The sequence below is a fragment of the Myxococcus sp. CA040A genome (genome assembly GCF_013336725.1).
GTDB lineage: Bacteria > Myxococcota > Myxococcia > Myxococcales > Myxococcaceae > Myxococcus > Myxococcus llanfairpwllgwyngyllgogerychwyrndrobwllllantysiliogogogochensis.
Genome location: NZ_JABUMR010000005.1, coordinates 126,151 through 181,876 on the forward strand (window position 1 = coordinate 126,151; position 55,726 = coordinate 181,876).

The following is a 55,726-nucleotide window of genomic DNA, read 5'->3' on the forward strand; positions in this document are numbered from 1 at the left end:
TCTCACCCCACTCCCGCAGCCCCATCAGCACCGGCTCCAGGGAGCGACCGAAGGCGGTGAGTTCGTACTCCACGCGCGGCGGCACCTCCGCGTAGACGGTGCGCTTCACCAGTCCGTCTTCCTCGAGCTCGCGCAACTGCAAGGTGAGCATCCGCTGGCTGCAGTTCGGCAGCCGCTTGCGCAGCTCGCCGAAGCGGTGCGTGCCCTTCAACAACCAGTACAGCACCACGCCCTTCCAGCGCCCGCCGATGACGCCCAGGGACGCCTCCACCGCGCAGTTGGTCTTCGAGTCGTCGTCGCGTTTCCGGGCCATGGTTCCCTTTTTGTGCGTACTCACCAAACTTGTGCGTACTTGCGAAGAAATAACCTGAATCGTACGTCTTCACCATGAAGACATGGGAGCTGCAGCCGAAGCCGGGGTTTGATGCACTCACGCGGGCCGAGCGCCCCTCGCCCAGCGTGGGCGCGGGTGAGGTGAAGGTGCGCGTGGAGGCGGTGTCGCTCAACTACCGCGACGTGCTCATCGCGAAGGGCGCCGAGAAGAACCTCAAGTCACCGCGCGTGCCCACCTCCGATGGCGCCGGCGAGGTCATCGAGGTGGGTCCTGGCGTCACGCGCTGGAAGGCAGGCGACCGGGTGATGGCCAACTTCTTCCCTCACTGGGTCGACGGCGAGCTGAGCGACGCGCACCACGCCAGCGCGCTCGGCGGCAGCGGGGTGGACGGCATGCTTCGCGAAGAGGTGGTGCTGCCGGAGCACAGCTGGGTGCGAATCCCAGCGGGGTACTCGTTCGAGGAGGCCTCGACGCTCCCCTGCGCCGGGCTCACCGCGTGGCAGGCGCTGTTCGAGGTCACGTCGCTCCGGCCGGGTGAGACGGTGCTGCTCCAGGGCTCCGGTGGCGTCTCGGTGTTCGCGCTGCAGCTCGCGAAGGCCGCCGGCGCGCGCGTGCTGATGACATCGAGCAGCGCGGACAAGGCGGCGAGGCTGCGCGAGCTCGGCGCCGAGGAGGTCATCGACTACCGGGCCGAGGCGAAGTGGGGCGAGCGGGCGAAGGCGCTCACCGGCAGGCGCGGCGTGGACCTCGTGGTCGACGTCGGTGGCCAGGCCACCTTCGACCAGTCCTCCGCGGCGCTGCGCTACGGCGGCACGATGAGCATGCTCGGCGTACTCACCGGCGGACGGGGCGAGGTGAACCTGCACTCGGTCTTCTACCGGCGGCAGACCGTGCACGGCGTCTACGTCGGCTCGGTCTCGATGTTCGAACGCTTCGTCGCGGCGCTCGAGCACACCCGCATCAGGCCCGTCATCGACCGCGTGTTCGGCTTCGACGATGCGCGCGCCGCCTGGGAGCACCTCGCGAGCGGCCAGCACCTGGGCAAGGTCGTCGTGAGCCGCGCCGGGAGGACGTCATGAACGTCCTGCTGGTCTATGCCCACCCCGAACCGCGTTCACTCAACGGGGCGCTGAAGGACCTCGCCGTGAACCACCTGACCGCGCTGGGTCACGAGGTCCGCGTCTCCGACCTCTACGCCATGGGGTGGAAGGCGGTCGCCGATGGCGCTGATTTCCTGAACCATGATGCCAGGGAGCGACTGTCCTATGTGGGGGCGTCGAAGCACGCCTTCGCCAACGGCTCTCAGAGCCCGGACATCGAGGCCGAGCAGGAGAAGCTGCTCTGGGCCGATGCCGTGCTCTTCCAGTTCCCGATGTGGTGGTTCTCGATGCCGGCCATCCTGAAGGGTTGGATTGACCGGGTCTTCGCCTACGGTTTCGCCTACGGCGTGGGCGAACACGGAGGCGAGCGCTGGGGCGACCGCTATGGCGAGGGCACACTGGTGGGCCGCCGCGCCATGCTGTCCGTCACGATTGGCGGGCGCGCGCCGCACTACACCGAGCGAGGCGTCAACGGCGCATTGGATGACCTCCTCTTCCCCATCCAGCACGGGGTCCTCTTCTATCCCGGCATGGAGGTCCTGCCGCCATTCACGGCGTATCACGTGGACCGGCTGACAGAAGAGCAGTGGCCGTCCATCGCGGCGGCGTTCAAGGCGCGTCTGGACGGCTTGTTCACCGACGACGTCATCCCGTTCCGGAGGCAGAACGGTGGCCACTACGACACCCAGCAGGTGCTCAAGCCCGGCCTCGGGCACGCGGCCTCCGGCACCAGCATCCACCTGGTCAAACCGGACGAGCCGGAGCAACTGCCAGTCGAGGTGAGCCCGCGCGCGACGGGAACGCGCTGAGCACTCGCCCGGAGCGAGCGACGACGTCCAGCTCAGCTGAAGGTCGTGGTCAGGTTCAACGGACCCACGGGGACGCCCACATCGCGGCCTGCGGGGTCATCCGAGGGCGTCTGCCAGGCGTTGGCCTGCGTCACGGTGGCGCCCCCGGCGTCGTTCTTGATGGACATGTTTCCATTGTGGCCCGCGGGGCTGATTTGACTGGTGTCGTAGCCACTCCAGCCCGTGCCGGCATTCGCGAACGTCGCCTCCCCCCAGGTCTGACCTGAGTTCGCGCCAGGATTCGCCGTACCGTCCTTGGACACGCACCACGCCACGCTGCTGTTGGTGTCGAACGCCACGACCTGCGACTGGCCGGGCTGCAGGGTGAAGGTCTTCGGCGTGCTCTTGTCGAAGTTCTGCCCATCATTCGGGCCACCGTTCTCGCCCGTCTTGTTCCAGAGGGTGACGGTCTGCGGCTGGCCCGTGTTGTTGGTGAACGTGTTCGTGTACTTGTACTGGCTCTTCTGGCCCGGGTCGATGAGCAGCATGTTGCTGTTGTAGGGTGAGCCGACGTTGTTGCGGCTCAACCACGGCTCACTCGGGTTCGCCTGCTGCGTGGACCCAGCGGAGGGCGCGCCGAAGCCGGGCCCCGCGTCACTGGTTGATGAAGCCCCCGAGGGCACGCCCGCCGCGCGAGAGCTTCCTGGCCGGGTCGGGGCCGGCTCGAAGGAGTCCGTCATGAGCTTCTGCCACACGTCGTTGCGCGGCTGGCGCGCGGCAGTGCTCTCCACTCCCTGGACCGGAGCCGAGACGGGCTGGCTGGTGGAAGTGCCCGCGTGGGGAAGGGAGAAGCAGGAGCGATTGAGGACCGAGATGGACATTTCAGACCCGGGGAAGCCGAAGAGTGGGGGCAAGCCCAGGGAGGACACCCAGGCCGCCATGGCGAGGCACGCGGGGGCATAGAGCAGGACGCATGCCACCCCGCCGGCCCCATCACCCACCAAGGGCGTGGCGCTCCTCCTCGTGGGAGATCAAGCACTTGGGGCGGACGCACGCGACAGCTCAGCCCGCTCGACACCGAGGAGCCCGATGACGGCATTCATCCCCCTGATGTCCCGTGTCATCAGCTACTCGTGAGCGCGGGTTGCCCGCTGCTTCGCCGACGGGGCCGTCGAGCCGTGCTTCATCACCCAGTCCAGCACCCGGCGCGCCCGCGTGGAGAGCTGCCGGCGTGAGGGATACACCGCGAAGACGTCTCGCGGCTCCAGGGTATGCCCCTTCACGGTGAGCGACACGAGCGCGGTGCCTTGCTGCTCGACCATCTCCCTGATTCCGCTGACCACGCCCAGCCCCTCCTGGGCAGCGGCCAGGGCCACCCGGGGGTCATTCACCGTGACGCGAACATCCCTGGGTCGGACTTCTTCGACTCGGCCGTCGCGGCGGCGCAGACGCCAGACCCCTTGAGGCCGCGAGAGCACCGCTGGCACGTCCTGGAGTTCCTCCCGGGTCAGCAGGGTTCGCCCCTTCAAGACGTCTTGCACGAAGCGTGGGGAGGCCACGAACACCGACTCGATGCTCCACAACCGTCGGGCCACCAGCTCGGCGTCGAGGATGGGGCCGACCCGGAAGGCGATGTCGAAACCCTCTTCCACCAGGTCCACCTTCGAATTGGTGAGCAACAGCTCCACGTCCACGCGGGGATGCCGGGCCATGAAGGAGAACAACAAGGGGGCGATCCGCTGGGCTCCGGACGTCACGGGCGCTGTCATCCGCAACCTGCCCGCGGGCTCCTCCTCCCGGTCCATGGTCTGGTCGAGCACTTCGCCCAGCTGGTCCAGGAGCGGCCCCGCGCGCTCCAGCAGTCGAGCCCCCTCCAGCGTCAACCCGACCCTCCGCGAGGTGCGCTGGAGGAGCCGAGTCCCAAGCGATTCCTCCAGGAGCGCCACCCGGCGGCTCACCGTGCTGGTGGGAATGCCCAGGCGCCTCGCAGCCTCCACGAAGCTCAGCTGCCGTGCCACGGCCACGAAGAGTCGCAGGTTCTCGCTCATCATCATCCCATCCATGGGATGGAGTCTTTCATTTCATCCCGTGGTTGCAATCGTCTTCGAGCGCTAGTCATGCGTCATGACCCTCGAACAACAACATGTCGTGGTGGTGGGAGGCTCCTCGGGCATCGGGCTCGGAGTGGCCCAGGCGGCGCTGGAGCAAGGCGCGCGTGTGACGCTCGTGAGCCGTTCCCCTGAAAAGCTGGCCCAAGCCGCCGAGCAGCTTGGGAGCCCGGACCGTGTGCGAACCGTCTCAGCCGATGCAACCGAGGAGGATGCGGTGCGCCGGCTCTTCGAAGTGCTCCCCCCGGTGAACCACGTGGTCGTCACGGCGGTGGAGGCTCGCTACCTTCCCATCAAGGAGATGGACTTCGCCGCCGCGCGCCGCATCATCGACTCCAAGCTCATGGCTGCGTTCCATGTCGCAAAGCATGCGCGGCTCCAGCCCGGCGGCTCGCTCGTCTTCACCACGGGAATCGCCTCGGTGCGCCCCATGAAGAACGGCTCTGTCATCGCGGCGGTGAACGGCGCCATCGAGTCCGCCGTGCGTGCCTGGGCCCTGGAGCTCGCGCCGGTGCGAGTGAACGTCCTGTCGCCCGGCTGGATTGACACGCCCGTCTGGGATGCAGTCGCGGGGGACGCCAAGGGCCCGCTCCTCGAACAACACGCGCGCCGCCTCCCTGTGGGACGCATCGGCACCACCACCGACACGGGCCATGCCGCGGTGTTCCTGATGAGCAACGGGTTCACCACGGGAGAGGTGCTGCACGTGGATGGTGGACATCCCCTCGTCTGACCACGGCCCGCCAGGCCAGTGGACCTTCCTCCCCCGCTCAGACGTCAGTTCGAGGTCCCTCCATCGGCACCGTCCGAGAAGGAGCTCCCAACAGCGTGTGAGCAGCCGTTGAACGCGGTGGGGCTCGAGGAGGAGAGCCTCCTGGCCCACCCGCTCTGGAAGGAGTGGTTCGCGGGGAGTGGGCTCCAGGACCCAGTGTTCGCTCTCGGCCATCCGCAAGCCTTTCAGGAGGATTGCCTCAGGACTTCGCGAGCCGGAGCTTCAATTCCGGTGTCCCCTTCACCTCTTTCAAGGACTCTTCGCATGGGCGCGATTTCCACGAAGGATGGCAGGCAGCCCTTCGACGGGGACCGCGGACAGGGGCGCCCCATCGAGTCCTCGCACGCCAGGCTCCCCGCCGGAGCGGCCTGACACACTTCCAGCAGTTCGACATCCCGACGCCGACGCGCCACGAGGACGTTGAGCGACCCGTCCCGCCGAGCCTCGGTGTCTCAGTTCACCTTTCGTGGGGGGTCAGCCAATGCGGAATCGACAATCATGGTGGTGTGGGGCCGCGGTGATGATGACGGTCCTGGTGCCGGCAGCGGCGCGGGCCTTCGCCGAGGACGTGTGCTACCCGAAGGGCTCGGGGACGGTGGCGAACTGCACGACGTTGCCCAAGAGCTGTTCACTCAAGGAGCCGACGAGCCCCCGGTGCCGCGCCGAGGCGCTGGAGGTGCTCCTCTCGGCCCCAAACAAGTTCGACGGAGGGCGGAGCGTCGTCCATTCCGACGCCACCTACCTCATGGCGCGGGCTGTGGGCTTCTCCTTCTCCGATGCCTATTGGATTGCGGCCTACGACGAGGCGACCGACCTCGGTCAATTCATCCCGCGAGACATTTACGGGCAGCCCGTGCCGGGTGCGGCGGACCTGACCACGGTCGACGTCAGTGGACTGGTGCGCACCAACCTCAGCACGGGAGGCGTGCTCTACCACTACCTGGCGCCCTACAACGGCGTGCTGGCGGTGCCGCCCACGGGGGTGAATGGGCTCGCGCCCGAGGTCGATGACGCGGACACCGAGGTGATGCTCGCCCACACGCGTGCATGGGCGATGGAGGGCGCGGGCGCCGCCGCGCCGTTGTGCACCGCGGGCCTGACGGTGGCGAGCCCCGGGGGAGACCTCGCGACCGGCTCGGCCTGCTACACCGACAAGGGCGGCGAGTCGGTGGAGGTGAAGGGGCTCATCGGCCTGTACGACGACCTGGCGATTCCCTTCACCCTCTCCACGGGGGAGCAGGTGATCTCCGTGTCTTCCGACAGCGGCACGCCTCCCGTGCTCTCCAATCAGTTCGACACCTGGGTCGGTGGCGGCGCGTCCCATGTGGCGGATGCGCGGCTCGGCATCCACCTGCACGCGCTGGCGGACCGCATCTCCCACCACGTCTGCACGGACCGCGCGGAGTTCGTCGGCCCCGTTGGCGTCGACGGTGGCTTCCGCCAGGACTTCACGGGCCATGAATGTGGCCAGGGGCTCCATTCCCTCCGGCACCTGTATGAGATTGGCGTCGACTTCTCCAAGCTCAGCCCGCAGGACCGCACCACGGCCGCCACGCTCTCCGCTGTCTATGACGAACTGGTGGTCTTCGCTCGACTGAGGGGGGTGCTCATCCCCGCCGCGACGGAGCCCGCCTTCAAGGCGGCGTTGATCAACGGGCAGCTCCTGCCCGCGATGCAAACGCCTGAAGTGCTGTCTCGGCTCGCCAGGCTCAGCGCCACGGCCTGTGGACGGGGCTGGTCGCCGTTCCCCGGGTCACCGAGCTGCCCGCGAACCACTCCCGAACCAGAGGAGTGAGCAGCGCCCGGGGAGGGGCGTGTCCGGCTTCGCGCCTCTCCCTGGAACGCCTCGTCCCTGCTCGGAGGCGACCGCGCATCCGCCGACTCCGAGCTTCAACAGGACGGCTACGGGCAGATGAAACGGATGTCCGTATAGTAGGGCGTCACCTGGCCCGACACCGTGATGTACCCCTCACAGTCGTAGTGCCAGGCCCCGGCCCAGGTCGTCTTGGTCGCGCTGGTGTAATAGGTCCGGTGCTCGCCGTACCGCACTTCTCCGCCCGGCGGCTCTGAGTGCTGCTCCACCGTGCTCACCTCGGCCGCGGGGGTTGCCTCCTCGGACTGCTCCGGGGGCGGCCCACCGCAAGCGCTGGCCAGCAGCGCGGACATCCCAACGACCCAACGGGACAGCGTCATCATGAACTCCTTGTGACAAGTATCGATGTTTCAATTGTAACCCTAGCAAGGTCCATCATCGGGCGTCCATCCAGCGCCAGTCTCGCGCCGCGGAGGGTGGCTCGTGGCCAGCCGCGAAGAGGTCCTGCTGTCGACGGAGAACAAGAACGTCGTGCGCGTGATACCCGTGCGCGAGACTGACACTCCACAATCCCTCACATGTGGCGCTCAACTCCGGAGCGGACGTACCGCGCGACTCGAATGTTCGCCCAGGCGTGCGGCTCCTTCGACACAAACCGGGACGGATGTCCTCGCCTGGACGGAGGGCCTGTCAGCCCGATGAACCAGGCGGCCACGTCGTCTTGGGCACACCGTGGCCGTGTGCGATGCTTTGCCCATGGCGGATGCGCTCGAATCAGACGCGGCGGCTCCAGGAGGGATGAACCGCCGCCGGTTCCTGACGTGGGTGGTGGCTTCTCCCACGTTGATGATTGCAGCCAGGCTGGGGCTGGACGTGCCCGAGGCGGCGGCAGCCGAAGCGCCCGTGACGGAGGCGCAGACGCCGCTCAGCCTCTACATCGCCATCCAGTTGGACGGGCGTGTCGTCACCACGCTGCCACGTACCGAGATGGGCCAGGGCATCACCACGGCCGTGGCCATGCTGGTCGCCGAAGAGCTCGACGTGGCGCTCGACTCGGTCGACGTGCGCAGCGCCGACGCGGACCCTCGCTGGCTCATCCAGCTCACCGGGCTGTCCTCGACGATGCGCTACCTGGCGGGGCCGCTTCGCTCCGCCGCGGCGGAGGCGCGGGCACGGCTCGTCACCGCCGCCGCGCTCCGCCTTCGGGCCCTCGCCTTCACCCTCACCACCGCCAACGGGGAGGTGCACGCACCCGACGGCCGACGCGTGGGCTATGGCGAACTGGCGGAGGACGCCGCGCACGTGCTGCTGCCCGCGGTCTCCTCCCAGCCCAAGCCTCCGAGCGAGTACACCGTGGTCGGTCGACCCACGGGACGCATCGACGCGCTGGACATCGTCACCGGTGCGGCGCGCTATGCGCTGGACCTCGACGTCCCCGGGGCACTGCCCGCGGTGGTGGCTCGGCCTCCGACGCTGCGAGGCACCGTCCAATCCTTCAACGATGCCGTGGCCCGAGCGATGCCAGGCGTGGTCGGCGTGGTGCCCCTGGCCTCGGGGGTGGCCGTGGTGGCCCAGACCTTCGCGCAGGCGTTCGCGGCGCGTGACGCCCTGCAGGTCTCCTGGGCAGCCGGCCCAGCCAGCACGCTGTCCGACGTCGACATCCGGGCCCGGCTGCGCGACGCGATAGGTCCCAGGCCCCTGCCCCCGCTGCTGACGACCCGGACCGTGGAAGGACGCTTCGACTTCCCCTACCTCGCGCATGCGACGATGGAGACCCAGAGCTGCGTGGCCCGGGTGCAGGGGACTCAAGCGGAGGTCTGGCTCGGGGCGCAGGACCCCAAGTACGCGCAGCGCGAGGTCGCCAGGGCGCTCGGCTGGGACCTCGCCCCGCAGCGAGTCACCGTGCACGTCGTCCGGGCCGGTGGCGGCTTCGGTCGCAGGTTCTTCAATCAGGTCGCGGTGGAAGCCGCGCTCGTCTCGCGCGCCATTGGCCGGCCGGTGAAGTTGATGTGGAGCCGCAACGACGACATGCGCCACGGACACTTCCGGCCCGCCAGCCACCACCGCATCCTCGCCCACCTGGGGCTGGGAGGAAGCCTCCTCGGCTGGAACCACCGCGCCGCCATTCCCACCGTGGAGCTCCCCCACGGCTTTGGAGATGTGCTCACGGCGCTCGCGGGTGAAGTCCTCCCCAACGTGACGAGCGCGGTGTTCTTCGCCCTCTCCCAGCGCCTCCACTACCGGTTCGGACTGGTGGGCCACGAGCTGCGCGAGGTCGCGATTCCGATTCCCACCGCCTCCTTCCGCTCGGTGTTCACCAGTCAGGTGGGAGTCGCCAACGAGGTCTTCGTCGACCAGTTGGCTCGCGAGCTCCAGGTCGACCCCGTGGCCCTGAGGCGCTCGCGGCTCACGTCCAGCCGGCTCAAGGCGGTCCTGGAGAAGGTCGTGTCCGAGGGCCAGTGGGGCCGAGCGCTGCCGCCCGGAGTGGCCCAGGGCGTCGCCGTCCTCGAGGAGTGGGAGAGCGCCATCGCGCACCTCATCGAAGTGGACGTCACGGGAGGCACGCCTCGGGTGCTGCGCGTGGTCATCGCCGCGGATGTCGGCCTGCCCATCAACCCGAAGGGCATCGAGGCGCAGCTCCAGGGCGCGGCGGTGGACGCGATGTCCACCACGCTGAGCGCGGGCCTCCACATCGACGCGGGAGCGGTGCGCGAGGGCAGCTTCGCGGACTACCGGTGGCTGCGAATGAAGCACGTCCCGTCCGATATCCAGGTGCACCTGGTCCGGTCGGATGACCGCGTGGGCGGTGTGGGAGAGCTGGGTTATCCCAGCGCCGCGGCGGCCCTGGCCAACGCGATTGCCCGGGCGACCGGCACGATGCCCACCCGCTTCCCCATCCTCGACGAGGGAGTCTGACCATGGTGGCCCATCAATTCATCCTCAATGGTCAGTCGGTGACGGTGGAGACGCCCGCGGACCTGCCCCTGCTGTGGGTACTCCGCGATGTGCTGGGTGTCACCGGCCCCAAGTATGGCTGCGGGGTGGGCGTGTGCGGCGCCTGCACCAGCCACCTGGATGGAGAAGCCTTCCGTCCCTGCATCCACCCCGTGGGAAGCACGGCGGGCCGCGAGGTGATGACCATCGAGGGGCTGGGCGCCCAGGGGCTGCATCCCGTGCAGCAGGCGTGGGTGACCGAGGACGTGGCCCAGTGTGGCTTCTGTCAGCCGGGGCAGATCATGGCCGCCGTCGCGCTGCTGAGGAAGAACTCCCACCCATCCGACGCGGACATCGACGCCGCCATGAGCGAGAACGTCTGTCGATGCGGCACCTATGTCCGCATCCGGGCCGCCATCAAACGCGCGGCGTTGTTGCTGCGAAGTGGAGCGGGCGTCAACGGCGGGTGATGCCGTGAGCGGCTGCATCCCGTGGTGGCGTGGACTCCCCTCGAACAGGGAGTCCACCCGGGCTCACGCGGCGACGCGCTACTCCTCGGCGCGGACCCAGTGCTGGGTGCGGCCCAGCAGCGACATGCCGATGTAGCCACGGACCTTCAGCTTCTTGCCGCCGTCCTCGAGGGCGATCTTGCACTTGTAGGTCTTGCCGTTCGCCGGGTCGAGGATGGTGCCACCGGTCCACTCGTCGTCGTCCTTCTTCAGGTCGCGCAGGATGGTCATCCCGATGATGGGCTGGTCCTTGAGCGAGCCCTGGCACTTGTCACAGACCGGGTTCTGCTCTTCCTTGGGGTCGCGGAAGAGCTTTTCAATCTTGCCGACGAGCTTGCCGTCCTCCTCGGAGATGACGATGACCGACTTGGGCTTCTTGGTCTCGTCATCGATGGTCGTCCACTTGCCGACGGCGCCATTCGTCGCGGCGGGAGCGGGGGCCTTGTCCTCGGCCAGGGCACTCGAGGCAAGCATCAGGGTCAGGGAAGCGAGTCCGAACCACCGGGTTGCATTCATGTCTTGAGGTCCTTCTGCGCGGGGGGCTCACAACGGAGGGGGCTTGCGCTCAAGCGTCCCATCACGTCGTTTGTACTCCACCGCTGTGCCGACCGGCAGCCCTTCCTCGCGTTCTGTGCAGCGCTCAAACGTGCCGCTTCGCGGCATGCACGGCCCGTGGTGCCTCCCCTGCATGGTGGAGTTGTCACCCCGGGAGGAGCGCCCCCATGCTGACGAGGAGACGGCGAGCCCCCTATGCTGCCGTCGTCCACCCCCTGGAACAGATGACACTCCCGGGAGGTCCCAAGGTCGCATGTCCCCTCCCCGCCCGCTCACGAGACAGGCACTCCAGATCTCCATCTGGCTTCGCGCCGAGGAAGGTTTGCCTGATGCTCCGCTGTAACGACTGTTCCCGCCCTGTCGCCGCGCGATGGCCGCGCTGCCGGTGGTGTCGCGCGGTCCGGCACCGGCCATACGGCACCGAGGTCGCCATCCTCGATGCCTGGCTGGACACGCTCCGCAACTTCGGCGCGTCCCTCTCCCTGCCGCTCGCCGGTGCCGCCGTGGGGCTGTACCTCGACGACCAGCCGCTTTCCGCCGCGCTCCTGGGGCTCTACGCGGTCCTGATGCTGGTGAGTCACCTGCTGCTGCCCTGGTTCGCGCTGTCGTGGCACGTCGCGCAGGGGCTGTGGGGGCTGGGAGTCCTCACGAGCCTCGGCTTCATCACGATGGGGCTCGCCGAGACCGCGGTGTTCGCGGCGCTACCGGTCATGGTCTCTGTCGCCATGCTGAAGTGGAGAGCCCCTTTGCTGGCACGACTCGCGGGCAGTACTCCCGAGCCGAAGCAAGCACCTCGCCGTCCGAGCCGCTGGGGAGGCTGCGAGGTTTGCGGCGAAAGCAACGCCCGGGTGGTGGCACCGGTGTGGTGCGTCAGCATGCTCGTCGTGACGACGCGCTGGACGGGGGAGTTCCACCGTTTGTGCGGGCACCATGCCCTGCTGCGCGCCCTTCCCGCCACGCTCTGCAGCGCCCTGGTCGGCTGGTGGGGCATTCCCTGGGGCATGTTCTGGACGCCGCTCGCCCTCTATCAGAACGTCGTTGAAGGGGGCGTGGAAGAGGACCCCAACCAATACGACGCACGGGTGTCCGCTGATCCGCTCCATGGACGGTGGGAGAGCTACCTGCCGCCCATGGCAATGGCGCTGGGGCTGCTGGGCATTCCGTTCGGGCTCCTCGTGGTCATGAGCAAGCTGGGACACTGAAGCGCCCCAACCGCACGTCGCATTATCAATCAGGCCTTACAAGCCCATGGGCTTCGGCGCGCCTGGTCCAATCAGGACCCGGGGCGTACCTTTCTTCGTGAACAGGGTGCGGCAGACCCGAACTGACCCTCGGCGCGCGTCGGACAGACCGGCTCGAGGCCGTCGTCGCGGACATCGCGCGAGCGGGCGGCCAGGCAGGGGCTCGGAAAGACCCACGGGAGGAAGAGCCATGAAGAAGCGCAGACTCGGGAAGAGCGACCTGGAAGTATCAGCCCTCGGACTTGGCTGCATGGGTATGAGCTTCGGCTACGGCCCGGCGATGGACCGAGAGCAAGCGATTGCGCTCATCCGAGCGGCCGTCGAGAAGGGCGTCACGTTCTTCGACACCGCCGAAGTCTATGGTCCCTACACGAACGAGGAGCTCGTGGGCGAGGCGCTCGCGCCCTTCCGCAAGCAGGTGGCCATCGCCACCAAGTTCGGGTTCAGGCTCGATGAGAACGGGAAGCAGGCCGGCATGGACAGCCGGCCCGAGCACATCAAGCAGGTCGCCGAAGCCTCGCTCAAGCGGCTCAAGGTCGAGACCATCGACCTCTTCTACCAGCACCGTGTGGACCCGAACGTGCCCATCGAGGACGTCGCCGGCGCGGTGAAGGACCTGATTCGTGAAGGCAAGGTGAGGCACTTCGGGCTCTCCGAAGCCGGTGCGCAGACCGTCCGTCGGGCGCACGCGGTCCAGCCCGTCACGGCGCTGCAGAACGAGTACTCACTCTGGTGGAGACGGCCGGAGGAGGACGTGCTGCCGACCCTCGAGGAGCTGGGCATCGGCCTCGTCGCCTTCAGTCCGCTCGGTAAGGGCTTCCTGACGGGGAAGATCGACGAGACGACCTCCTTCGCCAAGGACGACTTCCGCAACATCGTCCCGCGCTTCACCGCCGAGGCCCGGAAGGCGAACCAGGCGCTGGTCGACCTGCTGACCCAGGTCGCCGCCAGGAAACAGGCGACACCGGCACAGATTGCGCTCGCGTGGCTGCTCGCCCAGAAGCCGTGGATCGTCCCCATCCCAGGCACCACGAAGTTGCACCGCCTCGAGGAGAACCTCGGCGCGGCCCGCATCGAGCTGACGGCGAAGGACCTTCACGAGCTCCGGGACGCGGCCTCGAAAATCACCGTGCAGGGTGCGCGCTACCCGGAGGCGCTGGAGAAGACGACAGGCCGCTGAATCACCGCGTCCCACGCGCCGGCACAGGCGCTCGGCAATACTCCGGGGAGCAGCGACCCCGGCCTTTTCGCGAGGACACCGCGGATGCGTGAAGTGAAGCGCCCATGCGTGGATGACTGGCCGGATTTCAATCGACGAACTGAGCGTGCTGGTGGCGCCCATCGCCGATGGTTCCATCGGCGCCCCGTCGATCTTCGATGCACGCGAGAGGAAGGGCCCCACTCGCCACCTCAAGCGGGTCTCCTTCGAGAAGCGCACCGGCGACCTGCTCTGGCTGCGCTACAAGCCCAAACGCTGAACCGACTTCGCCATGGGGAGGGTCCTCCTCCTCACTCCTGGGAGAAGGCGAGCCGCAGCTCTCCTTCCGCGTCACGCTCGCCCTTCACGTCCACCACGAGCTTCTCCAGCGTCCCCGTGAAGACGAACGGCACCTGGTAGCGAGAGCTGACAGCCGTGCCCGTGTTCCGCCCCACGAGCAGCCCATAACCCGTCATGGCGCTGTACATCGCACCCATCTTGATGCCCTTGAGCGCCCCGACCTGCTCGTCGTCCATCAACAGGACCACGTCGCCCGTGGAGAAGTCCGGCTTGAGGTGTTTTCCCGTCGGCGTGAAGCGAACCCCCAACCTGTGCTGCCCGGCTGGGACCACCCGGGTCGAGGACACGGCGTACTCCTCGATCTTGAGGTAGTTGTGGACGTAGTGCAGCCGGCCCTCCTGGACGAACAGGGTCCATCCACCGAACGCCCCGCCAAAACAAGCCAGCACCCCCTCCGCGCCAGCGTCAGGGAGGGAGACAAACGCGGTGACGGTGTGCGGCTTGCCCAGCAGCGCGGGCCCCGCCAGCGGGTGCAGGTTCGACGTGCCCGTGTAGAACGTATAGCGCTCCCTGGGCAGTGCCGCGACCGGGCGCCCTGGGTCCGCGGCGCGCTCATAGCGCCGGTCGTCGAGCGGCCGGACCTGGTACTTCCTGGCCTCGACCTCCCACAGCGCAATCAGTTGCTGGAGCTTCTCGGGGTGCTTCGCGGCGACATCGTCGAACTCCGTCGTGTCGACGTCGGTGTTGTAGAGTTCCCAGCGGTCCTCGTCCCAGGACGTGCCCTTCTTGTGCCACGCCACGGCCGTCCAGCCGTCCGACCACAGGGCCCTGCTGCCGAGCATCTCGTAGTACTGCACCTTCTTGCGAGTCTTCGCCGTCGCATCGTCGAACGTATAGGCGAGGCTCACGCCCTGAACGGGCATCTGCTTGACGCCATTGACTGACGTGGGCTCGGGGAGCCTGCCCACTTCGAGCAGGGTCGGAACGATATCGATGATGTGGTGGTACTGATTGCGAATCACTCCCCTCGCTCGAATCCTCGCGGGCCAGGAGATGATGAGCGCGTCGGTGTTGCCGCCCATATGCGTGTCCTGCTTCCACTTCTTGAAGGGCGCGTTCCCCGCGAGGGACCAGCCCATCGGATACAGCGGGTCCGTCTGGGGACCGCCCACCTGGTCCAGGAGCAGGGTCATCTCCTCCACGGTCTCCGGATTGAAGTTCCGATAGCGGTCCGTATTCGTGACGCCGTGCTCCAACCCTTCTTGAGACGCCCCGTTGTCGGAGGCGACCAGGATGAGCGTGTTGTCACGGAGCCCCAGTTCGTCGAGCGCGGCGAGCAGGCGACCGATGTGGTGGTCGGCATGGTCGAGCATCCCGGCGAAGGCTTCCTGGAGCCGGCAGTACACCGCCTTCTGCGCCTCGCTCAAGTCGCTCCAGGCGGAGACCGCGGGGTCTCGTGGAGTCAGTCGCGCGCTCTCGGGAAGGATGCCCAGCGCCTTCTGCCTCGCGAGCACCTCCTCGCGGACCTTGTCCCAGCCCTGCGCGAACCGACCCCGGTACTTGTCGATGAACTCCCGGGGCGCATGGAGCGGTGAGTGGCAGGCCCCGAGCGCGAGATACGTGAAGAAGGGTCGCCCGGTGTTCGCCTGCTGCTGGTCCCGGATGTAGGTGATGGTCCGGTCCACCAGGTCTTCAGTCAGGTGATATCCCGGACGCGTGGGCGTCTCGATGAACTGATTGTCCTGGACCAGCAACGGCGCCCACTGGTCGGTCTCTCCTCCGAGGAACCCGTAGAACTTCTCGAAGCCCATGGCGACCGGCCAGCGGTCGAACGGCCCCGCGGCGGTGTAGGCGGTATACGGGGTGAGATGCCACTTCCCGAGGGCCATGGTGTTGTAACCATTCTGCTTCAGTACTTCAGCCACCGTGGCGGCGCTCTTCGGAATCGACCCGTAGCTGCCAGGAAAACCCGTGGCCGCCTCGGTGATGGCGGCGAGCCCCACGGAGTGATGGTTGCGACCGGTGAGCAACGCCGCGCGCGACGGTGAGCAGAGCGCCGTCGTATGGAAGTTGTTGTACCGCAGCCCCGTGCTCGCGAGCGTGTCGAGGTTCGGCGTCTCGATGGGGCCGCCGTAACACCCCAACTGCCCGAAGCCGACATCGTCCAGGAGGATGATGAGCACGTTCGGCGCACCCTCCGGCGCGACCAGGGGGAGCGCGGGTGTCCAGTCGGGCACGGAGTCCTGGTAGGTCTCGCCAATCGTCCCACCGAAGGCAGACGGCTCGGGCGGCAGGACGGTGCGGTCCGGCGTGGAGTGATTGTGTTTCCTGGAAGTCATGCGAGGCCCCCCGCTGCATGGAGAAAAGAGACTGGGGAGCGGAGGGTGCGCAGGCAATGACCGCGCCCCGCCTGGCCCGAGCGGAAGACACAGCAGCCAATGCTCCTCACGCGTGCCCTCCGGGCGGAAGCTCGCTATCCTAGGAAGGCTTCACATCCCCGAATTTCTCTCCGAGGGTCTCATCATGCGCAAGAGCATCATGGGTGGGCTGTTGGCGGTTGGAATGCTGGCGGGCTGCGGCGGTGTCGACAACGTGGGTGAGGACTCCCAGTTGGGCACGCGCGAGGACGAGCTCCCCTTCTGTGAAGGGTTCTCCTTCGTCACGTACTACAGCGACGCGACCTACAGCGTGCAGGTCGGCCATGGGGACTGCAGCTGTGGCCATACGCTGCGCGTCGTCGGACAGAAGACGGACTTCGCCGTGTATCTCCCCGAGAACTGTTGAGCAGCGTCGCCCCAAGGAAACCTCGGCCCGCGTGTCGCGCCTCGCGGCGCGGCACCAGGGCACCAGCCCCCGCGCCGTGGTACGCATCGAGGGCATGAGGATGAGTCCGCATACGCCGCGCGGTATCGCAGTCATCCTCGGCCTCGGCTTGACGCTGGCCGCGTGCAGACCGCCGGCGCCTCCCGCCCAGTCCCTGACGTGGGTGACCATTCCCGCCACGGACCCTCGGGTGCGCTACACCGGGCGGACCTACCGCGCCCCCACCGGCGTCATCTTCTCCCACCCCGGAATCACGATTCGCGCGAGCTTCTGGGGAGACGCCGTGCGGATGCAGCTCAACGACATGGGGCTGGGCGGCGAGGTGGGGACCAACTTCTTCGATGTCGTGATTGACGGAGCACCGCCCCAGCAGCTCGCGGTGCATCGCGGCCAGCTCACCTATGAGCTCGCCACCGGCCTGGACGAGGGACGGCACACGGTGGAGCTCGTCAAGCGCACCGAGTCCTCGGTGGGCGCAAGCGAGCTGGTGGCACTGGAGGTCCATGGCGAGCTTCAGGAGCCTCCCGCACGCGAAGGGCTCCGGATGGAGTTCATCGGAGACTCCATCACCTGTGGCTACGGCAACGACGTCACCGTCATCCCCCAGCCACCGCCCTGGAGCGCGCCGACCTTCACCTCGAAGCACCAGAATCCCCAGCGGAGCTACGCCTGGCTCACGGCGCTGGCGCTGGGCGCGGAGCCCGTCCTCCTCTGCTATTCCGGCCGGGGGGTGTATCGCAACCTGGACGCGTCGACGTCGGGACTGCTGCCCGCCATCTACGAGTTCGCCGTCCCGGACCAGGCCGTCCCGTGGGACTTCTCGCACGAGTCGCCCGACGTGATTGTCGTCAACGCCGGCACCAACGACACCTTCGCCGGCAGTGGCACCGACGCGTACCTTCCCGATGAGGCGACCTTCAAGGCCGCCTACCGGGCCTTCCTCGAGCGACTTCGGACGCTGCACCCACGGGCGCACATCGTCTGCACGCTGGGCAGCATGACGGACGGGCACAAGGACGCCGAAGGAGCTGGCGGGCCGCCGTCGGTGCATGTCGGCCAATGGATTTCCGACCTCGTGGCGGAACGTCACCAACAGGGGGATGCCCGGGTCTACCGCCACGAGATGGCCGAGCAGGTCCCCGAGCTCGACGGTGTCGGCGAGGATTGGCACCCGTCCGCCGCCACGCACCGGAAGATGGCGGCGGCGCTGAGCCAGTTCATCGAAACAGTCGTGTGCCCCTGTCGCACGTCTCCGTGACGTGGACCTGGAACACCGGTGAGCCCCCCACCTTCGCGTTCACCGACCTGAGCGGCCACGGCTCAAGCGCTGGCGAGTCTCTTCCGCAGCCAGGCGTCCACCGAGAATCGCCCGGGCCCCACGGACAGCAGCACCACCGCGATGACGAGGTACAGGAGCGCTATCTCGTAGCTGCCCGTGTGGCCGACGAAGGGGTCTCCCCGAATCACCGCGTGGAAGTGCACCGCGACCGCCATCGTGAAGAAGAGCCCCAAGGAGGCCAGGGGCACCAGCGCCCCCAGAATCCACGCGAGCCCGCCGCCGAACTCGGAGAGCGCCGCCAGCGCCTGGAGCACGCCCGGCGTGGAGGCCTCGGCCCCCATCCAGTGGAACGGGTCCTGAATCTTCGACCATCCGTGGAACATGAACGCGGCCCCGGCGACGACCCGGAGCAGCAGGAGCCCCGTGCTGGCCAGCGTCGATGGGGGTGGAGGAAACAGCGAGGCGAGCTTCATGGCAGTCCCTTCGAGGAGCGCGGCACCTGGGCCGGAGCGGGGACATAAACCGGCGGGTCCGCGCACGCGCTCTCGCTGCCAATGGGTTGGAATCTTGCCGAAGCCGGCGGCCCTCACGCGGGGCGGACACCGCGGGGCCCGGAAAATACAGAAGGCCCGACCCACGAATGGATCGGACCCTCTGGGTGAATCACGAAGTCGTCAGGATGACGATGGGCTTAGATCGGGCGAACGTTCTGAGCCTGCAGGCCCTTGGGGCCCCGGGCGACATCGAACTCCACCTTCTGGCCTTCGGCCAGCGAGCGGAAGCCGTCCGCCTGGATCGACGTGTGGTGGCAGAACAGGTCCTCGCCCCCGCCGTCCTGGGTGATGAAGCCGAAGCCCTTCGCATCGTTGAACCACTTCACGGTACCGGTTGCCATTGCCTTGTTCTTCTTTCATCGCGGACAGGGAGAGTCGCCGTCCGGCCCCACAGAGTATCAACCCTACAAGACGGTGCAGCCTAAGCATCTGCCTTGGAAGATGTCCACCCCCACGCACGTCACCCATGACGCTTCTGCCCCTTCTTTCACTTCTGGACGGGGCAACGCAGCGAGCCAACGTCCGCTCTGTTCCAAGTTTTCCCCTGCTAACGGTCTGCCAGCTCCGCCAGCCCGGGATTACTGGTGCCCGGGGAGCCGCCCGAGGCCTCGGAGGCCGCCCCCCTGGCGGCCAACGGAGGGACCGCACTTCGCGGGGCCGAGCGTGGAGGCGAAGTACGGCGTGTAGAGGTCGGGCACGAGGGAGAAGTTGCAGGTGTTCACCGCCTCCGGCGACAGGCCCTGGTGCGACTGCATGTAGCGGGCGACGTAGTCGCGAACGCCGTCAGCGGAGGTCCAGAGCACGCGGCCCTCCTTGAACATGGCGTACCCGCCTCCTCCGCCCGCGCGGTAGTTGTTGATGGCGACGATGAAGACCTGGTCGTCGGTGACGTCCGCGCCCTGGAAGCGCAGGTGCGTGAGCCGGGAGCCTGCGGGCTTCGTCAGGTCGTAGCCGTAGTCGATGCGCGAGTAGAGGTCCCAGTTGTAGTCGGCGACCACGGGCGAGGTGGCCTTGGCGCCCTCGGGCCTCGCGGGCAGGTTGCTCGCGTCGAGCGTGCCGAAATAGCGGGTGTTCATCTCCAGCGCGCGCCGGAGGATGGAGCCGTTGATCTCCATCACGTACAGCGTGTTGTCGTAGATGTAGATGCTGTAGGCGTCTCGCAGGGTGACGTCGCCGGCCGGCAGCGCCCCATCGTTGGTGAAGAGGGCGGCCAGGGACAGGTCCACGTCGAAGCCGGCCTCGTGAGCGGCCTCTTCCTGGACGATGTTGATGAGGTCCCCCAGGGGGCTGTCGACGTAGCGTCCCGCGAAGCCGCCCGGGAACGGCGCGGTGGTGGTGCCAATCTTCTGGTTCACGTAAGCAACGGTGGTGTCGTGGTAGTTCTGGGTGAGCTGCGTGACGGCGGCATCCGCGGCGACCTTGTCGTCCACGACGTGAAGCCGGGCGTCATGAGCGTCCACGCCCCAACGCTCCCCGTTCCAGGTGACCTGAAGCTGAACGTCCGCCAGGTGGCTGCCCCAGCGGTTGGGCTGGGTGAGGAGGACCTCGCGGCCTTGCGGGTTCTTCAGCAGCATCTTCGGGATGGGCTGGTGGGTGTGGCCGGTGAGGAGCACGTCCACGTCGGGCACGCCCTGGGCAATCTGCACGGCCTCGTTCTCGCCGGGGAGGTTGCCCCGGTCCGCCCACTTCGAGTCATCCGCGTAGTCGGCCAGCCACGAGTCGGGGTTGCTCGCGCTGCCAACGGGCTGCCTGTCCGGGCCGCTGTGGATGGCCACCACGACCACGTCCGCGCCGGCCTGCTTCATCCTCGGCACGTAGGTCTTCGCCGTCTCCAGCGGGTCATCGAAGCGCAGGCCGGGGATGTTCTCCGCGCGCTCCCACGTCGCCACGCCGGGCGTCACGAGGCCGAGGATGCCGACCGTCACGTCGCAGACCTTGGTGAGCACGTAGGGCGTGAAGACCTCGGAGCCGTCCGCGCTGTCGCGCACGTTGGCGCCGAGCAGGGGGAAGTTGACCTCGCTCTTGAACTTGTTGAGCACGTCGAGGCCGTAGTTGAACTCGTGGTTGCCCACGGCCATGGCCACGTACCCCAGCTCGCTCATCGCGGCGGCCATGGGGTGCCGGGGCGCGTTGTCCACCAGGGCATAGTAGGTGCCGAGTGGCGTGCCCTGGATGGTGTCACCGGTGTCGACGAGCAGCGTGCAGTCCGGGTTCTTCTCGCGCTCCTGATTGATGAGCGTGGCCACCTTGGCGACGCCGCGCTTCGCGTCGGGCTTCCCGGTGAAGTAGTCCCACGGGAAGATGTTCGTGTGCAGGTCGCTCGTCTGCAGCAGCGTCAGCGTGCGCGGCGAGGTGTCCCGAGGAATGGGCCGGGGCGGCACGTCGGTGGATTCACAGGCTGTCAGCAGCGAGCAGGCCCCCACGAGGCAAACGGAGGCGGTGCGCAGCTCGCGCATCAGGACAGGGAAACGCATCAGAAGACCTCGACGAGGAGTGATGCCGGGACGAACCGCCCAGCGCGAGGGGACCCTAACGCTCCCCTCTGACGCGTCCCACCCTCGAGCCCCCGCGATGCCCACCCTTGAACCTCTCGCGTCCACCCCCCCGAGGAAGCTCCGGGTGCACCGCCACGGCGACAGGCCGTGGCGTCCCCGCGAATGAAGAGCCGGGCGCGCACGAACTGCCCTTCACAGGGAAGCGCCGCTCCTCGCGAGTCCCGCCCTCAGCGGGCGCTCGTCATGATGCCGCCCTGCTCCAGCAGCCCGAAGAGGTCCAGCAGCGCCTCCACGGGGAAGACGTAGCCGTACTCGGCATAGGCCGCGTCGCGGATGTCCGCCACGGAGCGCCTGCCGTCGGCGTAGCTCGCGATGGCGTCGGGCAGTTGGTAGAAGCGCAGCTCGCCTTCTCCGCGCTCTCGCAGGGCGGTGGTCGCGTCGTTCAGCGCGGCCTGCACGGCTGCCACGCGGGGCTTCGTCTCGGGGCTGGCCTTGGTCACCACCTCGTCGAACGCCGCCAGCTCCTGCCCCTTCACGCGGCGCGGAACGAAGGCCCGGGCCCGGCGCTCGGCCTCGATGGGCGGGGGCTCTCGCGAGGCCCCTCCGCGCGCCTTGACGTCCGCCTCCACGCGCTCCAACGCCTGGGCCTCGGAGGTCTCCAGCGTCCTGATCAGGGCCCGCACGGCGGCTGCTGGCGCGCCCAGGAGCTGGCAGGAGCGCAGGGCCTCGCGCTCGCGCTGGTAGCCGGCGCGCACCACGGCGCGAGCCAGCCGGGAGGTGCCCGCGACTTGAGCGCCGGGGGCCGAGGCCAGGTCTCGGCGGGCCCGGAACTCGTCCTCCGCCACGCGCCGCACACCATGCACCGCCACCAGCCGCGCCAGGTCCAGCGCGCCCGAGCCCTCCGCCCAGGCGGCGACGGTGATGGAGGCCAGGCCCGCGAAGGCGGCGCGGTGAAGCTGCGTGGGGTCCACGTTCTCCGGCCGGTCGCCGCTGGTGTGGTAGCCGTCATCGGGCCAGGTGGAGAAGGCCACGCCCGGGATGCCGTGGTCGTTGAAGAGCTGGTGGTCCGAGCCGCGACTGTAGCGGTCCATATGCGCATCCAGCGGGTCCTGGGAGCCGGTGACCGAGCCGATGCGGAAGTCCTTCCGAGGCGGATACGTCACCCCGTTGAAGCGGTTCATGAAGGCCACGGTGGACTCGGACACCGCGTTCACGAAGCTGCCATTCCAGTCCGGCGTATAGGACACCAGGAAGCGGGAGTGGACGCGGGACAGGCTCGCGCCGAGCATGTCGAAGTTGAAGTGGGCCACCCGCCGCACGGGGTCCGCGCCGTGGTGGGAGAACCACTCGCGGGTGCCCTCGAACTCCGGCAGCCACAGCACGCGCACGGTGCGCACGGGAGGAGGCAGCACGCCCCGGCGAATGAGCGTGGTGTACGTGCGCACCAGCTCCAGCAAGGTGGCCGAGCCCGAGGCGTTGTCATCCGCCCCCGGCTTGTAGTGGTCCAGGTGCGCGGTGAGGACGACCTCCTCACCGGCGCGCGTGCCGGGGATGACGCCACTGACGATGCTGTAGTGCCCCGGGTACTCCTCGGAGGCGACGCTCACGTCCACCTTCACCGGGCCCGTGCGCATCTGGGCTCGCAGCTCGCGCCCCTGGCGGTCGGAGACCATGAACAGGAAGGGGTTCCGCGCGCCCTGGGGCACCAGGCCCGGCGGGACGATGGCCCAGCCCACCTGGTCCGGGAAGTCGCCGTCCATGCGGTGGGGCGTGTTCCAGGGAGGCGTCGAGTAGGAAGAGACGACGCCCACCGCGCCGAGCTTCGTCACCGCCGTGCGCAGGGTGGCACTGGGATGGCCACGCGTGAGCGCCACCTTGCCCTTCAGGTCCTTGCCCGCGTACTCCTCATCCCGGGCGCCGGTGCCCACGTCGACCAGCTCCAGGCCCGTGCCCTCGAAGCTGCCGCTCTTCAGCGCCAGCGACATGGGCAGGTCCGCGTGGGAAGTGACTCTGTACCGGTGGGGGCCCGTCACCCACAGCTCACCCCGCGCGGCGCGCCACTGGGGCGCATCCTTCATCGGCTCCAGGCGCACGTCCTTCAAGCCGGCGGCCTCGGCGGCGGCCTTCGTCCACTCGGCCGCTTCGGTGTAGCCCCCCTGATTGTCCCGGGCGAGCAGCGCCAGCCGCTGCACCCCATCGTGGATGCGGTCGCCGGAGCTCTCCTGGATGAGCGCGCGCACCACGTCATCCCGCAGCACCAGGCCGGTGGTGGGCGACACGGGCCCCAGTGGAGACGAAGGCACCTGGGCGGCGGCGCTGAGCGCGGCGAGGACGACGAGGGCGGCGAAGGGGCGTGGGAGGGTGTGCATGCGCTGTCCTATTGTGCGTGCTGGGGCAGGCCGTCGCCCAACTCGTAGTAGTCGCCCTTGTCGGCCACGAAGATGTGCTTCGCGAGCCGGGTGTCCGTGGGCGAATCGAAGGCGCCCATGGCGATGGCCACCACGCCCTTGTTGAGCGGCTCCCAGAAGAGCACCGACCCGCAGGTGGAGCAGAACCCTCGCCGCACCTTTTCGGAGGAGCGGAACCAGGTGACCTTGTCGGCGCCGTGAATGGTCACCGCGGCGCGGGGGACGTCCGTGGATGCCCAGAAGTGTCCCGATTGCTTGCGACACTGTGAGCAATGACAGGCATTGGGTGGCGGAAGGGGGCCCGTGACTTCGAACGTGATGGCTCCGCAAAGGCAGGATCCTCTGTGCATGGCGTGCTCCTCTCTTCGTGGTCTACTGGGAGTCCTCTGCCGCTTCCGCGTCGCTGATGAATTCGCCATTCACCATCCGGCCGCGCTCCTCCAGCCGGTAGGAGGCGTTCTTGTCCTTCGCCATCGCCCCGTCCTGGCCGACCAGCTCGAAGGTCGCGACATCGACACCTTCCATGCGCCGCCCCACGCCATACACTGCGACACCATCCGTCCCGTAGTAGGCGCTCAGCAGCCGGAAGCGCTCGGCGTCGACGCCCGGCAGGGCGCTGGCGCCGTAGAACACCGTGTCCTGGTCTTTCGACCAGTACGAAGTCTCGCGCAGCACCTCGAAGCTGTCCCGGTCAGCGCCCGGGAGCCGCTGCTCATGGAAGTAGATGCCGTGCTTGTCTTCAGCGTACCCGCGAGCGCCCCTCCTCAGCTCCCGGAAGGTTTCGGCGTCGGCGCCCAGCACCTCGGACAAGCCGATTCCGGCCGCGTGATAGAAGACCTTCCCGCCCTTGATTTCGTAGCTGTTCCGGAAGGCGAAAAAGAGAAAGCCGCCGGAGAAGAACAGCACGACCCCCACGAGGACGAGGACGCCGACTGCGAGCACAATGATTCGGGTGGGGCTCATGGCCGCCGAGCCTAGCGTGGGGCGTTTTCACCTCGCAGCAAAACCCACGACTCCGTCAGCCGCGCTGGACGGCGGTGTCACCCACCGCGTCCACGGAGTCGCGTCCCGTCAGGGCGCGGGGTGGAGCGGCGAGCCCCTCCACCGGCCCGCCTACCAGTAGCGACGCGGAGGCGCCACGCGCGGCGGAGGCGCCGGCAGCGGCTCCAACATGCCGCACTTCAACAGCCGGTCGACAGCTTCCTTGACCGACTTCGCGGAGATGTCGCAGCCCTCGAGGCTCTGCGTCGCCTCCGAGACGGTCCGCCCTCCTGCCTCGAACTCCACCAGGTAGAGCCCATCCTCCGCGGCGAGCCCGAGCGACGCACCCCAGGTGGCGCGCGCTGCATCGAACTGGGCACGACCCGTGCCGGACTTGGCCGCTTCAATCATCACGGAATACGCCGCCACGGCTTCCGTGCCCTTGGGCGAAAGCCGGAACTTCTGCGCCCGCCCGTACCGCACCTTCTCTGTCTCGTCACTCATACCGCGACCTCGATGGCAGGCTGCCCCATCCGCTTGAGCCACCGCACGTGGCTCTTCAATGCCGCACCCACGCTCTCGTTCGCCCGATAGCGGATGCCGTGCTCCCGACAGGTGTCCTCGACGATACGAGACAGCGCCGGGTAGTGCAGGTGACACACCCTGGGGAAGAGGTGGTGTTCCACCTGGAAGTTCAGCCCCCCCAGGTACCAGCTCACCAACGGGTTGCCCCGCGCGAAGTCCACCGTCGAGGCGACCTGATGTGAGGCCCAGTCGCGAGGAAAGGTGGCGCCACCTTCGGGTGGCAGGGAGAAGTCCGCTTCCTCCACACAGTGCGCCATCTGGAACACCGTGGCCAGGATCAACCCGAGCACGAACGAGGTGAGCGCGTGGCACAACAAGACCTGCCAGAGCGGGTGGAAATACCACGGCAACAGCAGCGACCAGCCATAGAACAGGAGCTTCCCGCCCACGGCCCCGGCCAGCTTCCGCTTGTTCGGGCGCGGCATCTTCTGCCGCCCCACGCGCCCGTTGACCAAATCCTTGAGGTCATCGACGAAGTGCCACTTCACGGTCAACAGCCCGTAGAGCAACCAGATATAGGCGTACTGGAAGCGATGCGCCTTCAGCAGTCGCTGGCCTGGTGCGAGCCGACACAGCGGCTGGATGTCGATGTCCTCATCGAGCCCCACCACGTTCGTGTGGCTGTGATGGAAGATGTTGTGTTTCCAGCTCCACACGTAGGACGAGCCGCCGATGGCGTCGAGCGTGCCGCCCAGCAGCTCGTTGATGCCACGATGCGCGGAGTAGCTTCCGTGGTTGGCGTCATGCTGGACGCTGAACCCCACGCCCGCGATGGCCAGCCCCAGCGACAGGCACCCGGCGACCGCGCCCCAGGGGCCCGTGGCGCCGAAGACGAGCCAGGCATAGGACGCCGTGAACCAGCCCAGGATGATGACCGTCTTCGCGTACATCCAGGGGAGGTCGCGGGGTGAGCGCCCGCTTGCTCCCAGGTAGAGCTCCACTCGCGCCTGGAGGTCCTGGAGAAAGGCCCCTGACTCGAGAAACTTCGCCTTCGTCGCGTGCGACAACGTCCACCACCTTCACGCCCCAGGGACACCATCGGTGGAGTCTGGAGTCGCGCTGGGAGGACCCCGCCGCGGCCATCGCCTGCCTGGTGCCGAAGGTCCATGTAACACATCGACCCCACGAACTGTTCCGGCCTCTTGGGCCCCGAAGCTCCCCGGGCCGTCGCCAAACAGAACGCCCCCCTGGCGTCCATGTCGAACCCTTGCATCCAACACCGCGCCAACAGTGGGCCTCTGTGCGCAGCCGCCTTCCCCCGCGTCGACATTCCACGGGGGCGTGACTCGGACGCATGCGGATTGAGCAGCGGCTTGGATTTCCCACCCATGACGTGCTCCTCGATGGGGCCAACTTCGCCCGCCGCCATTCCAGGGGCGGCGCGCGGCGTCGGTCCGCAGGGAGGTGTTTCGAGTTCCTCCGCCAGGGCATGGCTCCGTCAGCGTCCGGACACCGTGGACTCCCTCGGCATCCGGAAGAAGCGCTTGCCGGCCTCGGGGCGCCCGAGGCTCTCCTCCACCGCGAGCTTGAAGTCCTCCAGCGCATGGGACGGGCCCTGGGGGACCTGGAAGCTGGCGGGCGCGGAGAGCTTCACGAGGTGCTGGAGCAACGCTTCGTCCTCCCGCCTCGGCGCATCGAAGAAGTAGCGATACACGTACGCTCGCAGGTGCAGGTCCTTCATCAGGAGGTCGAAGTTGTGGAGGCTGAAGCGCTCCGGACTGAAGCCTCCATAAACAATCACCTGTCCGCCCGGAGCGCTCTCCTGGAGGAGGGCCTCCAGCAGCGCTCCACCCACGCAGTCGATGACGCCGTGGACCCCTAGCCCATCCGTGAGCGCTCGTACACGCGCGCCGAGGTCCGACCTTCCCTCCGAGAGCGCCAGGACGGCGGAGACGCCCAGCGACGCCAGGTCCAGCGTCGCCTGTCGCTGTCGCACGATGGAGAGGACCTTCACACCGCGAAGCCGGGCGAACTGCGCCACCAGCGTCGCCACGGTGGAGTTGCCCGCGGTGAGCGCGAGCCACTGCCCCGACCGCACGTTCGCCCGCTCGAGCAGGTCCCAAGCGGTGATGATGTTGAAGAACTGGGAGGCCTTCTCCAGCGGGTAGTCCGGTGGCAGCCGGATGAGCCGCTCGGCGGGGAGGGCCACGTGCTCGGCCCAGGAGTCGAAGTGGCTGAACGCGACGAGGGTCCCCGGCTCCCACGAGACGACGCCCTTTCCCACGCGGGTGATGATGCCAGCGCCGTGGTTGCCCGCGACCTGTCCCGGCAACGCGGGCTTCTTCGGCTCCGGATACAGGCCCTGGATGAAGAGGAAGTCTCCCGGGTTGATGGACGCCGAGAGCAGCTTGAGCCGCACCTCGCCCTCGCGGGGCTCCGGCACGGGGACCTCTCGAAGCTGAAGCACCTCCAGCGGCGGGCCCATCTGGTCGAACACAATCGCTTTCATTCGCACCTCCAGCTCGGCGGACTTGCCGAGTGGGCGCACCCTCTCTCCGACACGGTGCTCGCATCGCGCACGCTCCGCTTCGCGCGGAGCACAATCGGCTGCTCGCGCGCCCCCACGGAAAGCCGGGCGTGGGCGCGGACACCCCACTACATCTGTCGCTTCCGGACCGGAGCGCGAGATGGACCTGCGGGACGGGGCGAGCGCCCCACGAGCAGCAAGTGAAGTCGGAGACCTGGGCACGGCGCGACACTCGGGCGTCCCAGGCCGGGTGGGACTGCGCGTCGAGCCGCGCACGGAGCCGCGAGGCCGGGTGGAGCTGGCGCCACTGACCGAGCACCTGCTGTCCGTCCACGTGGGACCTTCCGCCCGGATGACCTGCCATGTCCGACAGCGCTATTCCTCGGGAGATGCCACGCTCCTGCCCGCGGGCTTCTCTGGAAGCTGGGTCGAGGAGGAGCCCAGGCGCTCCCTCACCGTGCGGCTCGCACCCGCGCTGCTGCGCCTCGCGGCTGAGGACCTGGGACTGCCGCCCGAGCGCGCGGGCCTGACGCCCCAGCACCGATTCCGCGACGCCCGCATCGAGCACATCGTCCACGCGCTCGAAGCGGACCGCACTGCCGCACGCCCCAACGGCAGGCTCTACACGGAGGGCCTGGGACTGGCCCTCGCGGTCCATCTCCTGAACCACTACCCCGCGCCCCGGGAGGTCCGCGGCCAGTGGTCCGCCCGGCAGTCGCGAGAGGTGACGGACTACATCGAGAGCCACCTGGACAAGAACCTCTCCCTGGCGCGACTCGCCCGTCTCGCCGAGGTGAGCACGTCCCACTTCAGGACGCTGTTCAAGCGCTCACTCGGAATGCCCGTGCACCAGTACGTCATCCTGCGCCGGGTGGAGCGGGCCAGGGCGCTCCTCCAGGAGGGGACGCTGCCCATCAGCCAGGTGGCGCTCGAAGCGGGCTTCTCCCATCAGAGCCACCTGGCGCGCTGCATGCGACGCGTCCTGGGAGTGACGCCCAAGGCCCTCGCACGCGGCGAACGGTAGCCACACTGTCGCTCAGCCGGGCAGCAGCGCCGTCGGCACCACGAACGTCAGCTTCCGCTTTCCCTGCTGATAGGTCATCCGCGTGCGTCCCGCGCCAGCGTTCCCCTGTGCGACGGGGGGCCCCTGCCAGAGCTCGCTCCCCAAGATGCGGCCCAACGCGTCGAGTTCGGGCTCGACGGCTTCCGCCCTGGCGACGAGCGACAGCGCGGCCTCCACGGGAACCTGGGCCCGGTGGGTCCGGCGCGTGACGCCCAAGGCCAGTCCCACCAGCGCGGCGCCCGCCTCCGACGCGACGTTCGCGCGGGGCTCCGCCGGGAAGAACCGCACGCCGTTCGACTCCATCACCACCGCGCCGGGCTGCAGCTCCATTCCAGACACGAGCCACGCGGAGGCCACCTTCAGGGCCGGGGTCGAGGACGTCGGCGCAGGCGGCTTCCACTGCTGGAGCAGCGCCAGTCCACCCCACAACTGCTTGTACTTCCACAGCAGCGGCATCGAGACCTTCCGCTCGCCACGCAGTTGCACGCTCCTCAAGCGAGGCCCGACATCGACGTCCAGGCTCCGAAGCACGTCGCGGGGAACGATGACCGCCTTGCCCAGGTTCGGCTTCCAGATGAGGCGGTGGCTGGTGAGCAGGAACTTCCCGGACCGACCCCAGAAGAACCAGATGCCCAGCAGGGGAAACACCACGGTCGGCAGCAGCGTCAGGGACACCATGAACGCGAGGAAATACGCCATGAACCACGGGCCTCCCGTCGCCAGCACGTGCTCACCTTCCTGAGGTGGGAAGGCCTTCGCCCACGTGGGCCAGTCAGACGTCGGGGGTGTGGAGTCCATGGCGCGGAACCGAACGCAGCACCTCCGCGAAGTCAAGCCGGCGCGCCCTGCGACCCACGAGCCCTCATGGTATAGGGGCCGCCCCGCAGGATGAGCCACAGAGGTGAAATCACGGATGTCGGAGCGGCATATTGAGATGTTCTGGCGGTGCTCCAGCTGTCAGCACCGCAACCTCGGTCGTCACATGGTGTGTCAGGGCTGCAAGAACGCCAAGGACGGCAGTGAGCAGTACGAGATGCCAGAGGACACGGCCTCCGCGGTGACGGTGACCGACGCGGCGCTCCTGCGAATGGCCACCGCCGGCCCCCACTGGCGTTGCGCCTACTGCGACAGCGACCAGCGAGCCCTGGACGGCGGCTGCAAGAACTGCGGCGCCTCGCCACCGGTGAGCCCTGGCACGCCCGACAAGGCCCCGGCTCCTCCCGAGAAGAAGAAGTCCCGGCGCGGGTGCATCTCCCTCTTCCTCATCGTGGCGTTCTTCGGCTGCTGCTGCCCCATGTGGATGAACTCGGGGAAGTCGGGCTCGGCGGCCGTGCAGCCACCGCCCGAGCAGGTCAAGACAGGCCCCGAGTGGACGAGGAGCCTCCAGGTCAAGGAACTCGCCTGGGAGCACACGGTGTCTGTCGAGCGTCGCCATCAGGTCGAGCGCGAGGGCTTCGCCGAAGACAAGCCGTCGGACGCCCTCCAGGTGAAGGCCCAGGGACAGCGTCACCACCATGACGACCAGGTCCTCAATGGCTACGAGACCGTCTACTTCACGGAGCGGAAGCAGTCCGGATACACGACCGAGACCTACCGCGACAAAGAGGCCTGCGGCGAGGACTGCTCCACCACGCCGAAGAAGTGCAAGGAAGACTGCACGAGCAACAAGAACGGCTTCGCCACGTGCAAGACCACGTGCACCGGTGGGGAGAAGCGTTGCACCACCCGCTACTGCTCGGTGACCAAGACGCGGAAGGAGCCGCGCTATGTCGACGAGCGGCGCTCGCGCAAGGAGCCGCGCTATCGGAGCGTGCCCCGTGACGCGCCGTGGTTCTCCTGGAAGGAGTGGACCTGGAGCCATGAGCGGGACGTGAAGGCGAGCGGGAAGACGCTGGAGACCCGCTGGCCCGCTGATGCCGAGCTGCGCCCGCCCAAGGCACTGCCCAAGGGCACGCAGGAGCGGAACTCCCGCAGCGCGAGCTACACCGTCGTCTTCCAGGGCGAAGGCCATCCTCCCGTCACGTACTCGCCGGAGACCCTGGAAGAGTTCCAGCGCTTCGCCATCGGCAGCACGCACACCGTCCAGCAGGAGAAGGGCGAGGTCTCGGTCGTCTCCGCGAAACCACCGCCGCCCGCCGCGGCGAAATGAAGTGAGCGCGAGCCGCCCGAAGGCTTCCGGGCGGAGGCAATGAGCAGCGCCAGCGGAGACCGCCTCCCGCCAGTTCGCGGGCAGGCGGCTCCGTTCCAGTTCGTCGTGGCTGCCCCCGCCCGATTGCGCTCCCGCTACGCCAGGAGTCTCCGGCGGAGGAACGCCAGGATTTCGTCTCGCGCGGCGGTGGTGGGTGCGTGCTCCTCGTCGACGAAGTGGACGGTCAGGACGCTGTGGGGCGTGGGGATGAACTTGAAGAAGTCATCAGGGCGCTCGGACTTCGGGCCCGCCGCGCTGTCGGGCAACACGCGCCCGAGGAAGCGCTCCCCGAGCGCCTGCTGGTAGGCGGCGAAGCGCTCCGCACGGCAGAACGAATCGCCCTGGAACCGATAGGCGAGGACCGTGAGGTCTTCATCCACCAGTCGCTGCCTTACACGCTCCAGTTCCTCGGGAGCGATGTTGACGCCCCCAGGTTCGTCGAGCGGCAGCGACGGCTGGGACAGCACCGGCGCCAACACCGCCTTCTCCAGCATCATCGACAGCGCGAAGTTGCCCGTGAAGCACATGCCCACCGCGCCCACTCCCGGGCCGCCACATTCCTCGTGCGCCTGCGCGGCAAGCGCCCTCAGCCACGCCGCGATGGGGCTGGAGGCATTCGCACCGAGCGCCCGGAACTCCTTGCTGATGCAGGCGCGCTCGAAGATGGCCTTCCCCTCCTTCGCGGTCGGCACCGCGCCATCACGACCAAAGAGGCTCGGCATCCACACGGTGAAGCCGGCGTCCCGCACCCAGCGAGCGAAGCGCGCGACGCGGGGACTGATGCCCGGCATCTCCGCCATCACAAGGACCGCGGGCCCCTCTCCCGCCGTGTAAAGCTTCCGCGTCTCTCCCACCAGCGTGACGTCGCGGCGCTGAAAGTCCTCCAGGGAATCGTCCTCTTCGAGATTGCGCACGGCAGGCGCGGCCTGGGTCGTCATGTGCGTTCAACTCCTTTCGCCCGCAGAAGACCACCGGCCCGCTCGACGTCGCCAGTGTCCGAAAAGACGATTTTCGGGCAGATTCAGACACCATGTCCTTCACCATCATCGTCATGGAGGGCGCCTTCGCGACGAGCGTCGCGGCGACACTCGATATGCTCCGGGCCGCGCGCGCCCTGGGGGCGGAGTCATTGCGCTTCGAGGTGTGCTCAGTAGACGGCGGACAGGTCCCACTCACGGAGCGCGTGAGCATCGACACGTCGCGCCTGCGTGCGATGGCCCGCGGTGACACGTCGACCTGGGTCATCCCGGGACTCGGCATGACCCACGCCGCCGCCGTGCACGCACGGCTCGCGAGGCCGGACGCCACGAAGCTCTCGAAGGCCATCGCCCGTCATGTCTCGCGCGGCGGGCGCGTCGCCGCCTCGTGCACCGCCGTCTTCCTGCTGCGACAAGCGGGCGTCCTGACCGGCCGCAGAGTCACCACCACCTGGTGGCTCGCAGGACTGCTCTCCGAGTTGGAGCGGCAGTGCCGGGTTGATTCGAACGCGATGGTCTGCGCGGATGGCCCCATCATCACCGCTGGCGCCGCCTTCGCGCAGACAGACCTCATGTTGCACCTGCTGCGAGAGCGCTGCGGCGCGCGACTGGTCGACCTCCTCGCGCGAACCATGCTGCTCGACGGCAGGCAGGCGCAGGCGAAGTTCATCGCGCCGGAGCTGCTCGCGAACGGAGATGCGTTGATTGCGCGCATCACCGCGGCGCTCGAGGCGGGCTTCCCGAATCCCCCGGGAGTCGCCGAACTCGCCACGCGCCTCGGCATGACGGAGCGGACCCTGTCGCGCCACGTCCAGCGTGCGACAGGCCGAAGCCCTCTCGCGCTCGTCCACAGCGTCAAGGTGCGGCGCGCCCAGGCGCTGCTTCAATCGACGCACCTGAGCATCGACGACGTCGCCGCCGAGGTCGGCTACCAGGACGCGAGCACGCTTCGCCGGTTGATGAAGAAGCTCGGAGGCGGGTCACCGCGTGCGCTTCGCCCGGCGCGGTAGAGCAGGGGCCCATCAACGCGCGCACGGTCAGCGAAACGCTTCGACGCCATCGAGGGCTCAGCCACGCGGGAGGCCTCCTCGACCTTCGGGCTCAGGAACCCGCGCCGCTCCGGTCCACGGGCGGAATCGCATAGGTCCCCACCGCATGGGCCACGGGCTCCGGCAGTCCTTCCGAGTAGAGGGACACCTCTCCCACCGCCAGCGTCCGGCCCAGCTTCAGCAGCTTGCACACCCCGAGGATGCGGCGGTCCGCCGACGGCTTTCGCATGAAGTTGAAGCTCAGGCTCGTCGTCACGGTGAGCGGGACAATTCCAAGCTCGCCCAGAATCGCGACATAGAGCGCCACGTCCGCGGTGGCCATCAGCACCGGGCCGGACACCGTGCCTCCGGGCCGCAGCTCCGCGCGCCCGATTTCATGCGCCACGGTGGCGGACTTGTCCCCGACCTCCAGAATCCGCACCCGCGTCTGCGGGAACTCCGCGGCGATGAAGGCCGCGATTTCTTGCTGACTTGCCATCCTCCGACTCTGCAGGAAATGCCTCGACGAAGCGTGACGAAGTCGCGCTCACCCGCGTCGACGCGCCCGCGGTGTCCACCTCATTCTCACTGCGGGTGCCCTTGCGACGGTGGGAGTTCCCCACGCGCCCTGCGTCGGTACTCGCCGGGAGGCAGGCCCATGACCCGGCGAAAGGCCCGATTGAAGGCGAACTCGGACTCATAGCCCACACGTCCCGCGATGGCCGCGAGCCCGTCCTGGCCCTCGCGCAGTGCTTGCGCGGCCTCCTGCATCCGCAGCCGGGTGAGGTACTCGTGAGGCGCCACGCCCACCTCGCTCGCGAAGCGCCGCGCGAGTGTCGCTCTCGAGGTGCCCGAACGCCGTGCGAGCTCGCTCACCGTCCAGTCCCTCCCTGGCTCGGCGTGCATCCAACCCAGGACACTCGCGAGCGTCCTGTCTCCGAGCGCGCCCAACCAACCAGCACCTCCTGAGGTCTGCGCATCGGCCCAGGCCCGCAGCACCTGCACCAGGAGGATGTCGAGCAGTCGCGAGACAATCACCGAGGCGCCCCGCTCCCCCCGCTCATATTCCCGTTCGAGCAATGCCACCGTGGGCAACAAGGCACGTGCTTCCTCGGACGCTCCACGCAGATGGACTCGCTCGGGAAGCAGTCGAAGCACGGGATGGGCTCCGGGCTCGTCGAACGCGAAGCAGCCACAGAGCAGGCGCGACTCCACGCCAGACCCGCCCAGCACGTAGGACGACTCCCCTTCCCCTCGCGTCGCCAGCCAGTCCTCCAGCCGAAGCTTGGGGCTGCGCGGCGAATCCGCCACGGCATGTCCATCCCCACGAGGCAGCAGCACGACGTCACCGGGCCCGAGCGCGATGACCTCTCCGCCCTGCGTCAACTGGCAGGTGCCCGCGATGACCAGGTGCAGGGCCGCCGTGGCTGTCGGTGCGAAACGCAGCCCCCACGGGGCCCGCGCCACGGTGCGGCAGTAGATCCGCCCACGAAGATGAGTGCGCTCGAGAATCTGCCCGAGCAGGTCGGAGGCATGCGTCAGGTCCATGCCTCCAGGCTAACAGCGGACTGTCCATAGCGCTCGCGCACTGAGCGTTTCAGACAAAAGACTGAGTCATCGGCGAATGGCGCTTCCGGGGCCTGAACGGCACATTCCCCTTCACAAGCGACACCGAACTCCCCCTGGAGGCCCCATGAATCCGACCCCCTCGAACTTGTCCTGGAAGCTCACCTCTCCCACCGCGCTGTTCACGCTGCTGCTGGGGGCCTTCATGCTGTACCTCAGCGTCGGGGGAGTGTTGGACCCCGTCGGGGCGGCGACGGGCTTCGGCCTCCCGCTCACCGGGTCCGAAGCCATTCCCTGGATGCACATCAAGGCGGGGCGAGACCTCGGCCTGGGGCTCGCGATCTTCGCCCTGGTGGCGACCCGGCAACGGCAGGCCGCGGGCGTCTTCGTCCTCGCCACCATCGTGATGCCCACGGTGGACGCGCTGACCGTGATGCAGAACGGGGCCTCACTCGCCTACGCACTCATGGTTCATGGAAGCGCCGCGGTCTACGGCGTCGTCCTGGCCACCGCGCTGCTGCGCCCCCGTCGCCCGTCGCAAGCCGTGCTGCCGGAGAACGGAGTTCGATGAACGGGGCTGCTCTCACCTTCCCCCACGCGGATTCGACTCGCGGATGTGTGCGGGGAGGTGCGCCACTCGCTTCTGACACGGCACCTGTGCTTCTGATGTACCCATGTTCGTCACGCACCGCGCCAAGGGCTTCGCAGCGTCTTCCTCCCGCCACGGAAGCGGTGCCCTCGCGCTGCGAGAGAAGCCAGGCCTGCGCGCACCCGGTTCCGGCACCCGCTGTCTGGTGGGTGCCGGGGGCCTGTCCTGACCGCCCAGGCCGTCGAGAAGCCGAAGCTGCGCGGAGTGCTGCACCAGTTCGCCGCCGTGGGCGCGTTCGGCGCCGGCAGCGTGCTGGTCTCCATGGCGCCCACGCTCCGGACCGCCACCGCCGCCGCGCTGTATGCCATCAGCCTCGTCGTGCTGTTCTCGGTCAGCGCCACCTACCACCGGGTGGACTGGTCCGTGCGCGGCCGGGCCTGGATGCGGAAGATGGACCACGCCTCCATCTTCATCCTCATCGCCGGCACGTACACGCCCATCGCATTGATTGGACTCTCCGGAGCCGCGGGTGACAGCCTGCTGCTCGCCATCTGGTGCGGCGCCCTCGTTGGCGTGGTGAAGTCGCTGTTCTGGGCCCATGCTCCCAAGGTGCTCACCGCCGCCCTCGCCCTCGCGGTCGGCTGGACGCTGGTGCCCTACCTCGACGAGGTGCGCGCCGCGCTCGGCGGCGTCGAGCTGACGCTCATCCTCCTGGGGGGCGTCGCCTATACCTCGGGCGCCATCGCCTACGCCTTGAAACGCCCTGACTTCCGTCCCGGCGTCTTCGGATATCACGAGCTGTTTCACGCGTTGACCATCGTCGGCGCGCTGTTCCACTTCGTGGTGGTGCTGCGGCTCGTGCGCGCCGCGGGCGCATAGCCCCCACGCGGTCGAAGCAAAGCCGCCGTGACAGGGAACACATCGGGATGTGGCCCCCGTGCGGTATCGTGGCGAACATGATGGGCACGAAGAAACATCTGCTCCCGAAGGCACAGCGCTTCAGCGCGGGGACCCTCACGGAGGAGTCGGCGCTGGCGCTGCTGAAGAAGCACGCCCGTGGGAAGTTCGCGAAGTCGAGCACCCTCCGCTCCGCCAAGCGCTTCATCGAGCAGCGCGCCGGGGGCGACCGCGCCGACAGCGACATCCTCCACCACGTGGGAAACCTCACCCTGGAGGAGCTCGTCACCGGGCGCCGGCCGCGAATCGGCCTCCTCATCGTCGAAGGCGACCTCACCGTGAAGGGGCGTTACGAGGACTCGCTCGACCCTGAGTCGGTCGTCATCGTCACCGGCTCGCTGCGGGCCCGGGACGTCATCACCACGGGGTTCCTGGAGGTACACGGGGACCTCGTCGCCAGCCAGTCCATCCTGTTCCTCGACAATGACGCCTGCTGCGAGGTGTTCGGCGACGTCAGCGCGCCCTTCGTCTACACGAACTACCACGCGGTGAAAGTGCACGGCGGAGTGAAGGCCCGGCTCGTCACCGGGGACGCGAAGCACATCCGCAGCGCACAGAAGCACGCGTTCATCGAGGAGACCGACCCGCGCGTCCGCGAAGTCCTCTCACCGAAGCTGCTGAAGGTCTTCGCCGACGAGGTGTTCGAGGACGAAGAAGGCGAGGAGGCCGACCCCAAGGCACCGTGGATCGACGCCATCGACGCGGAGAAGCTCGCGGCGTTCATCCGCCGGGGGCAGCCCGCGCTGGCTCAGCCCGCGGCTCCCAGACGTCGGAAGAAGTGACGGTGGGCCGCCGGGCCCTCCACGGGGACAGGCGGGGTAAGGGCTCCGAGCAGGACGCCAGCGCCCGGTAGGACCGTCACCCCAGGCGCGACGGTGGCTCGCGGACGTGTTACCCCCTCGGATCCATGCCCCCCCGCTCCCCTCGCACCGCCCCCTCGTCCAAGAGGGCGGCTCCCCGCGCAGCCGCGTCCCCGTCCAAGGGGTCGGCGCCCCGCGCCACCGCGTCCCCTTCCAAGGGGTCGGCGCCCCGCGCCACCGCATCCCTGTCCAAGGGGTCGGCTCCCCGCGCCACCGCGTCCCCATCCAAGGGGTCGGCGCCCCGCGCCACCGCGTCCCCATCCAAGGGGTCGGCTCCCGTCGCCCCGGCGACCCCGCTCCCGCCTGGCGCCCCGTTCACCTGGCGCTCGGAGAGCAACGAGCCCTCGCCCACCCGGCTGCATGCGGTGAATGACCGGCTCAGCGCGGACACCGCGCTCAAGCGGGTCCGGAATGGCGAGTTCCTGCTGTACTCGGGCGACTTCCACAACGCGAAGCAGCTCCTGGGCGCACTGGGTCGGCGGCTCGAACGGGCGTCGAACGCGCGCTCACCCCTGGAAGCCTTCCGGGCCGAGCGTCGCGCACGGCAGTTGGAGCACGAGACGCTGTCACGCATCGTCGTGTCGCTCGACCGCGACTACCGGCTCGCGCTCGCGCGGGCCCCCGACGTGGCCCAGGCGTGCCGACAGGTCTGGGGTGAGCCGGAGACGGAGTTCACCGTCGTTCCCCTCAAGCAGCTGCTCGGCATGCTCGGAGCGACGGAGTGGCGGCGAAAGGGCCTGGCGGTGCCCGGCCTCACGGGCCTCATCCATCCCCACTACGGCGTGTACCTGCCCACGCGCACCGACTACGTGGAGCTGCTGCTCTGGCTGCCCCTCCTGAAGGGCCAGCGCGTATTCGACGTGGGCACGGGGACGGGCGTGCTCTCGTTCCTGCTCCTCCAGCGGGGCGCCGCGTCCGTGCAGGCGACGGACTGCGACTCGCGCGCGGTGGCCTGCGCCCGGGAAAACGCGGAGCAGTTGGGACTGAGCAAGTCCTTCCAGGTGGCCGAGGCCGACCTCTTCCCCGAGGGGAAGGCGGACCTCGTGGTCTGCAACCCGCCGTGGATTCCCGAGCCGCCGAAGAACCGGGTGGACCGCGCGGTGTTCGACGAGGACAGCCAGTTCCTGCGGCGCTTCCTCGAAGGACTCCCCGCCGCGCTCACGCCGGGAGGCGAGGGGCTGCTGATTCTGTCGGACCTGGCGGTGCTGCTCGGCCTGCGTCCGTCCGGATGGCTCCAGGAGCAGTTCACCCGGTGCGGCCTGACGGTGAAGTCGAGCCGTTCGACGGTGGCACGGCACTCCAAGGCCCAGGACACCTCGGACCCGCTGCACATGGCGCGCTCGCGCGAGACGACCACGCTCTACTGCCTCACGGCGGTGGCGCCGTAATCCAGCGGGGGAGCGGTGGCGCCTGACTACGAGGCGCTCCGCCCCGGGTCCGCGCGCTCCAGCGTCAGCACCGCCGACGTGAGCCGAGGCGGGTCCAGCTCACGAGCGAGAATCGCCAGACAGAGCTCGGCGTCTCCCAGGGAGGCGTCGGGCCTGTCGCCAAGCCCCTGGAGTCGAGCCTGGAGCTGCTCCAGCGAGAAGCCCCGGCGCTGGATGTCCGCGAGCATGCCCTGGCGGAGCGTCTCCAATATCCTCCCCTCGTTCGCCAGCTCGAACACCAGCTCCTCCAGACTCACGCTGACAGGCATCCACGCCTCGTCGGGAGCCCTCGCACCGTAGAGACCTTGCGCCACGTTCGCGTCGGACATCGTGACGCGTGAGCCATCGCGCTCCAGGCCCAGGGCGGACTGGTCCCAGACGATGGCGCCCGCGGAGGAGCGCTCGCCATCGACGAGCAGGGTCTCCACCGCGGTGAACCAACTCGCGACCTGCCAGAAATGGTCGAAGGTCCCCTCCGTCCAGGACCGGCCTCCGATGCGGACCTCCAAACCGAACCGCAGACGACAGCAATTGAAGTTCGGCGTGTCGAGGCAGAGCTGCACCAACTCGCGCTCCTTCCCGAGGAGCGAGGCGCCCTCCGTCACGAACGACTCGCTCGCATCCTCGCCGAACGCGCTCGCCCGGTTGGGCACGGTGAGGAGTCCTTCCGGCACCGCGACGCGGCCCTTGGAGCCATGTGCCCGCGCTCCGGGCGGCCCCACCTGCTCTTCATGAAACAAGGGAGCGGCGACGAGCAGCGTCGCCAACAACTGCGTGGCTTCTCTCGGGGGCGCGCTCACGTGACGTCCGGGCCTGCCATCAGGAAGGGAGGCTCGACTTCACTCGATATCCACGACGCACGCACCCACCTCCAGCAGGAGCGGCTCCCGCGCGGAGACCCGACAGCGCTCACCGGGCATCGACAGCTGCTTCGCGCCGACCGTCGTCACGCCCTCCACCGCTTCGACGTAGAAGCAGGGGTGGTGCCCCCCGCCGACCGTCACCTTGACCTGGTGCTCGGCCACCCCCTCCTGGTCCACGACGATGACGTTCGTCGCCGCCCGTCCGACGGTGAGCGGACTGGACCAGACCTCGTGCCGACCACCAAGCAGCAGCTTGGAGAGGACCTCGCCCTGCTTCGAGCGAACGGTCACCTTCATCCGGTATTGCTCCACGCGCCAGTACACCAGGGACGTGCTGAACGGCTTCACGTCCCCCCAGGCCAGCGTGCCCGTCTCGGGGTCCACGCGGACGGTCTGAAAGTTCTCCGGCGAGCGCAGCCAGTCGCGCGTCTCCTCGGTGAGGTCGGGAACGCGCGCGGGCTCCCAGTCGAAGAGGCACGGCTTGAGGCTCGCCTCGCCCTCATGCCCGTCGCTGAAGCGCACGCGGACGACGAAGGGAGCGACACAGCGGGCATCGAGAATCACTGCGGCCATGCTCGGACCTCGCCCTGTCAGGGGGTCCTCCACCTTGCGGCGCGCGTGTCTCATTTTCAAGAGCGGGGGGTGGGCCCGCCCCGACCCGACGGCCCGGGTGAGTCCTTCGCGCCCTGGCGCAGCTCGAAGCTGAACGTGGCGCCCTGGCCCGGCTCGCTCTCGACCGAAATCCTCCCGCCATGCTCCAGGATGAGCTGCTTGGAGATGTAGAGGCCCAGCCCCAGACCGCTGGACTCGCTCGCGGAAGTCGCGCGCTCGAAGCGGACGAAGATTCGCTCGTGATGCTCGGGAGGGATGCCACGGCCTTCATCCCGGAGGCTGAACTTCACCCAGCCCTCCCGCGACTCGAGCTTCGCGTGCACCGGCTTGCCGGGCGCGTACTTGATGGCGTTGGTGATGAAGTTCGTCAGCACCTGTTCGATTCGCGCGGCATCCAGACGGACGACAAGGCCGTCCGCCACCTGCTGCTCGAGCTGGATTCCAGCGGCCTCGAACTGGGGCGTGAAACGACCCAGCACCTCCCGCACCAGGTCGGAGAGGTTCGTCTCCTCGGGTATCACCGTCAGCTTGCCCGTGCTGATGCGCGACACGTCGAGCATGTCATTGACCAGGCGCCCCAGCCGGTCCACCTGGATGAGCGTGGTGTCGAGCAGCTTCTCGAAGCGCGCGGGCGGAAACGCCGCGAGGCCCTGGTTCGCGAAGAGCCGCTTGCTCATCTGCGCCTGCAGCTTGAGCGTGGTCAGCGGCGTATTGAGCTCATGCGAGGCGACCCCGAGGAACGTGTCCCGCGAGACGATGGCCGCGCGGAGGTTCTCCGCGAGCTGCTCAATCTCCTTCTGCTCGTTGACCTGGTCGGTCACCTCGTAGATGACCACCAGGATGCCGTCGATGCGCCCGGCCGGGTCGCGCTTCGCCTGGTAGGTGAAGTTGATGAACAGCTCCCGCTCGGCCCCGTCGGACTGGACCATGGACGCGCGCAGCTTCGTGCCATGGAAGCTCTTGCCCGTCTGATAGACGCCGTCGAGAATCTCGTGGAACCCCTGCCCCTCCAGCTCCGGCAGCGCTTCCCGGACGGGCAGGTGCAAGAGGTCCGTGGCCGGGCGCCCTCCGAACAGCATGGACATGTAGGGGGCGTTCACGAAGGTGTAGACGTGGCGCGGCCCGCTGAGGATGGCGATGCCCAGCGGGGCTTGCAGCAGGAAGCTCTGGAGTTCCTGACGCGCGAGCTGGCCCTCCTCCTCCGCCCACTTGCGCTCGCTGATGTCGAGCGCCGTCCCGATGAACCGGGTCGCCCTTCCCTCCGCGTCGAAGGAGACCTGACCTCGCGCTTCGACCCAGCGAGGCCGCTCACCCGAGCTCCCTCTCATCCTGTGCTCCCGCAGGTAATGCCCCTTCGCCTCCCCCGCGAGCGCGGCGGCGATGCTCGCGCGCACGGATTCCACGTCATCGGGATGGATGCGTTCGAGGAACTGGGGGAGGCCGTACTCCGTCTGCTCCAGCAGCCCGAAGAGTTCGGCCATCCGAGCATCCGCCGTCAGCCCCCCGGTGGCGACCTCCAGCTCCCAGGTGCCGGCCCCGGAGGCCTCCACGACCCGACGCAGGCGGTCCTCGCTGCGCCTCAGGGCCTGCTCGCTGAAGATGCGCCCGGTGGTCTCCGTGCAGACCACCAGCGTGCCTTGAATCTTCCCGGACTCGTCGAAGACCGGGGAGTAGCCATAGGTCCAGTAGACGTCCTCGATGCGGCCGTTGCGGAAGATGGGGACGAGCTGGTCCTCGTTCCAGCTGGCCTTCCCCTCGCGCATCACGTCTTCGATTTGCGGTCCGATGATGGGCCAGATTTCAGGCCACGTCTCCCGACCCGGCCGCCCGAGGGCCGCGGGGTGCTTGCCCTTGCCGAAGCTGGGCACATAGGCGTCGTTGTAGAACTGGATGAGCTGGGGGCCCCACCAGAGGAACATGGGGTGGCGCGAGTGGAGCAAGGTCTGGACGGTGGTCCGCAGCGAGCCGGGCCAGCGCTCCACGGGGCCCACGGGAGTCGAACCCCAGTCCATCGCGCGCATCCGGGCAGCCATCTCCCCGGTCCCGCTGAACAGCTCCTCCGCATTCACGTGGTCGCGCTCCCCGGTCGTGCCGCGGGAGCGGAGTTCTAGAGCATCGCTCCCTCGCATGAAACAACTCCGCGACGCCGGGCGAGCCCATTCGGACAGCCAGTCCTTTTTACAGCCGCATCCTCGACATCGCGTGCTCACGGAGGCACCGCTCGCAGGCCAGGACACTCCCGCGGGCCCTGAACCCCCTATCAGCGGATGAGGCCTTCGGCGCCCGGCGCACCCTCTCTCACGAGCGTCCACGCGCTGAGGGGGTTATCACCGGGGTCAGGTGGCGAGGCGCACGCCTTGCCGTCCCCCTACCAACCGGAGTGACAGATGAAGATTGGAATCATCGGCGCGGGCCATATCGGCGCGGCACTGGCGAGGAAGTGGGTGAAGCTGGGTCACGAGGTCGTCATCGCGAACTCGCGCGGACCGGACTCGCTCCGCGCGCTCGCGGCCGAGATTGGAGCCACCCCCGTCACCGTCGAACAGGCCGCTCGCGGGGGCGAGGTCGTGGTCGTCACCATCCCCCAGCGCGCGGTGGAGGACCTGCCGAAGAATCTCTTCGCGGGCGTCCCCTCGGACGTGGTCGTCATCGACACCGGCAACTACTACCCGAGCCGCGACGGCGGCATCTCCGCGCTGACGGGCGGACAGATTGAGAGCGAGTGGGTCAGCGGCCTGCTCGGGCGGCCGGTCATCAAGGTGTTCAACAACATCTACTCCCAATCCCTGGCGGAGAAGGGCACGCCGAAGGGGACTGCCGGGCGTATCGCGCTCCCCGTCGCGGGCGACCCGCCCGAGGCGCGAGCGAAGGTCCTCCGGCTCGTCGACGAGCTCGGGTTCGACCCGGTCGATGTGGGCGGCCTCGAGGAGTCGTGGCGCCAGCAGCCGGGAACGCCCTGCTACACCCGGGACCTCGACGCGCGAAGCCTGAAGGAAGCGCTCGCGTCGGCGGACCGGAGCCGCATCCCCGAGTACCGCAAGGCCGCGGACGACGCGGCGAAGGCGTTCTTCGAGGCGCAGAAGAAGGGCTGACCGCGTCGGCAGGCGGGGTGGCGCGGCCCCAGGTTGGGACGCGTCCCCCGGTGCACTCAGAGCGGCGAGACGTCGCTTGCGGATGCGGGCGCTGGCGCGGGTGCGGGCGCCGCCTCGTCCTGGCTCACCTGGGAGTTGAGCACCCAGCTCAACGAGTAGCGCGAGCCGAGCAGCCGGTAGGTGGCGCGTTTGCCGCAACCCGTGACCCCCGCCGTGTGCTTGTCGAGCCGCGTCGACTCGAGCTGCGCGCGTGCACAGCCCAGGTCGAACTCCGCGCGAGCCTTCACGTCGGGAACCCAGGAGCACTGCCCCATCACACAGCGCAGCTCATAGGTGCCGGAGGTACCGCAGCCGCTCAGCTGGTACTGATTCTCGCCGAGATAGGTGGGCGTCAGCTCCTCGGAGCACTTGAGGTCCTCGGCGGCGATCTTCTCCAGATTCGCATAACGCTTGGAGTTGATGGACGGCCCCATCTCGGAGAAGTCCACCTTGGAGTTGCTCCGGCCTCCGCCACAACCAGACACCAGGAGCGCCACACCCAATCCAGTCATCAGCCCGAGCGAGAGGTTCATGGACAGACTTCTATCATGTCCATGGTGTCTGCTTCAGCCTCCCGCTCGCGGCTCGGGAGGGCGCCACTGATTGCGGCTCACCGCGGACCGCGCCTCAGGCTGCCTGCTGCGAGCGCGCCTGGTATTCCTTCATGGCCCTGCTGCGCCCCAGGTAGTGCTCGAAGGCACGCAGCAGCGCGTCCGGGTCCTTCAGCTTGCTCAAGCAGATGGAGCGCTTCTCCTTGGAGCCGCCCTCGCCCGCGAGCTGCAGGTCCAGGTACTTCTTGAACATGCGGTCCGCGGTGCTCGCGTTCGTCACGTGCTCGAGCAGCACGGGCTCCTCCCACTCCGTGTAGCTCACCTGCGCGAAGTCCAGCTGCGCGTCCACTCCGACGTCCTTGCCCTCGAAGGTCAGCGGCGGGAAGTGCCGCTCCACGTGCTCGCGCTCCGCCTCGTTGGACGGCACGTAGCGGTAGGCGAGCACCATGTCGTGTGCCTGGGAGAAGCGCGCCTCGTACGCGCCCCACAGCCGCGCCTCGATGGCGTCCACGTCCTCGATGGTGGTCACCCAGGAGAACGTCACCGGCTCGAGCAGCACCTGCGCCATGTCCCCCGGCGCCAGCCGCGCGTTCACGTTCTCCAGCCGCGCGGAGAGCGGCGGGTGGGAGTCGAACGGATGCGGCGTCACCGTCCCGTGCAGGTCGCCATGCACGGCGTCGGACTGCGCGTATTCCGCGAAGCCGAGGGCGACCCGCCGGGCGATGGCCACGGACTGCTGCCGCTCGTCGCGGGAGAAGAGGTCCGACTCCACGCGCTCACGAAAGCCCGCGTACGCGCCCACCTTCACCAGCGAGCGGGCGATGTCCCGACCCGAGGTGATGCCCGCGGCGAGGCGATCCGCGGCGAGTTCGCTCGCGCGCCGGCTGCGGCCCAGCGACAGCTCGAAGAGCCCGCGATAGGCCACCATGAAGTGGTAGATGGGCCGCGTCAGTCCGCCCTCGTGCAGCGTCTGGAGGTACTGGCCGAAGTGCGCGAGCATCGGCGCGAGCCGCTTGCCGTGCCCCGTGTCTCCGCCCAGCAGGTGCCCCATCTCGTGCGCGAGCACCGCGTCGGCCTCCGACTGCTCCATGAGGCGCAGCAGGGACAGACTCACGTAGAGCGTCCTGCCCGAGAGCGTCCGGTCCCCGACGCGCACGTCGCCCTCGGTGACGAAGAAGTTGGCGTCGATGCCCGCGAGGATGTTGTTGGGGGGAGGCGTCTGGAGCCGCGCGCACAGCTTGCGCACGTGCGCCCAGAGCTCCGGCGCCTTCGACTCCTCGAGCACCTCCGCCTCCACCTCGAAGTCCATGGGCGGACGACGGAAGATGGCGACCACCACCATGAAGATGGCCATGGCGGCCAGCGCGCCCACCACCAGGATGAGCTTGGGCGAGTAGCGGTTGAACCAGAGCGCCGTCACCCAATAGGACAGCCACACGGCCAGGCCGCCCTGGCCTATCGCCTGGAGCGCCCCGGTGACGCGCAGCACGTTCCAGCCGATGACGAAGCTGCCGTACTGGAAGGGGCGCGAGACGAACGCGGCCAGACCACACAACAGGGCAATCACCGTGGTGGCGAGCCCGAGTGCCAGCAAGCCCAGCGCCAGGCTGTGCATCCAGTCGAACTGCTGCACGTCCTTGCACACCCCGCCGAGGTTGCTCCGGAAGTTCGCCAGCTCCGCATCCGTGCTGAGGCAGGCCGCGGAGGCCGGAACGGCGCGGAAGAAGGCCAGGGTCTCCTGCCGCTGCTGCTCGTCGAGTTGGGTGTCCTGGGCAACCTGCTGCTCGATGGACGAGAGCACGTCCCCGTCCACGCTGGAGGTGGCGTGGCCGGTGAACCACAGACCAAAGAGTGGGAGGGCAAAGAGCCAGAGGGCGGGCAGCACATAGCCGCGCAGGAAGCCGGGAGCGGTTGTCGTAGGGCGCATGATTTCGGTGCCGGGAATCTTACGCATGGGCGGGTGTCCTCTCACCAGCCCCCTGGCGCACGTCTCCGTTCCCAAGAGTCTGGAACTCCCGCCATGCCAGGACCGCACACCGATGCCCGACACAGCCGTGCACGGCGCTACGAGCGCTGCCGCATCATCACCACCTTGGGGTACGCGATGAAGAACCCCATGCGCTCCATGTTCCGCTGAGACGCGCTGGCCGGCAGGGTTCTGCTCGCCGCCAACGTACACCCCTGGCGAAGGGCCCACGCCAGTCGCGCGGCAATCAACTCCTGCTGCAGCCCCCTGCCACGGAAGCGCTCGCGCACCCCCGTCCCGGACAGCGTCGCCACGCCGTCATGCAGGGCCACGGTGCCGCCGCCCGCGGGCTCTCCGTCCACCAGCGCGAGGAAGCAGGTGGTGCCCGACATCGACGCCGTGCCCAACATGAGCGAGGCCTCCGCGTCCGACACCTCCTCGCGTCCGAGAAAGCCCTGGGCCACCGTGCGCGAGAAGACCTCCGCCTCGCCAGGGCGAAGGGGACGAACCTCCGCGACCGTCGGCGGCGTGGGACTTCCCGGCAACTCGCGCACGAGCACCTGCTGGAACTCGCCCACCTGGTAGCCCCGCTGCGCCAGCCCCTGGGCCAGCGTGTGATGGGCGAAGGGCAGCAGGTCTATCTGGAGCACGCCGCCGCCCTGGCCCAGATGGGACTCCACCCGGTCCAGGTCCTCGACGCTGACGGGCCCTTCCAATCCCAGCGCGAGCGCCTGCGTGAGGGGCGAGTCCGGGCCGTTGAAGAGGGCCAGGCCCCCCGCGACTTCAAGGACACCGGAGGGCGGCGTGGCACCGCGATTCTGCGCGGCCTGGGCCAGCTCCAGGCGTCGGGCGAGCAAGGGGTCCACGACCAGGCGTGACGGCGAAGAAGAGGGCTGCATGGCGCGCACCCTCATCCACGACGGACGGCGGCGTCTACCGGCTTCCGGCGCCGCTTGTCACAATCGTGCGCTGCTTCACGCCCGCCGCTCGCGGCGAAAGCGCGCGGGCGTGGCGCCATGGCGGGCACGGAACAGCGCCGTGAAGTGACTCTGGCTGCAGAAGCCGGTGGCCTGCGCCACGTCCCCCAGTGGAAGCGCGCTGGTGACGAGCAGCTCCCGGGCCCGCTCCAGCCTCCGCGTCAGGACGAAGCGGTGCGGTGTGCTCCCCGTCGCCCGCTTGAAGCTCCGAGCGAAGTGCGACGGGCTCAGCCCCACCACCCCCGCCAGCGCCTCCAGTCCCAGCGGGCCGTCCAGGTTCGCCTCCACGAAGTCGGTGACGCGACGAAGCTGCCAGGTCGCGAGGCCCACCGCCTGGAGGCTCGCGCGCCGCCGCTGCCCATCCAGCCGCAACAGCCGCAGCCCCACCACCGTGGCCAGCGCCTCCATCTCCAGCCGGGCGGGTGGCAGGCCGTCACGCAGCGCCTCGCCGCTGGCGCGCAGCAGCTCCCTCAGCACCGGGTCTCTCTGACACGCGGACGGAATGGACCGCAGTCCGCGCCCCGCGCCGGACTCCCCGCTGAGCACGGCGAGCCGCTCCGGGTGCAGGAAGAAGGACACCACCTGGGCGCCTTCCGCCCACGCGAAGGAATGGGGCTGCTCGGGGCTGACGACGCCCACCTCCTCGCAGGTCACGCGAAGGTCCACCGGACGCCCGGCGGGCCGCCACCGTCCCTGGAGGGACTGGCGGACCAGCGGCATGAGCAGCTGCGACTCCGGATGATGGTGCTCCGCCGTGCACACTTGTTGATGCTGGTAGAGGGCCACGCCCACGCCCTCCCAGGCCACCGAGGCCAGGGGTTCCATCCGTCTCGCAGGTCCTGTCACGTGGCGCTCCAGCTCGGGTCGGCTTCCAGGGCGACGCCAGCGTATGTCCAGATTCATGAACATCGCAGCGCCAGCCGAGCGGGACCTCCCACGGGCCGCGAATGAGTTCAACGCGGAACGTCGTGTTCGCACGGCACCTTCGCTTCCGTGCTACGCAACGCAATCCTCGCCTCACCGTTCGCCGCTCCAATCCTTCCCCCGCCCCACTCGTGAACTCGCGCATCCCTGGCCCTGGAATCGACCCTGCACCTCCTCGCGCGGTGGACCCGGCCCGCGTGTGGATGGTCGATGACAGCGCCATGCAGATGGAGCGGGCTCGCGCGCTCCTGTCGAAGCACCACGCGGTCGAGACCTTCCGCGACGCGGAGACGATGCTCGAGCGGCTCACCCAGGGTCCGCCTCCCGACGTGCTCCTGCTGGACTGGCAGTTGCCGGGCGTCTCGGGCCTGGATGCGTGCCGCTACGTGCGCGAGCACTACGATGACGTCTCGCTGCCCATCCTGATTCTCTCCGCGCGCGGAGCCCACGCGGACTTCACGGAAGGCCTGCGGGCCGGGGCCAGCGACTACGTCTCCAAGCCCTATGACGACGCGGAGCTGCTCGCGCGCGTGGGCAGCCTCCTGCGCATCCGGGCCCAGGGGCAGCAGCTGCGCGAGCGCGAGGCGTACCTGGCGACGACGCTCTCCAGCATCGGCGACGCCGTCATCACCACGGACCGGGCCGGGCGCATCACCTTCCTCAACCCCGTGGCCGAGCGGGTCACCGGCTGGCATGACTCGGACGCGCGCCAGCGTCCCGTGTCGGAGGTCTTCCGCCTCATCGACGCGGGCACGCGGGCCCCGGTGGAGGACCCCGTGGGCCGCGTGCTCACGCTCGGCACGCCCCAGGGACTCATCGGGGCCACGCTGCTGTCGCGCAAGGACGGCTCCGAAGTCCCCATCGAGGACAGCGCCGCCCCCATCCGCGTGGGCGCGAGCGACCTGACCGGCGCCGTGCTCGTCTTCCGCGACGTCACCGAGCAGACGCGCGTGAGGCGACACAGCGAAGCCCTGGACGCGAAGATTCGCGCCAGCGAGGCCGAGCTGCGCGTGCTGCTCGACGCCATCCCCGTCCTCGTCTCGTATGTCGCACCGGACGAGACCTACGGCCGGGTCAACAAGGCCTATGAGGAGTGGTTCGGGATTGAGCAGGACAGCCTCCGGGGAAGGTCCATCCGGGAGGTCATCGGGGAGGCGGCGTACGCCGTGCTCGGCCCGTACGTGAAGCGAGGCCTCGCGGGCGAGAGCTTCTCGTTCGAGCAGCACGACGTCCCCTACCGCCTGGGCGGCACGCGCGACGTGAAGGTGACCTTCATCGCGCACCGGGAGCCGGGGCAGGACCCGGGCGGTTATGTGGCGCTGCTCCAGGACATCACCGCCGAGCGGAGGCTGACGAAGGAGCGAGAGCACTCGGTCGAGCAGCAGCGGCGGCAAGCGGAGTTCGAACAGCAGCTCATCGGCATCGTGAGCCATGACCTGCGAAATCCCCTGGGCGCCATCCTGATGGGGGCCGCCCGGCTGAACCAGCAGGACGGGCTGGACCCGGGTGTCCGCAAGCTGGCGGCCCGCATCCAGTCCTCCGCCGCGCGCGCGGTGCGGATGGTGAACGAGCTGCTGGACTTCACCCAGGCCCGGATGGGCGGCGGCATCCGGATTGAGTGTGGCCCCACGGACCTCCACGCCTTGATGCGCGCCATGGTGGAGGAGGTGGAAGCGGCCAACCCCTCCGCCCAGGTCCGCGTGGAGCTGAGTGGAAACGGGCAGGGCCTGTGGGATGGGGACCGGCTCTCCCAGGTGCTCCAGAACCTGGTGACGAATGCCCTGAAGTACGGCGAGCCGGAGACGCCCATCCACGTCGCCTGCCGGGGCGACGCCGAGCAGGTGACGTTCAGCGTGCACAACATGGGGGCGCCCATTCCGGAGGACCAGCTCCCCGCCCTCTTCCAGCCCTTCCAGCGGGGCACCGACGGCGTGGACAAGGCGGGCCGCAGCGTGGGACTCGGCCTGTTCATCGTGAAGTCGATTGTCGACGCGCACGGGGGCCGCATCGACGTGCGGTCCTCGACAGACAAAGGCACCACGTTCATCGTGACCCTGCCCCGCCACGCGTGCAGCTCGGCGCCTCGCTGAAGCCCTCTCTCGACGGCGAGCCGCGGCCCCTCTGAATGAAGGGCCGCGCCCGGGAGCTCACTTCTCGAGGTCGCCGAGAATCTTCCCGATGGGCGACGGCGTGCCCAGCATCTTCTGGAACGGGTTCCGGGTGTCCGAGCCCGCGTCATAGTTGCCGAGGTTGACGTCGTTCTGGTTCCGGTCCGGCAGCATGCCCGAGTAGTCCTGGCGGGACGGCAGCCCGTGCTCCTGGCGAATCTTGTTCTCGGTGGGGGCCCAGCCCGCGGGCGTGTGCGGCGTGGGACGCAGGCCCACCGTCTCGAACTCCTCGCGCAGACGCAGGCGCGTCTCGACGGTGTCCTTCATGTTGGCGGAGTGTTCGGGGAAGCGCTTGAAGACGTCCGCGTCGTGGTGCTTGCTGGCCGCCAGCGGGCTCACTTGCACGCCGTTGGCCGCGCGCCAGGCGTGGACCGACTCGTGGCCCAGGCTGTTGAAGCGCTGCCCCGGGGCGTTCTCGTTGTAGTTGATGCGGCTGGCGGTGCCCGCTCCGGGCTGGCCCTCGTAGCGGTACGCGGGGCGGAGCGAGTCGAGGCCGCCGTTGTGCCGGGGCGCGTGCGACATGGGCATCGCGGCGTCGCGGCCCGAGTAGATGTCCGCCACCGTCAGCGGGTTGCGCTGCGTGCCGATGGCCCCCGGATTCACGTGGGAGGTCCGGTCATTGAGCTCCGTCATCAACCGGCCGCCCTCGGGCTTGCTCGTCAGCCGGTGCGTGGAGTCGCGGACATCCGAGGTGAAGTCGGCGAAGTCCGCGCCCGACTGGCCGCTGTCGCGGCGGGTCCGGATGCCCTGGAGGTCCGGGTGCGCCACGCCGTAGTCCGTCGGCTTGAGGTTGTTCTTGCCGTTCTGGAGCTCGGCGGGGGTCGGGCGGGGAGCGTCGGGCTTCGGGGCCGACTCGGTCTTCTTCGGCGGGCTCTTCTCCGGCGACTTCGGCGAGCTCGTCTCCAACTTCGGGGGCGCGCTGTTGCTCCGGGAACGCGAGCTGGAGGAGGAGGACGGGGACCGAAGGGAAGACGGCTTGGAGCGGAGCTTCATGGGGGATCGCCTCTGGAGGGAGTCGGTGACGAGGCTCCCTAGAGCATCCGGTGTGCCAGCCTCCCCGTGGCGCGCGGCGGCCGTGGAGCGCCCTGATTTCAAGAGGTTCCACCAGGCGTGGGGCTCTTCGGAGCGCCTTGGCTGATGACCGTGAACAAGGGGCTGATGACCGCCGTCATCAGGCGCGGCGCCCCCCAGGCTGGCAAACCCCGGGGTGGGCGCCTAGAAGCACGCCCTTCATCCACCCAAGGCTCATCCATCGTATGAATCGAAAGAACGTGCTCAGCACCCTGCTCGCACTGGGACTGCTGACGACCGTGAGTGCCCAGGCCGAGGTGTTGTTCTCCCAGGCCAACCTCCTGCTCAACAAGAACCAGCTCTCCGCGGTGAACTATCGCGGCAAGGGGCTGTCGATTCCCGTCGGGACCAAGGTCGAGGTCCTCAAGCGGAGCGACGATGAGGTGCGCTGCAAGGTGCTCGACTCGGGGGCCGAGTTCAAATTCGTCTCCCACAAGAGCCTGGGCAAGAGCGCCGTCGCGCTGTTCCCCGGCTTCTTCGCGGCGACGGACCCCGCGGCGCGAATCGCCGCGCTCACGCCGGAAGAGCAGAAGCAGGTCAAGGCGGGTGAGCTGGCCAAGGGCATGTCCCGGGACGCGGTGCTGCTGACCGTGGGCCCGCCGCCGCCACACCGGACGCTGTCGCTCGAGAGCACCAAGTGGACCTACTGGAGCTCGAAGTTCTCCACGTTCGACGTGGTCTTCGACAGCGCGGGCAAGGTGGTTTCGTTCGGCGATGAGCCGGCGCCCGCCCCCGTCCCCACGGAGAAGGTCTTCCACCACGCGACGGCGAACTTCCACTTCGAGGGCGACACCCTGTCCTGGGTGAACTACCTCAAGGGCCCCATCCTCCCGTTCAACACCCGGGTGGAGGTGCTGGACAAGAGCGACTCGAAGGTGAGCTTCAAGGTCGTGGAGACGGGCAAGGAGTTCGTGTTCGAGAACGACTCGCGCTCTGGCGCGGACACCTGGGCGCTGTTCCAGGCCGCGTTCGCCCCCGAGGACCAGGCCCCCAAGCTCGCGACGCTGTCGGCGGAGGACCGCAAGAAGGTCTCCGCGTCGGAGGTGGTGACCGGCATGTCCCGCACCGCCGTGCGGATGGCGTGGGGCCCTCCTCCGCCGCACGAGACGCCCTCGTTCGACTCCACCGTCTGGACCTACTGGAAGAGCAAGATCTCCAAGGTGAAGGTCACGTTCGACAAGGACGACAAGGTCGCCTCCATCGAATAGCGGCGCGCCGCCTCAACGGCTGTCCTGGAGCCGCCTCAGCTCCAGGACAGCCGAAGGTCGCCGTCGGTCAGCGCTTCGCCAGGAGCGAACGCGGGTCGAAGGTGACGCGAATGCGGGAGATGCGCCCGTTCTCGACGTGGCTCCAGTTCGCGACCGGAATCGGAGCTCCGTCGGAGGGATGAATCTCGAACCAGGTCATCACCTCGGCACCGTCCACGAAGCGGTGCAGCACCGTCACCTGGGGCGACACCTTCCACATGCCGTTGACCAGCCCCTTCACGCACGCGTCGGCCCCATCCGCCGTCCCCAGCGCACCGACGAAGCTCACGTCGGGCGCGAGCGTGCCGCGCAACTTCGCCTCGTCCTTCTCGCTCCACGCGTCGAAGTACGCCTTCACCACTTCCGCTGGACTTCCCATGTCGACCTCCGAAAGAGCCCCCACCCTCTCCCAGGGCGCTGACAGAGGTGTGTCAGGATTGAGCGAACTGCTTTCCGGTCAACGCAAGGCGAAGCGCCGCCTGTAGGCGTCGGGCGTCAGCCCCGTGCGAGCCTTGAAGCGGCGGCGGAACGACGTGGTGTCCGCGTAGCCCACGGCCTGGGAGATGTCCTCCACGGTGCGAGGAGTCGTCTCCAGGAGGCGCCGGGCGGCCTCGACGCGCAGGCGCTGGACGTAATCCAGCGGCGTGTCACCCGTGGCCTTGCGGAAGCGGCGCAACAGCGTGCGCTCTCCCAGGCTCGCGGCCACGGCGGCGCCCGACAGGCTCACCGGGCCGGAGAGGTGGGCCTCCAGCCACTCCTGGGCGCGCAGCACGGCATCGTCCCCGTGGCCCCGAGGCGCGGCATGCACCGCATAGGGCGCCTGGAACCGACGGCCGGGCTCCACCAGGAGCATCTTCGCGCACAGCGCCGCCAGCTCCGGTGAGGCGTGCTTCGCCACCAGATGCAGGCAGAGGTCCAGATACGCCGTCACGCCACCCGCGGTGAGCACGTCGCCGTGGTCCACAAGGAGCAGCTCCGGCTTGAGCGCCACGCGCGGATAGCGCGCCTCGAAGTCCTGGGCGAGTCCCCAGTGGGTGGTGGCCTCCCGCCCATCCAGGAGGCCCGTCTTCGCGAGCAGGAAGGCACCGGCGCATACCGCCGCCAGCTGCGCGCCCTTCGCGTGCTGCCCCAGAAGCCAGTCCGCCGTGGAGCGCTCGGCCACGCTGCCCTCCAGGTTGCCGATGACGGCGGGGACGAAGACGACGTCGAAGCAGTCGGTGGGGGCCGGCACCCGCGCGGCGGCCAGCTCCAGGCCATGGAAGCTCCGGACGGGGCCGGCGCGAGCGGACACCAGCTCGGCCGTGAAGGGCTCGCTCCGGCCCTGCTCGCGGCTCAGGAGGTTGGCCATGGCGAACACATCCAGCGGGCCTGTCACGCTGGAGGCCACGCAGCCCTCCAGGGCCAACACCGCGATGTGGAGTGACGAGGACCTGGCAGCCATGAGCGCTTGTCGGTTTCCGCCCGGACTTTGTCAATCCGAGCACTCCTGCCGGGAGCGGCGTCTGGATATTCAGCCGGACAACAGACGAGAACCCGCTGGAGGAGAACACCCATGGACACGCCCCTGGAAAACGCCGCCCTGCTGCTCATCGACATCCAGAATGACTACTTCCCCGGAGGTCGGTTCGAGCTGGACGGCGCCGACGCGGCGGCCGGCAAGGCACGGGCGGCGCTCGACTTCTTCCGTGAGCGGGGCCTGCCGGTCATCCACATCCGCCACGAGTCGCCGCAGCCCGGGGCCACGTTCTTCCTGCCGGGGACTCCGGGGGCGGAGATTCATTCCCGCGTCGAGCCCCGGCCCGGCGAAGCGGTGGTGCTCAAGCACTTCCCCAACAGCTTCCGGGAGACGGACCTCCAGGAGCGCCTCCGGGCCCTGGGCGTGAAGCACCTGGTCGTCACCGGGATGATGACGCTCATGTGCGTGGACGCCACGGCGCGCGCGGCGGCGGACCAGGGCTACGCGGTCACCATCCTCCACGATGCCTGCGCGGCCCGGAGCCTGGAGTTCAACGGCCAGCACGTCTCCGCGCCGCAGGTCCACGCCGCGTTCCTCGCGGCGCTCGGCATGGGCTACGGCAAGCTCGTACCGACGGCCGAGTTCCTCGCCCAGTCCGGACGCTAGCGCCAATACCGGTCAGTGAGGGCGGGGGCGTTTCACCCACTTCTTGTCGTAGTTGCTCATCTTTACAACTCGTGGGTAGCGCCTCTCGCTTCTTCGTTCCGGGAGTAGCAGCAGTCCCAGTGCCTGCGCAGGTCGAGCAGGTGCTCCGGAATCCGTCCGGGAGCCAGCGGCGGAGTCGACCAGACCAGCCATGCGTTGCGGATGAGCGACAGCGCATTGACGAAGCTGATGCGCGGCGGCTCCACGCCGGCCTCATCCGCGGCTCACTCCATCTCAACACGCACCAGCTTGGTAGGCCCATGCAAGGGCCACCTAAATGATCGGCATTGCACCTGGCGCGGAGGCCGCATCGGTGTCGGGCGTGGCGGAGCGGCTTGCCCGTTCATCCTCGCGAGCCGCGCTTCGCGGCGTAGCGTGCCCTCCTGGCATGGCGCTCAGGGGTGGGCGCCTGGTGCGCTCGTGATAGCGTCCCCGCATGAAAAGGGTTGAGTGCACGGAGGTGTTCCCCCGGTCCGCACCCGCGTCACCGCGCGCGGCGCCCACCATCGTCGCGAAGGACACGCTCCCCTTCGTCGAGTTCCTCGCCTTCGAGCCGCGAGGCTCGCTCCTGGTCGTCGAGTCCCCCGACCTCGCCCGTGAGCTCGGGCGGCTGCGGCGACGGAGCGGACCCCGCTTCGACCTCGAGGCCGAGCTCCCAGGCCTCATCGGCCCGGGGGCGCTCTCGCCGGACGGACGCTGGCTCCTCGCGGGAGGCGCGCGCATCGGCGGGCAGCATGCCTGCTGCCAGTTGATCGACCTGCACTCCTTCCAGGTCGTCCACACGCTGCCCATCATGCGGCCCTTCGTATGGGTCGACGACGCGCACTTCATCGCCCAGTCCCCGAACTGGAAGCTCGCGTTCCCGGACGGGAACCCGGTGAGGTCCGAGACGCGCAGGGTGGACCCGGCCCTCGCCGCCGCGCATCCCGCGCTCGTGACGCCGGAGCCGTCCCTGGTGAGGGTCTCCCTCGCCACGCTCACCTGCGAACCCCTGCTGCCCGCCTTGTTGCTCGACGAGGAGGTGAAGGCGGTCCTGTCCCCGGACCGAGACATCCTCTACTCCACCACCCATTACTCCCGCATCAGCGCGGTCCGACTCACCGACGCCCGGCTGCTGTGGCAGCGCCCGCCGTCTCGGAATGTCATCGACGGCACCGTCACGGACCTGGCGCTCGACCCCGCGTTGCACCGCCTGGTGACCGTTGGTGGCGGGATGAGCCATGACATGCTCGTGCTCGACGCAACGAGCGGCGAGGAACTCGCGCGCCACTCCTTGTCGATGCTCGCGCGCGGCCTGACGACGGGCCCGTCCACGCGAGGGGCCGCCCTCGGCTTCCGCGCGGATGGACTGGGAGTCATCGTCACCAACAACGGCCTCGTCATCGAACTCGGCAAGGAGGGGCGCTGGAGCGCGTACAAGGCCGGAAGCCGCGCGTTCCGCGCCCTCGCGTTCTCCCGCGATGGGGCCTCCCTGGCCCTTGGTGGAGGGGAGAAGAACCTGCGCGCCGTCCCGCTCCCTCCAATTGAGGCGCGCCCCTGAGCGCGGCGGCGCACCGGGTCCACCGCCGATTCGTTTCTGTGTTGCAAATCGCGTGTCCCCACGCTGTCCCAGGAGCTGGGACACGGGCTCTGGGTGGTCCTCGCGGAGGAGCTGGAGGGACTGGTCACCGGCCTGCATCCCGAGGACCTCGCGGAAGCCGGCGGGGCGTCTCCCGCCGACGCCTGGCTCCGGGCCAGAGCCCGAGCGCGACGCCGCGGATGTCACCGTTGCAGGCCGCGGACATCGACTTCCGCGTGAGTTGTAGTCCGCGGCCTACAGGCCCGGGTGCGCCTTCCTCGTCGGTACGCGCACTTGGCCGTGGGCCCGGTCCTTGCTCCTGGAGCTGTCCACATCCCCCACGTTTTTCCAGGAGTGGCTTCATGAGCGTCGGCCCCGCGAGTGGCAGTCGGAGCAGCGTCAACGAGCAGCAGGCGGCGGCACGACGCGCCGCCGAGGAGGCGCGTCGCGCGGCGGAGGCGGCACGACGGGCGGCGGAGGCCGCGCGCAAGGCAGCGGAGGCCCAGCAGGCGGCGGAGGCCGCCCGGAAGTCGAACACGGCCTTCGAGGGCCAGACGCGCCAGACGGACTTCGGCAAGCGCCTGGGCGCCGAGGCTCC

The 55,726-nt window shown here is 68.7% G+C and carries 53 protein-coding genes and 1 pseudogene (2 of these 54 running past the window's edge); 24 read left to right on the top strand and 30 right to left on the bottom strand.

Annotation, left to right across the window (positions count from 1 at the left end):
* A protein-coding gene (locus HUA75_RS22385) for a helix-turn-helix domain-containing protein (RefSeq protein ID WP_141640352.1) crosses the window boundary here: on the bottom strand, positions 1–313 show its 5' portion. The gene continues 32 nt to the left of window position 1, outside the view; 313 of the gene's 345 nt are visible here — the first part of the coding sequence; its start codon is at positions 311–313; the stop codon falls past the left edge of the window.
* Between the two features lie 74 nt (positions 314–387).
* Here HUA75_RS22385 and HUA75_RS22390 point away from each other — a divergent pair, with 74 nt between their 5' ends.
* Both HUA75_RS22390 and HUA75_RS22395 read left to right on the top strand, forming a co-directional pair.
* Complete coding sequence (locus tag HUA75_RS22390; protein WP_174487557.1) at positions 388–1,413, top strand: NAD(P)-dependent alcohol dehydrogenase; 1,026 nt, start codon at positions 388–390, stop codon at positions 1,411–1,413.
* Positions 1,410–2,243, top strand: a complete 834-nt coding sequence (locus tag HUA75_RS22395; protein ID WP_174487558.1) for an NAD(P)H-dependent oxidoreductase — start codon at positions 1,410–1,412, stop codon at positions 2,241–2,243. The genes HUA75_RS22390 and HUA75_RS22395 overlap by 4 nt, the downstream gene beginning before the upstream one ends.
* A 32-nt stretch (positions 2,244–2,275) precedes the next feature.
* On the opposite strand, the gene HUA75_RS22400 is transcribed toward HUA75_RS22395, so the two are convergent.
* Positions 2,276–3,103, bottom strand: coding sequence for a hypothetical protein (locus tag HUA75_RS22400; RefSeq protein WP_174487559.1), 828 nt, complete (start codon positions 3,101–3,103; stop codon positions 2,276–2,278).
* 246 nt (positions 3,104–3,349) lie between these two features.
* Positions 3,350–4,270, bottom strand: a complete 921-nt coding sequence (locus HUA75_RS22405; RefSeq protein WP_254627705.1) for a LysR family transcriptional regulator — start codon at positions 4,268–4,270, stop codon at positions 3,350–3,352.
* 76 nt (positions 4,271–4,346) lie between these two features.
* Here HUA75_RS22405 and HUA75_RS22410 point away from each other — a divergent pair, with 76 nt between their 5' ends.
* Together HUA75_RS22410 and HUA75_RS22415 are read left to right on the top strand one after the other, a co-directional pair.
* Positions 4,347–5,063 (top strand): SDR family oxidoreductase, encoded by a 717-nt coding sequence (locus HUA75_RS22410; protein ID WP_141640357.1) that lies wholly within the window; start codon positions 4,347–4,349, stop codon positions 5,061–5,063.
* Positions 5,064–5,622: 559 nt separating this feature from the next.
* Positions 5,623–6,897: a hypothetical protein gene (locus HUA75_RS22415; protein ID WP_174487561.1), complete on the top strand. Its 1,275-nt coding sequence runs from the start codon at positions 5,623–5,625 to the stop codon at positions 6,895–6,897.
* Positions 6,898–7,004: 107 nt separating this feature from the next.
* Here the strand turns inward: HUA75_RS22415 and HUA75_RS22420 are convergent, their stop codons facing one another.
* Positions 7,005–7,298, bottom strand: coding sequence for a hypothetical protein (locus HUA75_RS22420; RefSeq protein ID WP_254614798.1), 294 nt, complete (start codon positions 7,296–7,298; stop codon positions 7,005–7,007).
* 373 nt (positions 7,299–7,671) lie between these two features.
* Here HUA75_RS22420 and HUA75_RS22425 point away from each other — a divergent pair, with 373 nt between their 5' ends.
* Positions 7,672–9,831, top strand: a complete 2,160-nt coding sequence (locus HUA75_RS22425; protein ID WP_174487562.1) for a molybdopterin cofactor-binding domain-containing protein — start codon at positions 7,672–7,674, stop codon at positions 9,829–9,831.
* A 2-nt stretch (positions 9,832–9,833) separates the two neighbouring features.
* On the top strand, positions 9,834–10,319 hold the full coding sequence (locus HUA75_RS22430; protein ID WP_141640360.1) for a (2Fe-2S)-binding protein: 486 nt from the start codon (positions 9,834–9,836) through the stop codon (positions 10,317–10,319).
* A gap of 78 nt (positions 10,320–10,397) precedes the next feature.
* On the opposite strand, the gene HUA75_RS22435 is transcribed toward HUA75_RS22430, so the two are convergent.
* Positions 10,398–10,874, bottom strand: a complete 477-nt coding sequence (locus HUA75_RS22435; RefSeq protein WP_141640361.1) for a DUF2147 domain-containing protein — start codon at positions 10,872–10,874, stop codon at positions 10,398–10,400.
* 368 nt (positions 10,875–11,242) lie between these two features.
* Here HUA75_RS22435 and HUA75_RS22440 point away from each other — a divergent pair, with 368 nt between their 5' ends.
* The 3 genes and pseudogenes from HUA75_RS22440 to HUA75_RS22450 form a co-directional block, all read left to right on the top strand.
* Positions 11,243–12,115 (top strand): hypothetical protein, encoded by an 873-nt coding sequence (locus HUA75_RS22440; protein ID WP_141640362.1) that lies wholly within the window; start codon positions 11,243–11,245, stop codon positions 12,113–12,115.
* 229 nt (positions 12,116–12,344) lie between these two features.
* On the top strand, positions 12,345–13,334 hold the full coding sequence (locus HUA75_RS22445; RefSeq protein WP_174487563.1) for an aldo/keto reductase: 990 nt from the start codon (positions 12,345–12,347) through the stop codon (positions 13,332–13,334).
* A gap of 130 nt (positions 13,335–13,464) precedes the next feature.
* A pseudogene (locus HUA75_RS22450) lies at positions 13,465–13,632 on the top strand (deaminase); the annotation flags it as partial.
* A gap of 31 nt (positions 13,633–13,663) precedes the next feature.
* Here HUA75_RS22450 and HUA75_RS22455 read toward each other — a convergent pair.
* Positions 13,664–15,991 (bottom strand): arylsulfatase, encoded by a 2,328-nt coding sequence (locus HUA75_RS22455; RefSeq protein WP_174487564.1) that lies wholly within the window; start codon positions 15,989–15,991, stop codon positions 13,664–13,666.
* A gap of 184 nt (positions 15,992–16,175) precedes the next feature.
* Between HUA75_RS22455 and HUA75_RS22460 the strand changes: the two genes are divergently transcribed.
* Together HUA75_RS22460 and HUA75_RS22465 are read left to right on the top strand one after the other, a co-directional pair.
* Positions 16,176–16,436: a hypothetical protein gene (locus tag HUA75_RS22460; protein WP_217441645.1), complete on the top strand. Its 261-nt coding sequence runs from the start codon at positions 16,176–16,178 to the stop codon at positions 16,434–16,436.
* 100 nt (positions 16,437–16,536) lie between these two features.
* Positions 16,537–17,733: an SGNH/GDSL hydrolase family protein gene (locus HUA75_RS22465; protein WP_254627707.1), complete on the top strand. Its 1,197-nt coding sequence runs from the start codon at positions 16,537–16,539 to the stop codon at positions 17,731–17,733.
* A gap of 62 nt (positions 17,734–17,795) precedes the next feature.
* Here HUA75_RS22465 and HUA75_RS22470 read toward each other — a convergent pair whose 3' ends face one another.
* The 9 genes from HUA75_RS22470 to HUA75_RS22510 form a co-directional block, all read right to left on the bottom strand.
* Entirely contained in the window at positions 17,796–18,227 is a 432-nt protein-coding gene (locus tag HUA75_RS22470) for a DoxX family protein (RefSeq protein ID WP_174487565.1), read from the bottom strand.
* 218 nt (positions 18,228–18,445) lie between these two features.
* Positions 18,446–18,649 carry a cold-shock protein gene (locus HUA75_RS22475; protein WP_141640366.1) on the bottom strand — a complete coding sequence of 68 codons (204 nt, stop codon included), beginning with the start codon at positions 18,647–18,649 and terminating at the stop codon, positions 18,446–18,448.
* Between the two features lie 237 nt (positions 18,650–18,886).
* A complete protein-coding gene (locus tag HUA75_RS22480; protein WP_254627708.1) occupies positions 18,887–20,782 on the bottom strand; it encodes a bifunctional UDP-sugar hydrolase/5'-nucleotidase in 1,896 nt (631 codons plus the stop codon).
* Positions 20,783–21,030: 248 nt separating this feature from the next.
* On the bottom strand, positions 21,031–23,172 hold the full coding sequence (locus HUA75_RS22485) for a M28 family peptidase (protein WP_174487566.1): 2,142 nt from the start codon (positions 23,170–23,172) through the stop codon (positions 21,031–21,033).
* 8 nt (positions 23,173–23,180) lie between these two features.
* Positions 23,181–23,561, bottom strand: coding sequence for a GFA family protein (locus tag HUA75_RS22490; protein WP_174487567.1), 381 nt, complete (start codon positions 23,559–23,561; stop codon positions 23,181–23,183).
* Between the two features lie 22 nt (positions 23,562–23,583).
* The gene (locus HUA75_RS22495; protein WP_174487568.1) at positions 23,584–24,174 is read right to left on the bottom strand and encodes a DKNYY domain-containing protein; all 591 of its coding nucleotides are present in this window, start codon (positions 24,172–24,174) and stop codon (positions 23,584–23,586) included.
* Between the two features lie 150 nt (positions 24,175–24,324).
* Positions 24,325–24,696 (bottom strand): hypothetical protein, encoded by a 372-nt coding sequence (locus HUA75_RS22500; protein WP_141647839.1) that lies wholly within the window; start codon positions 24,694–24,696, stop codon positions 24,325–24,327.
* On the bottom strand, positions 24,693–25,784 hold the full coding sequence (locus HUA75_RS22505; RefSeq protein ID WP_217440866.1) for an acyl-CoA desaturase: 1,092 nt from the start codon (positions 25,782–25,784) through the stop codon (positions 24,693–24,695). Before HUA75_RS22505 ends, HUA75_RS22500 begins: the two co-directional genes overlap by 4 nt.
* A gap of 431 nt (positions 25,785–26,215) precedes the next feature.
* The gene (locus HUA75_RS22510; protein ID WP_174487569.1) at positions 26,216–27,226 is read right to left on the bottom strand and encodes a zinc-binding dehydrogenase; all 1,011 of its coding nucleotides are present in this window, start codon (positions 27,224–27,226) and stop codon (positions 26,216–26,218) included.
* Positions 27,227–27,404: 178 nt separating this feature from the next.
* On the opposite strand from HUA75_RS22510, the gene HUA75_RS22515 reads away from it, so the two are divergent.
* Positions 27,405–28,268 carry an AraC family transcriptional regulator gene (locus tag HUA75_RS22515; protein WP_174487570.1) on the top strand — a complete coding sequence of 288 codons (864 nt, stop codon included), beginning with the start codon at positions 27,405–27,407 and terminating at the stop codon, positions 28,266–28,268.
* Between the two features lie 12 nt (positions 28,269–28,280).
* Here HUA75_RS22515 and HUA75_RS22520 read toward each other — a convergent pair whose 3' ends face one another.
* Positions 28,281–29,006 (bottom strand): hypothetical protein, encoded by a 726-nt coding sequence (locus tag HUA75_RS22520; RefSeq protein WP_217446230.1) that lies wholly within the window; start codon positions 29,004–29,006, stop codon positions 28,281–28,283.
* A gap of 214 nt (positions 29,007–29,220) precedes the next feature.
* Here HUA75_RS22520 and HUA75_RS22525 point away from each other — a divergent pair, with 214 nt between their 5' ends.
* On the top strand, positions 29,221–30,456 hold the full coding sequence (locus HUA75_RS22525) for a hypothetical protein (protein WP_174487572.1): 1,236 nt from the start codon (positions 29,221–29,223) through the stop codon (positions 30,454–30,456).
* A 134-nt stretch (positions 30,457–30,590) separates the two neighbouring features.
* On the opposite strand, the gene HUA75_RS22530 is transcribed toward HUA75_RS22525, so the two are convergent.
* Complete coding sequence (locus HUA75_RS22530) at positions 30,591–31,433, bottom strand: dienelactone hydrolase family protein (RefSeq protein WP_174487573.1); 843 nt, start codon at positions 31,431–31,433, stop codon at positions 30,591–30,593.
* A gap of 92 nt (positions 31,434–31,525) precedes the next feature.
* Here HUA75_RS22530 and HUA75_RS22535 point away from each other — a divergent pair, with 92 nt between their 5' ends.
* The gene (locus tag HUA75_RS22535; RefSeq protein ID WP_141647833.1) at positions 31,526–32,482 is read left to right on the top strand and encodes a GlxA family transcriptional regulator; all 957 of its coding nucleotides are present in this window, start codon (positions 31,526–31,528) and stop codon (positions 32,480–32,482) included.
* 91 nt (positions 32,483–32,573) lie between these two features.
* Here the strand turns inward: HUA75_RS22535 and HUA75_RS22540 are convergent, their stop codons facing one another.
* Positions 32,574–32,999 carry a PaaI family thioesterase gene (locus HUA75_RS22540; protein WP_141647832.1) on the bottom strand — a complete coding sequence of 142 codons (426 nt, stop codon included), beginning with the start codon at positions 32,997–32,999 and terminating at the stop codon, positions 32,574–32,576.
* A gap of 86 nt (positions 33,000–33,085) precedes the next feature.
* Positions 33,086–34,048 (bottom strand): AraC family transcriptional regulator, encoded by a 963-nt coding sequence (locus HUA75_RS22545; protein WP_174463942.1) that lies wholly within the window; start codon positions 34,046–34,048, stop codon positions 33,086–33,088.
* Between the two features lie 145 nt (positions 34,049–34,193).
* On the opposite strand from HUA75_RS22545, the gene HUA75_RS22550 reads away from it, so the two are divergent.
* From HUA75_RS22550 to HUA75_RS22565, 4 genes are all read left to right on the top strand, one after another.
* On the top strand, positions 34,194–34,637 hold the full coding sequence (locus HUA75_RS22550) for a DUF4267 domain-containing protein (RefSeq protein WP_174463943.1): 444 nt from the start codon (positions 34,194–34,196) through the stop codon (positions 34,635–34,637).
* A 243-nt stretch (positions 34,638–34,880) separates the two neighbouring features.
* Positions 34,881–35,534: a hemolysin III family protein gene (locus HUA75_RS22555; RefSeq protein ID WP_174464686.1), complete on the top strand. Its 654-nt coding sequence runs from the start codon at positions 34,881–34,883 to the stop codon at positions 35,532–35,534.
* Between the two features lie 77 nt (positions 35,535–35,611).
* Positions 35,612–36,394: a polymer-forming cytoskeletal protein gene (locus HUA75_RS22560; protein WP_174487574.1), complete on the top strand. Its 783-nt coding sequence runs from the start codon at positions 35,612–35,614 to the stop codon at positions 36,392–36,394.
* A gap of 263 nt (positions 36,395–36,657) precedes the next feature.
* The gene (locus HUA75_RS22565) at positions 36,658–37,860 is read left to right on the top strand and encodes a class I SAM-dependent methyltransferase (protein WP_174487883.1); all 1,203 of its coding nucleotides are present in this window, start codon (positions 36,658–36,660) and stop codon (positions 37,858–37,860) included.
* Between the two features lie 26 nt (positions 37,861–37,886).
* On the opposite strand, the gene HUA75_RS22570 is transcribed toward HUA75_RS22565, so the two are convergent.
* From HUA75_RS22570 to HUA75_RS22580, 3 genes are read right to left on the bottom strand one after another with little or no spacing between them, the layout of a single operon-like run.
* Positions 37,887–38,699 carry a hypothetical protein gene (locus HUA75_RS22570; protein WP_174487575.1) on the bottom strand — a complete coding sequence of 271 codons (813 nt, stop codon included), beginning with the start codon at positions 38,697–38,699 and terminating at the stop codon, positions 37,887–37,889.
* A 39-nt stretch (positions 38,700–38,738) separates the two neighbouring features.
* Positions 38,739–39,335 carry a hypothetical protein gene (locus HUA75_RS22575; protein WP_174487576.1) on the bottom strand — a complete coding sequence of 199 codons (597 nt, stop codon included), beginning with the start codon at positions 39,333–39,335 and terminating at the stop codon, positions 38,739–38,741.
* Positions 39,336–39,391: 56 nt separating this feature from the next.
* Complete coding sequence (locus HUA75_RS22580) at positions 39,392–41,443, bottom strand: PAS domain-containing sensor histidine kinase (protein ID WP_174487577.1); 2,052 nt, start codon at positions 41,441–41,443, stop codon at positions 39,392–39,394.
* A gap of 318 nt (positions 41,444–41,761) precedes the next feature.
* On the opposite strand from HUA75_RS22580, the gene HUA75_RS22585 reads away from it, so the two are divergent.
* Complete coding sequence (locus HUA75_RS22585) at positions 41,762–42,466, top strand: NADPH-dependent F420 reductase (protein WP_174487578.1); 705 nt, start codon at positions 41,762–41,764, stop codon at positions 42,464–42,466.
* A gap of 56 nt (positions 42,467–42,522) precedes the next feature.
* Here the strand turns inward: HUA75_RS22585 and HUA75_RS22590 are convergent, their stop codons facing one another.
* The 4 genes from HUA75_RS22590 to HUA75_RS22605 form a co-directional block, all read right to left on the bottom strand.
* Positions 42,523–43,038 carry a hypothetical protein gene (locus HUA75_RS22590; protein ID WP_174487579.1) on the bottom strand — a complete coding sequence of 172 codons (516 nt, stop codon included), beginning with the start codon at positions 43,036–43,038 and terminating at the stop codon, positions 42,523–42,525.
* Between the two features lie 94 nt (positions 43,039–43,132).
* Positions 43,133–45,010, bottom strand: a complete 1,878-nt coding sequence (locus HUA75_RS22595; RefSeq protein ID WP_254627709.1) for a M48 family metallopeptidase — start codon at positions 45,008–45,010, stop codon at positions 43,133–43,135.
* Positions 45,011–45,120: 110 nt separating this feature from the next.
* Positions 45,121–45,921: a GNAT family N-acetyltransferase gene (locus tag HUA75_RS22600; RefSeq protein WP_174487580.1), complete on the bottom strand. Its 801-nt coding sequence runs from the start codon at positions 45,919–45,921 to the stop codon at positions 45,121–45,123.
* Positions 45,922–45,996: 75 nt separating this feature from the next.
* Complete coding sequence (locus HUA75_RS22605; protein ID WP_141641444.1) at positions 45,997–46,824, bottom strand: AraC family transcriptional regulator; 828 nt, start codon at positions 46,822–46,824, stop codon at positions 45,997–45,999.
* Between the two features lie 302 nt (positions 46,825–47,126).
* Here HUA75_RS22605 and HUA75_RS22610 point away from each other — a divergent pair, with 302 nt between their 5' ends.
* Positions 47,127–49,013, top strand: coding sequence for a PAS domain S-box protein (locus tag HUA75_RS22610; protein WP_254627754.1), 1,887 nt, complete (start codon positions 47,127–47,129; stop codon positions 49,011–49,013).
* Positions 49,014–49,070: 57 nt separating this feature from the next.
* Here the strand turns inward: HUA75_RS22610 and HUA75_RS22615 are convergent, their stop codons facing one another.
* Positions 49,071–50,084: a M91 family zinc metallopeptidase gene (locus HUA75_RS22615; protein ID WP_174487582.1), complete on the bottom strand. Its 1,014-nt coding sequence runs from the start codon at positions 50,082–50,084 to the stop codon at positions 49,071–49,073.
* 263 nt (positions 50,085–50,347) lie between these two features.
* On the opposite strand from HUA75_RS22615, the gene HUA75_RS22620 reads away from it, so the two are divergent.
* Positions 50,348–51,370, top strand: coding sequence for a hypothetical protein (locus HUA75_RS22620; protein ID WP_174487583.1), 1,023 nt, complete (start codon positions 50,348–50,350; stop codon positions 51,368–51,370).
* A 67-nt stretch (positions 51,371–51,437) separates the two neighbouring features.
* Here HUA75_RS22620 and HUA75_RS22625 read toward each other — a convergent pair whose 3' ends face one another.
* Positions 51,438–51,788 (bottom strand): nuclear transport factor 2 family protein, encoded by a 351-nt coding sequence (locus tag HUA75_RS22625; RefSeq protein ID WP_174463951.1) that lies wholly within the window; start codon positions 51,786–51,788, stop codon positions 51,438–51,440.
* Positions 51,789–51,866: 78 nt separating this feature from the next.
* Positions 51,867–52,850, bottom strand: a complete 984-nt coding sequence (locus tag HUA75_RS22630; protein WP_141641448.1) for a GlxA family transcriptional regulator — start codon at positions 52,848–52,850, stop codon at positions 51,867–51,869.
* Positions 52,851–52,961: 111 nt separating this feature from the next.
* Between HUA75_RS22630 and HUA75_RS22635 the strand changes: the two genes are divergently transcribed.
* Positions 52,962–53,531, top strand: a complete 570-nt coding sequence (locus tag HUA75_RS22635; RefSeq protein ID WP_141641449.1) for a cysteine hydrolase family protein — start codon at positions 52,962–52,964, stop codon at positions 53,529–53,531.
* A gap of 62 nt (positions 53,532–53,593) precedes the next feature.
* Here HUA75_RS22635 and HUA75_RS22640 read toward each other — a convergent pair whose 3' ends face one another.
* Entirely contained in the window at positions 53,594–53,776 is a 183-nt protein-coding gene (locus HUA75_RS22640) for a hypothetical protein (RefSeq protein ID WP_174487584.1), read from the bottom strand.
* A gap of 230 nt (positions 53,777–54,006) precedes the next feature.
* Here HUA75_RS22640 and HUA75_RS22645 point away from each other — a divergent pair, with 230 nt between their 5' ends.
* The gene (locus HUA75_RS22645) at positions 54,007–55,110 is read left to right on the top strand and encodes a hypothetical protein (protein WP_174487585.1); all 1,104 of its coding nucleotides are present in this window, start codon (positions 54,007–54,009) and stop codon (positions 55,108–55,110) included.
* A gap of 380 nt (positions 55,111–55,490) precedes the next feature.
* Positions 55,491–55,726: the start of a hypothetical protein gene (locus tag HUA75_RS22650; protein ID WP_174487586.1), read on the top strand. The gene runs 2,728 nt beyond the window's last position; 236 of the gene's 2,964 nt are visible here — the first part of the coding sequence; the start codon lies at positions 55,491–55,493; its stop codon lies beyond the right edge, outside the window.

Coding starts and splice junctions, on each gene's coding strand:
- HUA75_RS22620 (WP_174487583.1), top strand. CDS start 50,348: ATGAATCGAAAGAACGTGCTCAGCACCCTGCTCGCACTGGGACTGCTG.
- HUA75_RS22390 (WP_174487557.1), top strand. CDS start 388: ATGAAGACATGGGAGCTGCAGCCGAAGCCGGGGTTTGATGCACTCACG.
- HUA75_RS22510 (WP_174487569.1), bottom strand. CDS start 27,226: ATGAAAGCGATTGTGTTCGACCAGATGGGCCCGCCGCTGGAGGTGCTT.
- HUA75_RS22475 (WP_141640366.1), bottom strand. CDS start 18,649: ATGGCAACCGGTACCGTGAAGTGGTTCAACGATGCGAAGGGCTTCGGC.
- HUA75_RS22430 (WP_141640360.1), top strand. CDS start 9,834: ATGGTGGCCCATCAATTCATCCTCAATGGTCAGTCGGTGACGGTGGAG.
- HUA75_RS22470 (WP_174487565.1), bottom strand. CDS start 18,227: ATGAAGCTCGCCTCGCTGTTTCCTCCACCCCCATCGACGCTGGCCAGC.
- HUA75_RS22405 (WP_254627705.1), bottom strand. CDS start 4,270: ATGAGCGAGAACCTGCGACTCTTCGTGGCCGTGGCACGGCAGCTGAGC.
- HUA75_RS22590 (WP_174487579.1), bottom strand. CDS start 43,038: ATGAACCTCTCGCTCGGGCTGATGACTGGATTGGGTGTGGCGCTCCTG.
- HUA75_RS22545 (WP_174463942.1), bottom strand. CDS start 34,048: ATGGACCTGACGCATGCCTCCGACCTGCTCGGGCAGATTCTCGAGCGC.
- HUA75_RS22395 (WP_174487558.1), top strand. CDS start 1,410: ATGAACGTCCTGCTGGTCTATGCCCACCCCGAACCGCGTTCACTCAAC.
- HUA75_RS22460 (WP_217441645.1), top strand. CDS start 16,176: ATGCGCAAGAGCATCATGGGTGGGCTGTTGGCGGTTGGAATGCTGGCG.
- HUA75_RS22575 (WP_174487576.1), bottom strand. CDS start 39,335: ATGGCCGCAGTGATTCTCGATGCCCGCTGTGTCGCTCCCTTCGTCGTC.
- HUA75_RS22560 (WP_174487574.1), top strand. CDS start 35,612: ATGATGGGCACGAAGAAACATCTGCTCCCGAAGGCACAGCGCTTCAGC.
- HUA75_RS22440 (WP_141640362.1), top strand. CDS start 11,243: ATGCTCCGCTGTAACGACTGTTCCCGCCCTGTCGCCGCGCGATGGCCG.
- HUA75_RS22400 (WP_174487559.1), bottom strand. CDS start 3,103: ATGTCCATCTCGGTCCTCAATCGCTCCTGCTTCTCCCTTCCCCACGCG.
- HUA75_RS22610 (WP_254627754.1), top strand. CDS start 47,127: ATGGTCGATGACAGCGCCATGCAGATGGAGCGGGCTCGCGCGCTCCTG.
- HUA75_RS22420 (WP_254614798.1), bottom strand. CDS start 7,298: ATGATGACGCTGTCCCGTTGGGTCGTTGGGATGTCCGCGCTGCTGGCC.
- HUA75_RS22550 (WP_174463943.1), top strand. CDS start 34,194: ATGAATCCGACCCCCTCGAACTTGTCCTGGAAGCTCACCTCTCCCACC.
- HUA75_RS22500 (WP_141647839.1), bottom strand. CDS start 24,696: ATGAGTGACGAGACAGAGAAGGTGCGGTACGGGCGGGCGCAGAAGTTC.
- HUA75_RS22410 (WP_141640357.1), top strand. CDS start 4,347: ATGACCCTCGAACAACAACATGTCGTGGTGGTGGGAGGCTCCTCGGGC.
- HUA75_RS22530 (WP_174487573.1), bottom strand. CDS start 31,433: ATGACGACCCAGGCCGCGCCTGCCGTGCGCAATCTCGAAGAGGACGAT.
- HUA75_RS22490 (WP_174487567.1), bottom strand. CDS start 23,561: ATGCACAGAGGATCCTGCCTTTGCGGAGCCATCACGTTCGAAGTCACG.
- HUA75_RS22645 (WP_174487585.1), top strand. CDS start 54,007: ATGAAAAGGGTTGAGTGCACGGAGGTGTTCCCCCGGTCCGCACCCGCG.
- HUA75_RS22540 (WP_141647832.1), bottom strand. CDS start 32,999: ATGGCAAGTCAGCAAGAAATCGCGGCCTTCATCGCCGCGGAGTTCCCG.
- HUA75_RS22425 (WP_174487562.1), top strand. CDS start 7,672: ATGGCGGATGCGCTCGAATCAGACGCGGCGGCTCCAGGAGGGATGAAC.
- HUA75_RS22525 (WP_174487572.1), top strand. CDS start 29,221: ATGTCGGAGCGGCATATTGAGATGTTCTGGCGGTGCTCCAGCTGTCAG.
- HUA75_RS22605 (WP_141641444.1), bottom strand. CDS start 46,824: ATGGAACCCCTGGCCTCGGTGGCCTGGGAGGGCGTGGGCGTGGCCCTC.
- HUA75_RS22600 (WP_174487580.1), bottom strand. CDS start 45,921: ATGCAGCCCTCTTCTTCGCCGTCACGCCTGGTCGTGGACCCCTTGCTC.
- HUA75_RS22480 (WP_254627708.1), bottom strand. CDS start 20,782: ATGCGTTTCCCTGTCCTGATGCGCGAGCTGCGCACCGCCTCCGTTTGC.
- HUA75_RS22455 (WP_174487564.1), bottom strand. CDS start 15,991: ATGACTTCCAGGAAACACAATCACTCCACGCCGGACCGCACCGTCCTG.
- HUA75_RS22595 (WP_254627709.1), bottom strand. CDS start 45,010: ATGCGTAAGATTCCCGGCACCGAAATCATGCGCCCTACGACAACCGCT.
- HUA75_RS22445 (WP_174487563.1), top strand. CDS start 12,345: ATGAAGAAGCGCAGACTCGGGAAGAGCGACCTGGAAGTATCAGCCCTC.
- HUA75_RS22535 (WP_141647833.1), top strand. CDS start 31,526: ATGTCCTTCACCATCATCGTCATGGAGGGCGCCTTCGCGACGAGCGTC.
- HUA75_RS22485 (WP_174487566.1), bottom strand. CDS start 23,172: ATGCACACCCTCCCACGCCCCTTCGCCGCCCTCGTCGTCCTCGCCGCG.
- HUA75_RS22495 (WP_174487568.1), bottom strand. CDS start 24,174: ATGAGCCCCACCCGAATCATTGTGCTCGCAGTCGGCGTCCTCGTCCTC.
- HUA75_RS22520 (WP_217446230.1), bottom strand. CDS start 29,006: ATGGCGTATTTCCTCGCGTTCATGGTGTCCCTGACGCTGCTGCCGACC.
- HUA75_RS22630 (WP_141641448.1), bottom strand. CDS start 52,850: ATGGCTGCCAGGTCCTCGTCACTCCACATCGCGGTGTTGGCCCTGGAG.
- HUA75_RS22435 (WP_141640361.1), bottom strand. CDS start 10,874: ATGAATGCAACCCGGTGGTTCGGACTCGCTTCCCTGACCCTGATGCTT.
- HUA75_RS22635 (WP_141641449.1), top strand. CDS start 52,962: ATGGACACGCCCCTGGAAAACGCCGCCCTGCTGCTCATCGACATCCAG.
- HUA75_RS22415 (WP_174487561.1), top strand. CDS start 5,623: ATGATGACGGTCCTGGTGCCGGCAGCGGCGCGGGCCTTCGCCGAGGAC.
- HUA75_RS22615 (WP_174487582.1), bottom strand. CDS start 50,084: ATGAAGCTCCGCTCCAAGCCGTCTTCCCTTCGGTCCCCGTCCTCCTCC.
- HUA75_RS22585 (WP_174487578.1), top strand. CDS start 41,762: ATGAAGATTGGAATCATCGGCGCGGGCCATATCGGCGCGGCACTGGCG.
- HUA75_RS22515 (WP_174487570.1), top strand. CDS start 27,405: ATGGACCTGCGGGACGGGGCGAGCGCCCCACGAGCAGCAAGTGAAGTC.
- HUA75_RS22465 (WP_254627707.1), top strand. CDS start 16,537: ATGAGTCCGCATACGCCGCGCGGTATCGCAGTCATCCTCGGCCTCGGC.
- HUA75_RS22625 (WP_174463951.1), bottom strand. CDS start 51,788: ATGGGAAGTCCAGCGGAAGTGGTGAAGGCGTACTTCGACGCGTGGAGC.